Raw genomic sequence first — 57,671 nt, forward strand, 5'->3', positions numbered from 1 at the left:
GGCGCTCGGCCTGTACGCCAACCTGCGCCCGGTGCGCACCCATGAGGCCGCGCTGCACGCCTCGCCGATCAAGGCCGAGCTGCTGCAGGGTGTGGACTTCGTGGTGGTGCGCGAACTGACCGGCGGCATCTACTTCGGCGACAAGACCCGCGATGCCGACAGTGCCAGCGACCTGTGCCGCTACACCGTGGCCGAGATCGAGCGCGTGCTGCGCAGTGCCTTCCGCCTGGCCCGGCAGCGGCGTGGCAAGGTCACCTCGGTGGACAAGGCCAACGTGTTGGAAACCTCGCGCCTGTGGCGCGACGTGGCCGCGCGCATCGGCCGCGAGGAGTTCCCGGAGGTGGCGCTGGAGCACCAGCTGGTCGATTCGATGGCCATGCACCTGCTGGCCAAGCCGCGCGAGTACGACGTGATCGTCACCGAGAACATGTTCGGCGACATCCTCACCGACGAAGCCTCGATGCTGGCCGGCTCACTCGGCCTGCTGCCCTCGGCCTCGCTGGGTGAACCGGGTGCGGTCGGCATCTACGAACCGATCCACGGTTCGGCCCCGGACATCGCCGGCAAGGGCATCGCCAATCCCTACGCAACGATCTTCAGCGCGGCGATGCTGCTGCGCCATTCGCTGGGGCTGGAAGACGAAGCCGCAGCAGTGGAAGCGGCGGTGCACGCGGTGCTGGATGATGGGGTGTTCACTGCCGACCTGGCCGCCAAGGGCCAGGCCGTGAGTACCGCCGCCGCCACGGATGCGGTGCTGGCCAAACTCAACTGATCCGATGGCGCCACTCCATGCGTGGCGCCTCTGCCTTTGGTCATTGTGCGCAGCCACCCATGGGGTGGCTCTACTGTAGATCCACGCCATGCGTGGATCGTTCGAATGTCGCGCAGCAGATCCACGCCATGCACGGCTGCATTATTTGGTGGTGTACCCACCATTGACCAGGATGGTCTGCCCGGTCATCCACCAGCCATCGGTGACCAGGAAGCGGATCCACGGCACGATGTCGGCGATGTCGGTCAGGCCGGTACGGGTGAACGCCGAGAGCGCGGCCGCGGTCTTGTGGTACGCCTGTGCATCGGCACTCTCGGCCGGGTAGAAGAACGGCGTGTCCATCGGGCCCGGCCCGATCGCAGTCACCGAGATGCCGCGCTCACCGAACTCCTTTGACGCCGCGCGGGTGAAATGCTCGACCGGCGCCTTGGTGCCGGCATAGCTGGAATAGAACGGCGTGAACGCACCCAGCAGCGAGGTGACCAGGGTGCAGATGCGGCCACCGTCATTGACGTGGCGGCCTGCTTCCTTGAGGAAGAAGAACGCCGCCTTGGCGTTGACCGCGCTCATCTCGTCGTACTCCGCTTCGCTGATGTCCAGCAGCGGCTTCTTCAATACCTTGCCGACCGTATTGATGGCGATGTCGGGACGGCCGGCTGCGGCCACGGCATCGGCGAACAAGCGCTCCATCGCTGCCGCCGAGGTCAGGTCGCCCTGCAGGGCTACCGCCCTGCTGCCGGCCGCCTGCACGGCGGCAACGGTTGCTTCTGCATCGGCCTGGGTGGCGGCACTGTTGTAGTGGATGACGACGGCGCTGGCACCCTGGCGGGCGAAGTCGCGGGCGATCAGGCCGCCCAGGTTCTTGGCACCACCGGCAATCAGCACAGTCTTGCCCTTGAGGGAATGGTCGGTCATGGCTTCGGTCTCAGGAGGGGGCTGCCCGGGGTGGCAACCCTGCCCTGACGACGATATCGTGCAGAAAATGCGGATAAAGCCCGCCACATTGACTTAACTTTCCAGGACCAGCGAACAATGGACCGGATCGATCGCTTCCGCATCTTCACCCGGGTCGTGGAATGCGCCAGCTTCACCCGCGCTGCCGACCAGCTCGGCCTGCCCCGCTCGACCGTCTCGGCGGCGATTGCCGAGCTGGAACAGCGGCTTGGCACCCGCCTGCTGCAGCGCTCGACCCGACGGGTATCCACCACCCATGACGGCGACGTGTTCCATGCCCGCTGCCTGCGCCTGATCGCGGAGGTTGAAGACGCCGAGTCGCTGTTCCGGCAGGACGACGCGCAACCGGCCGGTTTGCTGAAGATCGACGTACCCAGCCGCATCGGCCGTCGCATCATCGCCCCGGCGTTGCCGGATTTCTTCGCGCGCTACCCGCAGGTGGAACTGGACCTGGGCATGACCGACCGCGCGGTGAACCTGATCGAAGACGGCTGCGATGCCGTGCTGCGGGTCGGCCAGCTGGGCGATTCCAGCCTGGTGGCGCGCACGCTGGGCCAACTCGACTTCGTCAACGTGGCCGCGCCGGCCTACCTGCGCGAGCACGGCATGCCGCAGCACCCTGCCGACCTGCAGCAGCACCGCGCGGTGAACTACGCATCGCCGACCACGGCACGGGTGGAACCGTGGGAATGGCAGGATGGCGGCCAGCTGCGCACGCTGCCGATGCCCGGCTGGGTACGCGTGAACAGCGCCGAGGCCTCGATCGCGTGCTGCGTGGCGGGATTGGGGCTGTTGCAGATTCCGCGCTACGACGTGCAGGCCGAGCTGCAGTCAGGCGCATTGGTGGAGGTGATGCCGCAGTACGCGGCGCAGCCGCTGCCGGTGACCCTGCTGCAACCGCATCGGCAACACCGTGCACTGCGCGTGCAGGTGTTCGTCGAGTGGCTGCTGCCAGTGCTGCGGATCGGCCTGCAGCTGCAGTAGATCCACGTCATGCGTGGGTGCTTCTGTAGAGTCGAGCCATGCTCGACTCATCCCATCATCGCGCGAAGAGCGAAGAGCGAAGAGCAGCCGAGCATGGCTCGGCTCTACAGAAGGCAGATTCCGCGAGCAGATCCATCCACGCCATGCGTGGATGGGTGCAGCCGCAGAACCCGGGGCATTACGCCCCGGATTCGTCCGGCTTCACCCGGAACCACGCCGCGTACAACGCCGGCAGGAACACCAGCGTCAGCACCGTACCCACGATCAGACCACCCATGATCGAGATCGCCATCGAGCCATAGAACGCGCTGCGCGACAGCGGAATCATCGCCAGCACGGCCGCCAGCGCGGTCAGCACGATCGGGCGGAAGCGGCGCACCGTGGCATCGATGATCGAATGCCAGCGGTCATGCCCGGCATCGATGTCCTGCTGGATCTGGTCGATCAGGATCACCGAGTTGCGCATGATCATGCCGGCCAGCGCGATCGTGCCCAGCAGCGCGACGAAGCCGAACGGCGCACGGAACAGCAGCAGGAACAGGGTCGCACCGATGATGCCCAGCGGCGCGGTCACCAGCACCATCGCCGCACGCGAGAAGCTGCGCAGCTGCAGCATCAGCAGCGTCGCCACCACCACCAGGAACAGCGGCATGCCGGCCTTGATCGAGTTCTGGCCGCGCGCCGAGTCCTCCACGGTGCCGCCGGTTTCCAGCAGGTAGCCGCTGGGCAGCTCGGCACGGATGCCATCCAGCGTGGGCACGATCTGGTGCACCACGTCCAGCGCCTGCATGCCATCGCTGATGTCGGCGCGCACGGTCACGGTCGGCAACCGGTTGCGGTGCCAGATGATGCCGTCCTCGAAGCCGTACTCCATCGTCGCCACCTGCGACAGCGTGATGCTGCCGCCGTTGGCGGTCGGCATCGACAGGCTGGACAGCAGCTCCAGCTGGTTGCGCTCATCGGCCGGCCCGCGCAGCAGCATCTCGATCTGGCGGTTGCCTTCGCGATACACGCTCACCGACTGGCCGGCCAGCGAACTGGCCAGGAACTGGCTGACCTGGGCGCTGCTCACGCCCAGCGCGCGGGCACGCTCCTGGTCGATCACCAGCCGCACCACCTTGCTCGGCTCGCTCCAGTCCAGGTTGACGTTCATCACGTGCGGGTTCTCACGCACCTTGGCCTCGACCTGGCGCGCGATCGCCTGCACCTTCTCGATGTGCTCGCCGGAGATGCGCATCTGCACCGGATAACCGACCGGCGGGCCGTTCTCCAGGCGGGTCACGCGCATCTGCACGTCCGGGAACTTCGGAATCACCTCGTGCAGCAGCCAGTCACGGGTGCTTTCGCGCGATTTGATGTCCTTGGCCAGCACCACGAACTGGGCGAAGTTGGTCGCCGGCAGCTGCTGGTCCAGCGGCAGGTAGAAGCGCGGCGAACCGGTACCCACATAGGACACATAGTTGGCGATGCCCTCGCGGCTGGACAGCAGCTTCTCCAGCTTCTCGGCCTGGGCCTGGGTCGAGCGCAGCGACGCCCCCTCGGCCAGCTCGATGTCCACCATCAGTTCCGGCCGGGTCGAGTCCGGGAAGAACTGCTGCGGCACGAAGCGGAACATCATCAGTGAGAACACGAACAGGGCAACGGTCGCGGCGATCACCCACCAGCGGCGGCGCAGGCAGGCGTCGAGGAAGCGCCGGAAGCTGCGGTAGAACGGGCGCTGGTAGGGATCGTGGTCGTGCCCATGCTGCGGCGGTGCGATCAGGTTGGCCAGCGCCGGATAGCGGTCGGCCCACTGCTGGCGCTTGGCCAGCCAACGCGCGGACAGGCTGCCGGGCTTCGGCGGCTGCGGATTGAACAGGTCCGGCAGCATCTTGTCGCCCAGGTACGGGATGAACAGCACCGCTGCGATCCACGACACCACCAGTGCGATGGTCACCACCTGGAACAGCGAACGGGTGTATTCACCGGTGCTCGATGCCGCCGTGGCGATCGGCAGGAAGCCGGCTGCCGTGATCAATGTGCCGGTCAGCATCGGGAACGCGGTCGATTCCCAGGCGAAGCTGGCCGCGCGCAGGCGATCGAAGCCCTGCTCCATCTTGGTGGCCATCATCTCCACCGCGATGATCGCATCGTCCACCAGCAGACCCAGCGCCAGCACCAGTGCGCCCAACGAAATCTTGTGCAGGCCGATGTCGAAGTAATGCATGACGAAGAAGGTCATCGCCAGCACCAGCGGAATGGTCACGCCCACCACCAGGCCGGTGCGCAGGCCCAGCGAGAAGAAACTGACCAGCAGCACGATCACCACCGCTTCGGTCAGCACCTGCACGAACTCGCCAACCGACTCCTCCACCGACTGCGGCTGGTCGGACACCTTGCGCAGCTGCATGCCGGCCGGCAGGGTCTTCTGCAGCCGCTCGAACTCGGCGTCGAGGTTGGCGCCCAGCTTGAGGATGTCACCGCCATCCTTCATCGCCACCGCCAGGCCGATCGCCTCTTCGCCCATGAAGCGCATCTTCGGCGACGCGGGATCGGCGAAGCCACGCTTGACCTCGGCGATGTCGCCCAGGTGCACGGTGCGGTCGCCAGCACGGATCGGGAACTGGCGGATGGCGTCGATGTCGTTGAACTGGCCCGTCACGCGCAGCTGCACGCGATCGGTGGCGGTCTCGAAGAAGCTGGTGCCGGTGATCGCATTCTGGTCGGCCAGCGCCTGCTGCACCTGCTGCATCGACACACCCAGCGTTGCCAGCCGGGTGTTGGACAGTTCGATCCACACCTTCTCGTCCTGCAGGCCGACCAGGTCGATCTTGCCGACATCGGGTACGCGCTGCAGTTCCAGCTGGATGCGGTCGGCGTAGTCGCGCATCACCGCGTAGTCGAAGCCCTTGCCGGTCAACGCATAGATGTTCCCGTAGGTGTCGCCGAACTCATCGTTGAAGAACGGGCCGACAATCTCGCGCGGCAGCGTCGCATGGATGTCGCCCACGCGCTTGCGAACCTGGTACCACAGGTCCGGGATCTGCTTGGAACGCAGGCTGTCGCGCGCCATGAAGATGACCTGCGATTCGCCGGGGCGCGAATAGGAGCGGATGAACTCGTACTCGCCGGTGTTCATCAGCGCCTTCTCGATCGGCTCGGTCACCTGCCGCGAGACCTGTTCGGCGGTGGCGCCCGGCCAAAGCGTGCGCACCACCATCGCCTTGAAGGTGAATGGCGGATCCTCGGACTGGCCCAGATGCTTGTACGACCATGCGCCGATCAGCGCGAAGGCAAGCATCGCGAACAGCACCAGCGGGCGGTTGGACAACGCCCACTCGGAAAGATTGAAGCGGCGCACCGGCTTACTCCTTGGCCTTGGCGGCAGCGGCCGGCGTGGCCGGCTTCAGCACCGGGCGGTTCTGGCGGTCCACGGCGATCACCGGCTGGCCGGCACGCAACAGGTGTCCGCCGGCAGCGACCACCCAGTCACCCGCATTCACGCCGGACAGCACCGGCACCGATTCGCTGCCATAGGCACCGGTGGTGACCGACGCGGCCTTCAGCGCGCTGTTGGCCGGATCGACCACCCACACGCTGGCGGCACCGTTGGCACCGCGCTGCAGCGCACCGAGCGGCAGCTGCAGGGTGCCGTGGCGGCCGGCGCTGCTGTAGACGCGCGCGCTCTGGCCCAGTTCGACATCGGCCAGCGCATCGGCGGGCAGGCTGACCCGGGTTGCATAGGTGCGTGCCTGTGGATCGGCGGCAGCGGCGATCTCGCGGATCGTGCCTGGCAGGCGCTGGCCAGGACGGTTCCACAGCTCCACCTCGACCGGCTGGCCCACCGCATAGTCGCGGATGGTGGCCTCGGGCAGGTCGATCAGCACTTCGCGCCCGCCATCGGCGGCCAGGTTGAAGATGGTCTGGCCGGCCGACACCACCTGCCCGGCTTCGGCCTCACGGCTGGCGATCACGCCATCGGACGGCGCGCGCAGCTGTGCGTAGTCGGCCTGGTTGCGCAGCACATCGAGGTTGGCGCGGGCGGCGTTGGCCTGGCCCTGCGCGGCCTTGAAGGCGGCGGACTGCTGGTCCAGCTGCGAGCGGCTGACCAGCTGCTGGTCGGCCAGCACCTGGTAGCGCTTGAGGTCATCACGGGCACGCACCAGATCGGCTTCGGCCGCAGCAAGCTGCGCCTGCGAGGCGCGGGCCTGCAGCGCGAAGTCGGCCACGTCCAGCTCGGCCAGCACGTCGCCCTTCTTCACCCGTTGCCCGGCATCGACGTGGCGCTTGACCAGGTTGCCGCCAACGCGGAACGACAGTGGACTTTCCTGCCGCGCACGCACCGTGCCCGGGAACGCCGCCGGCGCCTGCCCGGCCTGCTCGCCAGGGTGAACCACCAGCACCGGAACGGCCGCCTGGGGCGCCTGTTCCTGTCCCGAACAGGCTGCCAGCGCAGCCATCCACACCATACCGCCCATCCAGCGCACGATCTTCATCGGTCAACGTCCTGAAAACGCAGGGTTGCAACTAAGGGGGGAGCCGCGACTGCCGGCCCAATTTAATAAACCGGCCGGTATAGTATAAATATCGAACCGCTTGGTCTAGTATTGTGGTGATGAGTTCTCACACTTCCCGCAAGCCGTCGGCCAAGCCCGCTGCCAAGGCCGCCGGACCCGGGCGCCCCAAGGACCTCGGCAAGCGCGCGGCGATCCTTGAAGCAGCCAAGACACTGTTCATCGAACAGGGCTATACCGGCGTGAGCATGGACACCATCGCCGCTCAGGCCGGCGTCTCGAAACTGACTGTGTACAGCCACTTCGGCGACAAGGAGACCCTGTTCTCCGAGGCCGTGCAGTCGAAGTGCATTGAAATGCTGCCCGATGCCCTGTTCGTGGCCGACGCGGACGGCCCGCTGCGCGACCAGCTGATCGGGATCGGTCTGGCCTTCTTCGAACTGATCACGTCCGATGCGGCGATCTCGATCCAGCGCATGATGATGGCGCCGGAGACCGACGAACGCCTGCGCGAGCTGTTCTGGAAGGCAGGACCGGAACGTACCTGCGAGGCCCTGGCTGACTTCCTGCGGGCACGCGCCGAGCGCGGCGAGCTGGAAATCACCGACTATTCGCTGGCTGGCGAGCAGTTCCTGACCCTGGTCAAGGGTGAAGTGCACATGCATATGATGTGCGGCATGCCACTGTCACCGGTGCAATGCGACCCTCTTGCCCACGTGACTGCCAGCATCGACTTCTTCCTGCGCGCCTATGCGCCGCGAGGGGCCGGGACGTCTGAATAACCAAAACTGAACGAACCGGAGGTCGCGATGACTTCCGGCACTGCGACCCCGGCCACCCGGCAGCTGATGCTCTGGGCGCGCCGCCGGCCTCCGGCACCGGTAAAATGGCCGGCCCACTGCGCTGGATTTGAACCTCATGACGATTGATTACGCCCACGCCCGCGAACTGATGGTGGAACAGCAGATCCGTCCCTGGGACGTGCTGGACATCAAGGTGCTCGACGTCCTGGCCCGCCTGCCGCGCGAGGCTTTTGTCGCCGATGCACACCGGGCACTGGCCTACGCCGATGTCGAACTGCCGATCGGCCATGGCCAGAAGATGATGAAGCCGGTCATCGAGGGCCGTACCCTGCAGGCGCTGGACCTGCAGCCGGGTGACGAAGTGCTGGAAATCGGCACCGGCAGCGGCTTCCTGTCGGCCTGCATCGGCGCGCTGGCGCGCGACGTGCTGAGCCTGGAAATCGACCCGGAGCTGGCCGCCGCCGCGCGCGCCCGCCTGGACGCGTCCGGTCTGGGCACCAACGTCCGCGTGGAAGTGGCCGACGCCCTGTCCTGGCAGACCGAACGCCGCTTTGACGTGATCTGTGTCACTGGTGCGGTCGACGTGGTGCCGTCACAGTTCGCCTCGTGGCTGCGTCCGGGTGGTCGCCTGTTCGTGATCCACGGCCGCTCGCCGGCGATGGAGGCCCTGCTGGTCAAGGCCGACGGCAGCAGCGAGTCCCTGTTCGAGACCGATATCGATTATCTGCGTGGTGCCGCCCCGGCCCCCCAGTTCCACCTCTGAGTCCAAGGAAGCCGCAATGATCCGCCGATCCCTCGCTGTTGCGCTGGCCACTGCCCTGCTGCCGTTGTCCGCCCATGCCGCCGACCTGCTGCAGGTCTACGAAATGGCGCGCAATGGCGATCCGCAGCTGTCCGCCGCCGAATCGACCCGGCTGTATGACAAGGAAGGCGCCGTGCAGGCGCGCGCCGCCCTGCTGCCGCAGATCAACGGCCAGGCCCAGCTGAACCGCACGCGCAGTGAGCCGAACGCCGACGCCAACTCCGGCTCGTTCACCAACAAGCGCCGCACCTACACGATCGACGGCAGCCAGACGCTGTTCAACTGGACCCAGATCAACAACCTGCGTTCGCAGCGCGAGCTGAGCAAGGCGGCGGACTTCACCCTCGATTCGGCCAACGACAGCCTGATCGTGCGCACCTCGGCGGCCTACTTCAACGTGCTGGTGGCGATCGAATCGCTGAATGCCGCACAGACCAATGAAGCGGCCGCGAAGAAGCAGTTCGACTTCGCCGACAAGCGCCTGGAAGTGGGCCTGGCGCCGATCACCGACGTGCACGAAGCACGCGCCCAGTACGACCAGGCGCGTGCCAACACCATCGTTGCGCAGAACACCCTGGCCGATAACTACCAGGCCCTGACCGAACTGACCGGCCAGCCGGTGACCAACCTGCGTGGGCTGCCGGCCGACTTCCGCCCGGAAGTGCCGGCCAACCGTGGCAACATCGATGAGCTGGTGCAGCAGGCCACCACCCAGAATCCGGCGCTGAAGGCGCAGGAACTGAAGGTCAGCGCCGCCGAGGCTGGCGTGCAGGCCGCCCGTGGCGGCCATTACCCGACCCTGTCGCTGGGCGGCAGCTGGGGCAAGAGCGCGACCTGGGGTGACAGCACCGGTTCCGGTTCGCTGTCGCCGGACGCCCGCACCAACAGCATCGGCCTGACCCTGAGCGTGCCGATCTTCTCCGGTGGTGCCACCCAGTCCGGCGTACGCCAGGCGCTGGCCCAGCGTGACATCGCCCAGGACGGCTACGAGCAGCAGAAGCGCGCCCTGGACCGCAACACCCGCAATGCCTACCAGACCCTGGTACAGGGCATCAGCGAAGTGGAGGCCCGTCGCCTGGCCGTGGTCTCGGCACAGAGCGCGTACGACGCCTCGCAGGTCGGCCTGGAAGTCGGTACCCGTACCGTGCTGGACGTGATCCAGAACCAGCGCATCCTGTTCTCGGCGCAGCTGGACTACGCCCAGGCCCGCTACACCTTCCTGCAGAACCGCCTGCTGCTGAGCCAGTCGCTGGGTGCGCTGGACGTGGCCGAGCTGCAGGACGTCAACCGCCTGCTGACCCAGGACGCGGGCAATCCGGCAACGACCACGCACTGATCCGTCGCCCTGCCGGCAACAAAGAAGCCACCCGCAAGGGTGGCTTTTTTGCAGGCGGTGCATCCGCCCGCAGCTACCCGTTGCGTGGCCCCGCGAACCCTCAGCCCGGCCATGCCCGCAGGCGTTCCAACGCCGCAAGGACGCACAGCGCGGCCGCCAAGGGCGCCAGCATCGGCAGCACCAGTTCGCGACCGGTTGCGCCCTGCCTCATGTCATTCCGCCGCCGCAGCACCGCCAGGCACAGCGCCGCCATCACCAGCAGGGTTGCCGGACCCGGCAGCGCCGGCAGGGTGCCCAACGGCAGCCACAGCACCAGCATCACCGCCGGCAGTCCGACCGCCGCCACGATCACACCGCGGGAGCGTCCCACTGCATCACCCGCCCCTGGCCACAGCGATGTTGCCAGCCGCAAGGCCAGCATCAGCAGCACCAGCTGCAGGGCGGCCAGGCCCGTAGCCCCCGCCAGCGGCAACAACGGCAGCATCCACTCCAATTGCGGATGCATCTCCAGCGCCACCGACAGTGGCCGGGTACTGGCAAGCGCGGAAAACTCGACCAGCCCTGCCTGCAGTGCTGCCAGCACGATCAGCAGCAGCATCGCCAGCAACGAGACCAGCGCCAGCACTGCCGGTTGCCACATCGCGCCCTGGCGGCGCAACGCAGGAAAGCCCAGTGCCAAGCCGACGCTGGCAAATACCCCCAGCAGCGGCACCGCAGCCGCCAGCACCCCGCCCAGCCCGAAGCGATACGGCGCGGTCGCCGGTGGCAGCCAGGGGATCCAGTGCGCGTAATGCACATGACGTGCCGCCAGCGCCAGCAGCAACACCCCCGCACCGATCTTCACCGTCAACAGGGCGCAGGCCACCAGCACCACACGCCGTGGCGGCAGCAATGCCAGCGCGCCCAGCATCAGCAGGCCCACCGCCGCCGTGACCTGTTCCGGCAGCCAGTCGCAGGGCTGGAGGCCTTCGGCGGCCAGCACCGTGTGCAGATGGAGGGCCATGGACTGCGCCACGCCCGCCGTGGTCGCCACCAGCTCCAGCAGCAGGGCCATGCCCAACACGCCCGCCACCCGCGGCCCCCAGCTGGCAGCCAGCAGCCCGTGCAGGCCCTCGCCCGCCGGCAACCGCAGCACCAGATCCTGCAGGCAGCACAGCACCAGGCCGGCCCCCAGTGCAGCCAGCAACAGGCTCAGCACGATGGCGGGGCCTGCCTGTGCCGCCGTGTGCTGGCCCACCAGTGCGATCACGCTACCGCCCACCAACAGTGTCAACGCCACCACCGCCAGATGGTCCGTCCCCAGTCCGGCCCCACCCGTGCCGTCCCCGCCCCTGTCGCCGTCCATCGCAAGTTCCCTTGATATCCGCCCAAGCGCGGTCGACAGCAGGCTGGCAGCCTGCGTCGTCCTGCGGAATCAGAATCGGTGGAATGTGCGCAACGATGTGATGGCAGGCACGCTGCCAGCGGCAGGGTCGGTCCAGCAACGACAGAAAAATCGTCGCTAAGCAGAATTGATGAAGTTGATCACGACAATGCTCGTCAGCGCCGCTGACTCCGCGCTGCCGCGATCACTCGCGCGGTGGTGGCAGGTGCGGCGCCACCAGGGCAAGCGTGCGTTGCAGCGCGCCGCGGCCATTGCTGACCAGCGTGCATCCCGCCCGCGCCATGTCTTCGCGGGCCTGGGCATCGTCGAGCAGGTGCTGCAGCAGATCGCCCACCGCCTGCGCGTCCTCGCCGATCAGCAGCGCTCCGGCCTCGCGCATGCGCCGGGAAATTTCCGCGAAGTTGTGCAGGTGCGGGCCGGTCACCGCCGCCGTTCCCATCGCGGCCGGCTCCAGCAGGTTGTGACCACCGATGGCCTGCAGGCTGCCGCCGACGAAGGCGACCTGGGCGCAGGCATAGAACGGCATCAGCTCGCCAAGGGTGTCGATGACGAACACGTCTGTGGCCGCGTGTGGCCACTGGTCCACGCGGCGGGTCGCCACGCTCCAGCCCTGTTCGCGCGCCAGCGCTTCCACCTTCGGGAAACGCTCGGGATGTCGCGGTGCCCACAGCAGCAGCAGCTCCGGATGCCGCTGGCGCAGGCGCCGGTGCAGGTCGATCACCGCCTGCTCCTCGCCATCATGGGTACTGGCGGCGATCCATACCGGACGAGCGGCCGGTACCCGCGCGTGGAACTGTTCGACGAAACCCTGCACATCCGGCGTGGCGATGTCGAATTTCAGGTTGCCCAGCGCCTGCACCTGGCCGGGATCCGCCCCCAGCTGCACGAAGCGCTCGGCATCGTCCTGCGACTGCGCGGCCACGCAGGTGACGGTGCGCAGCGCGCGGCGGATCAGTGCCGCCAGCAACCGGTAGCCGCGCAGCGAACGCGCCGACAACCGGGCGTTGAGGATGTACACCGGAATGCCGCGGTCACGGCAGCCGAACAGCATGTTCGGCCACAGCTCGGTTTCCAGGATCAGCGCCAGGCTGGGCTGGAAATGGCCGAGGAAACGGTTGACGCTGCCCGGCACGTCATACGGCAGGTAGACATGGTCCAGGGCGTCGCCCCACAGCGCGCGTACGCGCTCGGAGCCGGTCGGGGTGATGGTGGTGATCACCCAGCGGATGTCCGGGCGCTGCTGGCGCAGGGCATTGACCAGCGGCGCGGCGGCATTGACCTCGCCCACCGAGACCGCGTGCAGCCAGACCCGCGGCTGCCCGGTCGGCTGCGGATAGGAGGCATAGCGTTCATCCCAGCGCCGGAAGTATTCACGAACCCGGAAACCGCGCCAGACCAGGTGGTACACGGTGATCGGCAGCAGGATGTAGAGCACGACCGAATACAGGCCGCGCAGGATCCATTCGACAGGGTCTTTGCGCATGCGGCAAGGATACGGGAGCCCCCGGGGAAAGACACGCGGCCGCCTTGGTAGAATGGCCCCATGTCAGATGCCTCCACCGCCGTCCGCCCATCGCTGCGCGATCCGCGCAACTGGCCGATGTTCGCCGCCATGTTCGGCGCCTTCGCCATCGCCCGCCTGCCGTGGATGCTGCAGCGCGCGCTGGGCCGGGGCGTCGGCTGGATCACCTGGCGCCTGCTCGGCAGCCGCCGCCGCGCCGCCGAAGTCAACCTGCAGCTGTGCTTCCCCGAGAAGGACGAAGCCTGGCGCCAGCGCCTGGTGCGCGACAGTTTCGATGCGCTGGGCGTGGGCGTGTTCGAGTGCATCCGCGCCTGGTGGGGCAGCATCGACCGCATCCGCCCGCAGGTACGGATCGAAGGCCTGGAACACCTGCGGCAGATGGAGGCTGAAGGCCGCGGCGTGCTGCTGGTCTCAGGCCACTTCATGACCCTGGAAATGTGCGGACGCCTGCTGTGCGACTACGTCGACCTGTCCGGCATGTACCGCAAGCACAAGAACCCGGTGTACGAGTGGGCGGTGAAGTTCGGCCGCCTGCGCTATGCCAAGGCGATGTTCGCCAACGAGGACATCCGCGCGACCGTGCGCCACCTGAAGAAGGGCGGCTTCCTCTGGTACGCGCCGGACCAGGACATGCGTGGCAAGGACACCGTGTTCGTGCCGTTCTTCGGCCACACCGCTTCGACCATCACCGCCACCCACCAGCTGGCAAGGATGACCGGTTGTGCAGTGATCCCGTACTTCCACCGCCGCGAAGGCGGGAAGTACGTGCTGAAGATCGGCGCACCGCTGGAGAATTTCCCCAGTGAGGACGTGGAAGCCGATACCACGCGGGTCAACCAGGCCATCGAAGAGATGGTGCGCGAAGCCCCCGACCAGTACCTGTGGATCCACCGCCGCTTCAAGCGCCAGCCCGGCGGCCGGAGTGATTTCTACAAATAGCCGGATGCGGTGGAAGGGCCGGCGTCCTCGTGGCGCCAACCTTGGTTGGCGCCGGATGAACCGAGGCCGGTCCCGGGGAGCCCACCAAGGTTGGCAACTACTGCATCGGCGGAGATTCGTCCGATTCGCGGGCCAGCAGACTGCCGGCGAACAGGGCCGCCAGCAGCACGGTCAGGCCGCCCCAGAACGCAGAATAGAACGCCAGGTGCGTATTGAGCGGGAACACGGTAACCGCCAGCGCCAGCATCGCCGGGCGGGCGCGGTCACGCGCCGCCGGCGGTGCATAGCGCCAGGCCCGCCAGGCCTGCGCCACCGCCGCCAGCCACAGCAGCAGGCCCAGCACGCCGGTCTCGGCCAGGATTTCCAGCACGATCTGGTGGGCGTGCAATGCCGGTTGATTGCCCCACACGGCGGGGCCCTCGTCTGACACGCAGGCCGGATACGCATCACGGAAGCCGCGCGCACCGACACCGTTGACCGGATGTTCCTCGATCATGCACACCGCCGCCGTCCAGATGCGCGCGCGCCCCGAAAGCGCCTCGTCAACGCCCTGCCCGTCTTCGTTCCATGCCTGTGCCGTGCGCGCAACACGCTCGCGCAGCTGCGGCACGCCCGCTGTCAGTGCGGCCGTACCCAGCGCTGCCACAAGGGCCAGCAGCAGCAGCCGCTTCCAGCCGAACTGGCGCAGTCCGCTGTAGGCCAGCACCAGCACAAAGGTGATCCACGAGGCGCGCGAACCGGCCAGCAGCAGCACGCCTCCCAGTGCGGCGGCGGCCAGCAACCACCCCGCACTGCCGAAACGCCGCGCCATCGGCAGCAGCAGGAAGGGTGACAGGCTGGCCAGCACCTGGCCGAATTTCAGGTTGCAGGGCCCGAGCGCGCCACTGAGGCGGTCGGCCAGTGCGGCTTCGTCGGCCGGGCACAGCGCGTGGCCACTTACGGCCAGCTTCAGGTGATCCAGCGACCAGAACCATGGGCTGGTGCCGGCCAGCGCCTGTACCAACGCGTCCAGCGTCCACGCGCCGGTGATCAGCGCCAGGCCACCGAAGGTCAGCCGCCGCCGTTCCGGCGTGGCTACCGCGATCGCCACCAGCCACATGAAGGGCAGGTAGCGAAGTCCGGCGGCAGCCTTGGTCCACGAGGCCGCCGGATCGATCGCATCGATGGCCGAGAACGCCTGTGGCAGCCAGTAGCCGAGGAACAGGATCGAGGTCAGGGCCCACGCCGCCGTGCTCAACAGGTGCGGGCGGCGCTGCAGCCGGCGCATGACCATGCGCACGGCAGCATAGAGCGCGCCAAGGCCGAGCACGGTTTCAGCGATACCTGGCAACGGCCACATCGCCACGTACGCCAGCACCCACCAGGGTGCCCAGCGCCCAGCGCGGTCGTCGCGCACGATGGCAGCGGGGTCAGCCGGCGAGATCGGCATAGAGGCGGAGGGTATCGCGCTGCATGGCCTGCAGGGTAAACGGGATGCGGGTCGGCAAGGATGGCGGCTGCGCCAGCAGGGCCAGCGCACGTTCACCCAGCGCGCGCGCGTCGCCGAGCGGCACCGCGCCGCCGGGCTGCAACTGCTGCAGCAGTTCGCCGACGCCACCGTGGTCCCAGCCCAGCACCGGGCGGCCGACCGACAGCGCCTCGACCACAGTGCGGCCAAAGGCTTCCGGCTTGTCCGACAGCTGCAGCACCAGATCGCTGGCGGCGTAGGCCAGGGCGATGCGTGCGGTAGGCGTGCTGATCTGTACGGCCTCGGCCACGCCCAGTGCCGCAGCCTGGCGGCGCAGATCGGCCACGTAGGCCTCACGCCCGGGTTCCTCGGTACCCAGCATCCACAGCTGCGCAGGCACGCCGGCGGCACGCACGTCGGCCAGCAGCTGCAGCGCGTGGGCGTGGCCCTTCAGCCGGGTACCGCGCCCGGGCAACAGCAGCAGCGGGCCATCAACCTGCGCCAGCCAGGGATAATCGGCGGCCAGGGCCAGCCGCGGGCGACGGTCGGCACGTGCTACGCGTGGGAACTGGCCGACATCGACACCGCGGGGAATGACCTGCAGTTTTTCTTCCGGCACCGTCGGGTAGTGGCGTTGCACGAAGGCGCGCACGGTATTGGACACGCAGATCACGCGTTCGCCACTGGTCATCACCGCACTGTAGCGGCTGGGCGAATTCAACCCGTGCACGGTGGTCACCCAGTGCGGGCGCTGTGCGGCGGGCATGGCGCGGATCGCGTACAGGCCCAGCCAGGCCGGCAGCCGCGAACGGGCGTGCACGATGTCCGCACCGACCTCGGCAAACAGGCGGCGCAGGGTCGGCAGATGGCGCAGGGTCAGCAGCGACTTGCGGCCGATGTCCAGGGTGAGGTGCTCGGCACCGCTGTCCAGCAGCGGCTGCACCAGGCGGCCACCGGCGGACACCACCAGTGCACGATGGCCGGCCGCGACCAGGGCAGCAGCGATTTCCAGGGTCGAGCGCTCGACACCGCCGGAGTGCAGCGCCGGCAGCAACTGCACCACGGTCAATCGGCGCATCGAAGGGGCCGCCGTTTAGTCGGCCAGCACGAACACGGAACCGCAGTACGGGCACTGCGCTTCACCGTTGGGCTCGTCTTCGATCGGCAGGTACACGCGCGGATGCGAGTTCCACAGCGCCATTTCCGGGGTCGGGCAACTCAACGGCAGATCGCTGCGGTGCACGGTGTAGCGCTTCTCGGCGTTGGCGGGCGCGGTGGCGGTATGGCTCATGGCGGATGTCGGTGAACGGGTTGCGAGGCCTGTGATTCTAGCATCTGGGCCGCACCGACATTGCGCCACAACGGGCCTTTGCGCGCTCCCGCCGATGCCTCGCATCTCCCCGCCGCACGCCGGGCGGCGGCGGCGCCGGGGATTTCGCGGTCGTTCCGGCAGGTTCGCTCGCCAGAATCGACTCCAGCGATATTTCCCGCATTTGGATCGAACTAAATGGCACTTGCCAGCGCGCGACGGCTGTTGCAGGATCGGGCCAGGTCGCACCCCGACCCACCCAATCCAACCCGATCGCATGGCCCGCCCCCACCGGACCGGCATCGCCTCTTCCACTGCCAGCCTGGCGGGCGGAGCGATGCTGTCCGTGGTGTCCGCCGATGCGGGTTCTGCCCGCCGCCAGCCCTTCCGGGAGACCCTTGCATGACCCTGTCCGATCCGCGCCGCGCCCTGCTTCCACTCGCCCTGGCCCTGGCCTGTGCGACCACTGCGATGCCGGTGCTGGCACAGGGGCTGCAGACCTCGTTCGAGCCCGGCGAACCTGCCCCGACGCAGGCCGCGGGTGCACTTCAGGTCACGATCGGCAACGGCCCTGCGGCGCCTTACGCGGCCAAGCGCAACGCCGGCTACAGCGGCCTGCATGCACTGCGCTACAGCAGCGAAGGCGGCAGCGCGCGGCGCGAACTGTTCAAGGCCGACCTGCCCATCGAGGCCGATACCACGCTGTCGTGGCTGGTGCTGCCGGAGATCGTCGGCAAGGACACCGTCGCTTCGACCTATGTCTCGCTGGACCTGCTGCTGGACGATGGCAGCCGCGTGTCGGCCGGTGCGGCGCGCGACCAGCATGGGGTGGCGATCGGCGCACGCGCGCAGGGCGAATCGAAGACGCTGTACCCGCAACAGTGGGCGCGCAAGGCAGTGCGGCTGGGCGACGTACCCACGCTGAAGGGCCGCCGCGTGGTGGCGATCGAGCTGGAGGTGGCCAGTGCCGAGGGCGCGCCGGTCTCTGGCTGGATTGATGACGTGCGCCTGGACGCACAGCCGCGGCAGCAGCCACAGCGCGTCTCCGACTGGGTGCTGACCACCCGCGGCACCCAAGCCAACGGCACCTTCTCGCGCGGCAACAATTTCCCGGCCACGGCGGTGCCGCACGGCTTCAACTTCTGGACCCCGGTGACCGATGCCGGCGCACTGAACTGGCTGTACCGCTGGAACGAACAGAACGACGCACAGAACCGCCCGCAGCTGCAGGCGCTTGCGCTGAGCCACCAGCCCAGCCCGTGGATGGGTGACCGCCAGACCTTCCAGGTGATGCCCTCGGCCAGCCGTGGCGTGCCCGAGGCCGACCGCCGCAAGCGCGCGCTGTCGTTCGATCGCCGCCATGAAAGCGCGCGCCCCTACCGCTACGACGTGCGCTTCGACAACGGCATCGCTGCCGCCATCGCGCCGACCGATCATGCCGCGTTGTTCCGCTTCGACTTCCCCGAAGGCGGTGACGCCAACCTGCTGTTCGACAACGTCGATGCACGTGGTGGCCTGACTCTGGATGCCGCCACACAGACGCTGTCGGGCTACACCGATACGCGCAGCGGCCTGTCCAACGGCGCCAGCCGCATGTACGTGGTGGCCAGCTTCGACAAGCCCTGGCGCAGCAGCGGCCGCCTCGACACCGGGCGCCCGACCGGCTACATCAAGTTCGATGCCGGCAGCGAGCGGCGGGTGACGATGCGCATCGCCACCTCGCTGATCTCGGTGGAGCAGGCGCGGCACAACCTCGCACTGGAAATCGCCGCCGCCGATACGCTGGAGAGCGTGGCCGGCCGCGCACAGGACGCGTGGGACGCGCGCCTGGCCCGCTTCGACATCGGCGATGCCAGCGACGACCAGAAGACCACGCTGTACTCCAGCCTGTACCGGCTGTACCTGTACCCGAATTCCGGCCACGAGAACGTGGGCAGCGCCGCCGCACCGGAGTGGCGCTACGCCAACCAGGCCAGCGCCAGCGATGACAACACCGAAGGCAGCGCGACCCGCAGTTACGCCGGCGTGCGCGATGGCAAGGTGTTCGTCAACAACGGCTTCTGGGACACCTTCCGCACCACCTGGCCGGCCTATGCACTGTTCACGCCCGACGATGCCGGCCAGCTAGTGCAGGGCTTCATCGAGCAGTACCGCGCCGGCGGCTGGATCGCACGCTGGTCGTCGCCGGGCTATGCGGACCTGATGGTCGGTACCAGCTCGGACGTGGCCTTCGCCGATGCGTGGCTGAAGGGCATCGGCGGTTTCGATCCGGCCGAGGCCTACGCCGCCGCGCTGAAGAACGCGACCGTGGTCCCGCCCGACCGCCATGTCGGCCGCAAGGGCATGGACCGTTCGACCTTCCGTGGCTACGCCAGCGCGGACGTGCATGAAGGCATGTCGTGGACGATGGAAGGCGCACTCAATGATTTCGGCATCGCCAACATGGCCGACGCGCTGGCCAAGCGTGCGACCACGCCGGCCGCACGCGAGCGCTACAGCACCGAGGCCGACTACTTCCGCTATCGCGCCGCCAGCTACACGACGATGTTCGATCCGGCCGCCGGCTTCTTCCAGGGCCGCACTGCCGATGGCCAGTGGCGCGTGGACGCGAAGGACTACGACCCGCGCGTGTGGGGCCACGACTACACCGAGTCCAATGGCTGGACCTTCGCCTTCACCGCTGCCCACGATGGCGAAGGCCTGGCCGCGCTGTACGGTGGCCGCGACAAGCTGGCGGCGAAACTGGATGCCTTCTTCGCCACGCCGGAAACCGCAGACCCGGCACTGGCCGGTTCCTACGGCGGCACCATCCACGAGATGACCGAGGCGCGCGACGTGCGCATGGGCATGTACGCGCACAGCAACCAGCCGGCGCACCACATCCCGTGGATGTACCTGTACGCCGGGCAGCCGTGGAAGACCCAGCAGCACGTGCGCGAGATCCTGTCGCGGCTGTACGTCGGCAGCGAGATCGGCCAAGGCTATCCGGGCGACGAGGACAATGGCGAGACCTCGGCGTGGTACGTGCTGGCCTCGCTGGGCCTGTACCCGCTGCGCATGGGCGCCCCGGAGTATGTGATCGGTTCGCCGGCCTTCCGCCACGCGCGGGTGGAACTGCAGGGCGGCGCGGTGCTGACCGTGAACGCGGCCAACAATTCGCGAGAGAACGTCTACGTGCAGTCGCTGAAGATCAACGGCACGCCCTGGACGAAGACCTGGGTGCCGCACGAGCTGATCGCCAGGGGCGCGACGCTGGACTTCGTGATGGGCCCGCAGCCGTCGCGCTGGGGCAGCGGCGTGGATGACGTGCCGCGCTCGCTGACCGCCCGTGGCCAGCGCCCGCAGCTGCTGCACGACCTGCTCGGCAGCGGCGCGAAGGCAACACTGGCCGATGGCCGCGCCCTGCCGGCGCTGGTCGATGACGATGCGGCCACCACCGTCGGCCTGGGTGGCGGCGCGACCATCGCACTGACCGGCCTGAGCAATGGCACGCCGACGATGTATACGCTGACCAGCGGTGACGGCCGCATCCAGGGCGGCGAATGGACGCTGGAAGCGCGCAATGGCAACGGCCACTGGACCGTGCTCGACCAGCGCAGCGGCGAAGCCTTCGAGTCTGCCCGCCAGACCCGTCCGTTCCGCATCGCCAGACCCGGTCGTTACAGCGAGTACCGGCTGCGCCTGGCCGCGCCGGGCCGGCTGCCGCTGGCGGAGATCGAACTGTTGGCGCCCAGCGCCGTACAATGAGCCCTATGCGCTACCGTCTGTTGCCTCTGGCCCTTGTTGCCCTTTCCTTCTCCAGCTTCGGCCAGACCCAGGCCTTTGATGCGCAGCTGACCCGCGACGGCGTGACGCTGAACTACCAGGACGCCCGTGGCGCCCTGGCCGCGCCGCAGCGCAAGCGGGTGATCGATACGTTCTACTTCGCCTACCTGCGCGAACGTGCGGACTTCCACCCGGCCGCGCCATCGATGGTGCGCATCGTGATCGATCCGGCCTACAGCGGGATCGCCTTCGTCGGTGACAAGGACCAGGCGGCAACGATCACCATCAATCCGGGTTGGCTGGCGCAGCACCCCAACGACATCGACCTGGTCACCCATGAGGCCATGCACATCGTGCAGGGCTATCCGGGCCATGGCGACGCACGGGTGCCGGGTTGGCTGGTGGAGGGCATCGCCGACTACGCACGCGACCGCTACGGCATGGACAATGCCGCCGCGGGCTGGTCGCTGCCGGGCAAGGTCGAGAAGGGTCAGAACTTCGACAGCGGCTACCGGGTCACCGGTGCGTTCCTGAAATGGGCCGACGCCGAACACCCGGGCCTGGTGCTGGCACTGGACACGGCCCTGCGCGATGGCCGCTATGCACCGGCGCTGTGGCAGAAGCACACCGGCAAGGCACTGCCCGCACTGTGGGCCCAGTACGCCAAGCCGCGGTCGGATGCACCGCCGCCGGCCCCTGCACGCCGCGGCAAGCGGCGCTGACTGGCTGGTCAACTGGGAATTGGGGCGACTGGGTAGAGTCGACTGTTAGTCGACTGACTTTCGTACAGCCCCCGAAAACCCCGCGCTTCGCGCGATAGTCGACCAACGGTCGACTCTACCTCGCTGCTTTCTACGCCTCAGCGCGACTGCACGAAACCGGCGTACAGCGCGAACAGCTGCTGGAAATATCGCCGCGTGACTCGATTACGCATGACACCCTCGCCCATGAAAGTTGGTCGGGCCCAGGGTGGGAAGGCCGGTCCGGTACCTTCCCACGGCCGGGCCGCGTGGGCGTATTGGGCCGCAACGGCGTTGCAGGGAAATGACCGGGCGGCGTAGCGCGTGTGGCAGGTTCTGCGGCCGTTGCGGCAAATGAAAACACCGGGCAATGCCCGGTGTTTTCACCTGCGCCGACGTCCAGCCGCGCCAGCGCCATCATTCTCCCGACCAGGAGCCCCTTCTTGTTGAAGGGGCGCGCCGAAGGCGGGGGTAGAGGAAGAATGCGTGGGCAGCGGAAGTGGGAAAGAAGGCTTATGCCTTCTTTTCCGCTTCCAGCTGCTTGCGGATCTGCGCATCGACCGCCGCGATCGCGGTCATGTTCAGGATCCGGCGCGAAGTGGCGCTGGTGGTCAGGATATGCACCGGCTTGTTCACGCCCATCAGGATCGGGCCGATCGCCACGCCATCGGTGAACACGCGCACCAGGTTGTAGGCGATGTTGGCCGCTTCCAGGTTCGGCAGCACGAACAGGTTGGCGCGGCCCTGCAGGGTCGAGCCCGGCAGCAGCTTCTGGCGCAGCGCTTCATCCCATGCGGTGTCGCCTTGCATTTCGCCGTCCACGTTCAGGCGCGGGTTGCGCTTGAGCAGCAGCTCGCGCACCTGGCGCATCTTCAGCGCGTCCTTCGAATCGTGGCTGCCGAAGTTGGAGTGCGACAGCAGCGCGACCTTCGGCTCGATGCCGAACAACTTCATGCGGTAGGCCGCCTGCAGGGTCGCTTCGCACAGCTGCTCGGCGGTCGGGTCTTCCTGCACGTGGGTATCGACGAAGAAGAACACGCCCTGCTGGTTGATCACGCCGGTCATCGCCGAGGTCGAGGTGACCTTCGGCTCCAGCGGCAGCACGCTGCGCACGTAGCCCAGCTTCTTGTGGAAGCGGCCGACGATGCCGGTCAGCATCGCATCGGCTTCGCCACGCGCCACCATCACTGCTGCGATCAGGGTCGGGCGCGAACGCATCAGGTTCTTCGCCGCGGCCACGGTCACGCCACGACGGCCGGTCAGGCCATGGTAGTACTGCCAGTATTCGTTGAAGCGCGGGTCATCGTTGATGTTGGTGACTTCAACGTTCTCGCCGATCTTCAGGCGCAGGCCGAGGCGTTCGATGCGCGACTCGATCACTTCCGGGCGGCCGATCAGGATCGGGTGCGCCAGGCCGTCATCGACCACGTTCTGCACCGCCTGCAGCACCACTTCCTCTTCGCCTTCGGCGTACACCACGCGCTGCTTGTCGCTGCGCGCGCGGTCGTAGACCGGCTTCATCATCAGGCTGGTGCGGTAGACGAACTGGGCCAGCTTGTCGCGGTAGGCGCCCATGTCGTCGATCGGGCGCGAGGCCACGCCCGAATCCATTGCGGCCTGGGCCACGGCGGCCGACAGCTCCACCAGCAGGCGACGGTCGAACGGACGCGGGATCAGGTATTCACGGCCGAAGCTCGGGGTGTCACCGCCATAGGCCGAGCCCATGTCGGTGGCGGCGCGGCGGGCCAGTGCAGCGATGGCACGCACGCAGGCGATCTTCATTTCCTCGTTGATCGCGGTGGCGCCCACGTCCAGCGCACCACGGAACAGGTACGGGAAGCACAGCACGTTGTTGACCTGGTTCGGGTAGTCCGAACGGCCGGTGCCGATGATCGCGTCCGGACGGGCGGCGCGCGCCAGTTCCGGCATGATTTCCGGGGTCGGGTTGGCCAGTGCGAAGATCACCGGATCCGGCGCCATGGTCTTGACCATGTCGGCGGTCAGGATGCCCGGCGCCGACAGGCCCAGGAAGATGTCCGCGCCGTCGACGATCTCGGCCAGGGTGCGCTTGTCGGTGTCGCGCGCATAGCGCTGCTTTTCCGGATCCAGGTCGGTACGACCGGTGTGGATCACGCCCTCGCGGTCGAAGGCCAGGATGTTTTCCGGCTTCAGGCCCAGCTGCACCAGCATGTTCACGCAGGAAATGCCGGCCGCGCCCATGCCCGTGGTCGCCAGCTTCACGTCCTCGATCTTCTTGCCGGTGATCGCCATGGCGTTGAGCACCGCCGCGCCGACGATGATCGCCGTGCCGTGCTGGTCGTCATGGAACACCGGGATCTTCATGCGCTCGCGCAGCTTGCGCTCGACCACGAAGCATTCCGGCGCCTTGATGTCTTCCAGGTTGATGCCGCCGAAGGTCGGTTCCAGCGAGGCGATGATGTCGACCAGCTTGTCCGGGTCGGTCTCGTCGACTTCGATGTCGAACACATCGATGCCGGCGAACTTCTGGAACAGCACGCCCTTGCCTTCCATCACCGGCTTGCCGGCCAGCGCGCCGATGTTGCCCAGGCCCAGCACCGCGGTGCCGTTGGAGATCACCGCCACCAGGTTGCCGCGGGCAGTCAGCTCGCTGGCCTGCTGCGGGTCGGCCTTGATCGCTTCACAGGCGTACGCCACGCCCGGCGAATACGCCAGCGACAGGTCGCGCTGGGTCAGCATGGGCTTGGTAGCGGAAACCTTGATCTTTCCCGGCGGGGACATCCGGTGGTAATCGAGGGCGGCCTGTTTGAAATCTTCGTTGGACATCGATGTGGGTTACATGAATGGGCAGAAGGGACAGGGGATGATACCCCCGTTGGAGCGTCTGGACCTGTCGCTATCCTGTCGCAAGCATGCTGCGACCGCACAATTCCGTGCCGTATGCGACGGTACCGGGATGTCAGCTTCGGCGTTGCCCATGACAGCCATGGGACGCCCTGAAACGCCGCGGGGCCGTACCACTGTCGTGACCGGCCCCGCGGTACCACACACCTGGATCAGCCCTTGGCCGGCAGTGCCTCGGGCAGCGCATCGACCGGCGGCGGCAGTTCGCTTTCGCGGCCATCCAGCGCCAGCTTCAGGCGGTTGCGGTCCAGCGCGCCTTCCCAGCGCGAGACCACCACGGTGGCCACGGCATTGCCGATGAAGTTGGTCAGCGAGCGGCATTCGCTCATGAAGCGGTCCACGCCCAGGATCAGCGCCATGCCGGCAACCGGCACTTCCGGCACGACGGCCAGGGTGGCGGCCAGGGTGATGAAGCCCGCGCCGGTGACGCCGGCCGCGCCCTTGGAGCTGAGCATGGCGACCAGCAGCAGGGCGATCTGGTGGCCCAGGGTCAGTTCGGTGTTGGTGGCCTGGGCGATGAACAGCGCCGCCAGGGTCATGTAGATGTTGGTGCCGTCCAGGTTGAACGAGTAGCCGGTCGGGACCACCAGGCCCACCACCGACTTGCTGCAGCCGGCGCGTTCCATCTTCTCCATCAGCGACGGCAGCGCCGACTCCGACGACGAGGTGCCGAGCACCAGCAGCAGTTCGGCCTTCAGGTAGCGCGCCAGCTTGAACACCGAGAAGCCGCACAGGCGGCAGACCACGCCGAGGATCACCGCCACGAACAGGAAGGCGGTGAGGTAGAACGAGCCCACCAGCCAGGCCAGGTTGATCAGCGAGCCGACGCCGTACTTGCCGATGGTGAAGGCGATCGCACCGAAGGCGCCGATCGGGGCGGCCTTCATCAGGATGTGCACCAGCTTGAACACCGGAGCGACCAGCGCCTCCAGGAAGTTCAGCACCGGCTTGCCCTTCTCGCCCACCATCGCCAGCGCGATGCCGAACAGCACGGCCACGAACAGCACCTGCAGGATGTTGCCGTCGACGAACGCGCTGAGCAGCGTCTTCGGGATGATGTCCATCAGGAAGCCGACCAGGGTCAGGTCGTGCGACTTCTCGACGTAGCTGTGCACCGCGGTCTGGTCCAGCTCGGCCGGGTTGATGTTCATGCCGGCGCCGGGCTGCACCACGTGCGCCACGATCATGCCGACGATCAGCGCCAGCGTGGAGAAGAACAGGAAGTACGCCATCGCCTTGGCAAAGACCCGGCCCACCGTACGCAGGTGGGTCATGCTGGCGATGCCGGTGACGATGGTGAGGAAGATCACCGGCGCGATGATCATCTTCACCAGGTTGATGAACGCATCACCGAGCGGCTTCATCTTCTCGCCGATCAACGGCTCGTAATGGCCGAGGATGGCGCCCAGGACGATCGCCACGATCACCTGGAAGTACAGCTGGCGATAGATCGGCAACGGCTTTGCAGGCACCGGTGCTGCGGTCGGGATGTGCATGGCGGACTCCGGAAGGGGCGTTTTCAGGCACGTACGGCCCCGGAGCTGCACGGGAACCGTTACCGTGGAAACTGATCGCAGGCCCTGTGCAGCACGCACAGGAGGTGCGACCAATGGACGCCTTTGTACGCGCCAGGCACGCCAGCGCAGATAACCTATTGGTACTAGCCTCCCGGTTCAGGTGGCACAGGTGCCTACACTGGCGCCGCACCGCCCGATCCTGGGGAGGCTGGTGGCCCGGGCTGAACGGCTGGGTGAGTCTTTGCGAAAGTTCCGGCCCTTGCGGCCGTTGATGTCCTGTCCACACGCAATCTGAGAGAGCCGCACCCAACATGCGCCCGAATCCCACCTTGCTGGCCCTGTCGCTGGCCGCCCTTCCCGCCTTCGCCTCGGCCGCCGATTTCGACAACTGGCCGACCAAGTACACCTTCGGTGATGGCACCGAGCTGGCGGCCACCGCCAACATCGCCTACGACTACAACGACTTCTCCTCGGCCAGTGGCCTCGAGGACGACGATGCCGTGCGCCGCAAGGAATTCGGCGCGACGCTGAAAAAGAAGGGCGTCTACGATGCGATGGTCTACTACGACTTCCAGGCCGATACCTGGCTGGACGTGTTCGTGCGCTTCGAGAGCAAGGCCTTCTTCGGCCGTAACGTCGGCCGCTTCCGCTTCGGCTACATGAAGACCCCGGTCGGCCTGGATGCGAACACCTCTTCGCGTGCCGGCAGCTTCCTGGAAACCTCGCTGCCGGTGCAGGCCTTCTACGAAGGCCGCCGCACCGGCGTGGAGTGGGTGCTGGAGCGCCCGCAGTACCTGCTGCAGGCCGGGGCCTATGGCGGCAAGGACCTGCAGGGCGACAACCCCGGCACCACCCAGGCGGTGCGTGCGGTGTGGACGCCGGTGAAGGCACCGGGCGATGTGATCCACCTGGGCCTGGCCTACTCGCAGGAAAACCCGCGTGGCTACAGCGATGGCCGCGACGTGCATCACGAGGCCAGCGCCCGCCTGCGCGCGCGCCCGGAAGCCGGCCTGACCGACATCCGCTACGTCGATTCCGGTGCGCTGGTCACCGCCGACCAGATCCGCCGCACCGGCCTGGAAGGCATCTGGATCCGGGGCCCGTTCTCGCTGCAGGCCGAAGCGCTGCGCGCTACGGTCACCCGTCGTGACGGCAAGCCCGACTACACCGGCAGTGGCCAGTACGCGATGGCCAGCTGGGTGCTGACCGGCGAATCGCGTCCGTACAACGCCGGCGCGGTGGCCAACATCAAGCCGGCGCACAATTACGGCGCGGTCGAACTGCTGGCCCGATACAGCCGTCTCGACCTGGACGATGGCAGCATCCTCGGCGGCCGCCAGCACGACCTGACGCTGGGCGCGAACTGGTACCTGACCAGCCACTTCAAGTTCCAGGCCAACTACGTGAAGGTCGACGCCAGCCGTCGTGGCGTGCACAGCACGCCGGAGATCTTCGAACTGCGCGCGCAGATGCACTTCTGACCCCTTCCACGTCAGACCCCGGCGGGCGTGCACGCCACGCCCGCCGGCCCTGCGTAGACTGCCGCCATGTACTGGCTCAGCCGCCACCGGATGCTGTTGCTGACCCTGCTGGTGATGGTCGGCGGTACCGTGCTGTGCGCGGTCGCCGCCGGTCATTACGCCTGGCGGCGCGCGCTCGGCGAGGAAAGCAGCCAGGTGCAACGCCAGCTGCAGCTGTATGGCCAGGGCCTGCAACAGCGCATCGACCGCTTCGGCACCTTGCCGCAGGTGCTGGCACTTGACCCGGATCTGCTGCATGCACTGCGCGTGCCGCCCTCGCCCAGCGAACGGCAGCGGCTGAACCTCAAGCTGCAACGCGCCAACGAAGTCACCCGTGCCTCGACCCTGACCCTGGTCGGCCACGACGGTGTGGCGGTGGCGGCCAGCAACTGGGACCAGCCGACCACCAATGTCGGCGAGAACTACAGCTACCGCCCCTACTACCGCCAGGCGCTGGCGCAGGGCCGTGGCCGCTTCTACGGCATCGGCATGACCACCGGCGTGCCCGGCTATTACCTTTCGCAGGCCATCGAAGAAGACGGCAAGCGGCTGGGCGTGGTGGTGATCAAGGTCGAGTTGTCCGCGCTGGAGCAGGAATGGCTGAGCAGCCCGGACGTGGTGCTGGCCAGCGACGACCACGACGTGGTGTTCCTGGCCAACCGGGACAGCTGGCGCTACCGGCTGCTGCGCCCGCTGGGGGCCGATGAGCGCCGCGAGATGCTGGACGCCCGCCAGTACGCCGACCGCGCATTGCAGCCCCTGCGCGCACGCACCGAAGACGTGCTGGCCGATGGCGGCCGCATGGTGCGCCTGCTGGACCCGGCGCTGCCGCAGCCGATGCTGTGGCAGAGCCTGCCGCTGCCCGCCGAAGGCTGGAACCTGCACCTGCTGCACGATGCCGGTGCCGCCACCGGCGCCGGCCGCGCCGCAGCACTCACCGGTGGCGCTGCATGGCTGGCGCTGGGCTTCCTGGTGCTGTTCGTGCAGCAGCGCCGGCGACTGGCCAAGCATCGCCTGCGAAGCCGCCGCGAGCTGGAAACCCTGCTCAAGCAGCATGCACAGGAACTGCGTACCGCGCAGGATGGCCTGCTGCAGGCCGCCACCGATGCCGACAGCGGCCTCAGCCGCAGCCTCGAACACCTGCCGCAGGGCGTGGTGGTGATCGACCGCGAACTGCGCCTGGTCGCGTGGAATTCGCGCTATCTGGAACTGTTCCGCTTCCCGCAGGACCTGGTTCGCGTCGGCCGGCCGATCGAGGAACTGTTCCGCTTCAACGCACGCCGTGGCCTGCTTGGTCCGGGCCCGGTCGATGAAGCCATCGAGCGCCGCCTGAACCACCTGCGCAGCGGCCGCCCGCACATGCGCGAAAGCGAAAAAGACGATGGCACCGTGCTGGAAATCCGCGGCAACCCGCTGCCCGACGGCGGCTTCGTCACCAGCTATGCCGACATCACCAGCTACAAGAACGCCGCGCGCGAACTGCGCTCGCTGGCCGATGCGCTGGAACACCGCATCGCCGAGCGCACCCATGACCTGGAAGAAGCACGCCGCGAAGCCGAGCAGGCCAACCGCTACAAGACGCGATTCGTCGCCTCGGCCGTGCACGACCTGCTGCAGCCGCTCAACGCGGCGCGCATGTTCGTCTCGGTGCTGCGCGGCAAGCTGGGCGACCCGGCGCAGCAGCAGACTGCGGACCACATCGATGCTGCGCTGGCCGCGCAGGATGCGATCCTCAACAGCCTGCTGGATATCGCGCGCCTGGAATCCGGCAGCCTGCCGACCCGAGTGCAGGCGTTCCGGCTCGGGCCTTTGCTGCAGACGCTGGCGCGCGAATTCGGCATCGCCGCACAGTCGCGTGGCCTGGTGGTCGACTGGGTCGATACCGATGCGGTGGTGGTCAGCGATGAAGCCCTGCTGCGCCGAATCCTGCAGAACTTCCTGTCCAACGCGCTGCGCTACAGCGAACGCGGCCGCGTGCTGCTCGGCTGCCGTCGCCGTGAAGGCATGCTGTGGATCGAGGTGCACGACCAGGGCCCCGGCATTCCCGACGCATTGCAGGGCGAGATCTTCGAGGAGTTCCGCCGCCTGCACGACGGCCAGCAGCGCGGCGCCGGCCTTGGCCTGGCCATCGTCGATCGCATCGGCCGCCTGCTTGGGCATCCGATCCGGCTGCGCTCGCAGCTGGGCCAGGGCAGCGTGTTCGCGGTGGGCGTGCCGTTCGGCGAAGCCAGCGCGATTCCCGCTACTGCTCCCGTGCCGGTGCTGGTGCAGGAACCGGCGGCGGACAACCCGCTTCGCGGTCGCCGGGTGTGGGTGATCGACGACGATCCGCACGTGTGCGCGGCCAGCCGCGCGCTGCTGGAGCGCTGGGGCTGCGAGGTGGCGCTGGCCGATGGCCCACAGGCGGCGCTGCAGCTGGCAGCAACAGGCGCAGTACCGGAGCTGGTGCTGCTGGATGTGCGCATGGGCGATCACCATGGGCCGGTGCTGTACGAGACATTGGCCGAATTGTGGCAGGCCCGCCCGCCTGTAGTGCTGGTTACTGCCGAGCGCGATGCGGGATTGCGTGAGATGGCCGCCGAACGCGGCTGGGGGATGATGGCCAAGCCGGTGAAGCCGCCGGCGCTGCGGGCACTGATGAGTCAGTTGCTGATCCGCCATCGCGGGTAGTTTCCAGCCAACGGCGCAGCCCCTCGTGGGTGGTGTCTGGGTGGTCGCGGAAAGCAGAAGCCGCGGGTGGGCCGGTCGGGTTGGGTACGCGGGGGACGCCGTGAATCCGTCCCTGGAGGCTTGGCAGCCGCTTGCTCGTGTGCGCTGTCCTGCGCACACGGCAAGACCCGGGTTGGGCGTCCTGCCCAACCCGCCCGAGGCATGCCTCGGGCCCATGCGGCTGACACCCCCGCGCACCCAACCCGACCGGCGTCCGACAGATTTCGGTGGCCTGCACCCACGGAGAAGAAAATAAGATCAAAAGCGGGTCGCGCGCTGCGCTTGCTCGTGTAGAGCCGAGCCCATGCTCGGCTTCACGGACCGGCCAGAAAGCAGCCGAGCGTGGGCTCGGCTCTACAAAAAGCGGCCTGTCAGGCTGCCTTTGCTTTTGATCTTCTTTTCTCTTCCGTGGGTGGATGCGCACGGAACCTGTCCGTGGCCGGGTAGGTGGGCTGCGCAGGGGCGTGAGCCGCATGGATGCGGCGACCGAGCTTACATGGATGTACTTGCAGCGGCCCCTGTGCAGTCCATCTGCCCGGCCTCACCCATGAACTGCTCTACGTGTCCACCCACGAGGGGCTGCGCCGTTGGCTGGAAACTACAGCCCGATGCCGGCGTCGCCCTCGGGCTCCAGCGCCTTCACCAGCACCGCCGCCTGTGTGCGGCTGTGGCACTCGAGCTTCTTCAGGATGGCGGTGACGTGCACCTTCACCGTGTTCTCGGCCAGCCCCAGGGTGTAGGCGATCTGCTTGTTGAGGAGGCCGTCGGCCAGGCAGAGCAGCACGCGGAACTGCTGCGGGGTCAGCTGGGCCAGGCGGCTGGCCAGTAGTGCATCGGCCTCCGAACGCTCGGCGGCCATCGCCGGGAACCACAGGCCACCATCGAGCACCGCCTGCACGGCCTCGCCGATGGTCTCGGCCGGCGCGGACTTCGGGATGAAACCGGCGGCGCCGAACTGCTGGGCACGGCGGATCACCCGCGGATGGTCGTTGGAGGAAAGGATCACCACCGGGATGTCCGGATGCGAGCCGCGCACGTGCAGCAGCGCGGAAAAACCGTGCGCGCCGGGCATGGTCAGGTCGAGCAGCACCAAGTCCACGTCCGGCTGTGCGTCGAGCGCCTCGGCCAGCGCATCGGCACTGGCCACCTCGCGCACCTGCGCCAGCGGCAGGCTCTGCCGCAAGGACTGCACCACCGCCGAACGCAGCAGCGGGTGGTCGTCGGCGATCAGGATGGTGTATTCGCTCATGCCGCCATTGTACGGGCAGGCCGGAGCCTCAGCGCCCCGCCGGCTCGACGCTGCTGCGCCAGGCATCGAGGAACTGGCGGCGCTTGAGCGCATCCAGGTACACCAGCAGGCCCGGGCCGAGCTGGATCGGACGCCGGCTGCGGCCGGGCGCATCGCCGCCACGTGCGTTGCCGGTCACGATCGGCATCAGCCGCGCCTCGCGCGACAGCACCTGCTGGCCACGGGGCGACAGCAGGTAGTCGAGGAAGCGCCGCGCTTCTTCCGGGTGTGGGCCGGTACGCGGAATCACCGCGGTGCGCAGCACCACCAGCGTGTAGTCCTCAGGCTCGACGATGGCCAGTGGCGCGCCGGCATCGACACGTGCCTGCGCGTAGGAACCAAGCACGTTGTAGACCAGCGACAGCTCGCCGCTGGCCACCTTGTCCAGCAGCACGCCGGTGCGCTCTTCGCGCACCACGTCGTTGTCGCCGATCGCCCCCAGCAGCGCGCCGGCGATGCTGCCGCGCTGCGCATCCTGGGTTGCCAGCAGGTAGCCGACACTGCTGCGCTCGATGTCATAGGTGCCGACCCTGCCGCGCAGCGGTGCACCTTCGGCACGCAGCCGGTCCAGCAGCTGGCGGCGCGTGTGCGGCACCTTTGCCGACGGCAGTGCTCGGGTGTTGTAGACCATCACCACCGGCTCGTAGCTGATGCCGAAGGCCTCGTTGCGCCACTGCGCCCAGGCTGGCAGCGCAGCGGTCAGCGCCGAGCGATGTGGCAGCGCGTGGCCATCGTTGACCAGCTTGGTCTGCAGGTCCATGCCGCTGGAGATCAGCAGGTCCGGCGATGCCGGTCCACCGCGGTCGTGCAGGTAACGCGCGTACAGGTCCTGGGTGATGATGTCCTCGTACACCACCTCGGTGCCCGGGTGCAGCCGCTGGTAATCGGCAATCACCACCGCGAACACTTCGATGTCGGTAGTGCCGTGAATGCGCAGCTGCGCGGTGGCCGCCCCCTGTGCGGGAAAACGACGCACATCGCCGGGCGCCGCCAGCACCGGCAGGGCCAGCAGCAGGGCAACGGCCGTGGCAAACAGGCGGATCATGGACTGCTCCGTGGCAGGCGGATGGTGGCGATCAGCCCGCCCTGCGGGCGGTTGCTGAGGTCGATGCGGCCGCCGTGGCTGTCGACCACCCGCTTGACGATGGCCAGGCCCAGCCCGGCACCGCCGGATGGCGCGCCTTCGCCACGCGCGAAGCGCTCGAATACGCGTTCGGCATCGGCAGCCGCGATGCCTGCGCCATGGTCGGCGATGGTCAGCACGGCCTGCCCGCTTTCCACGGTCAGCGCGATCTGCAACGGGCCGTCGCCGCCGTACTTCAACGCGTTGTCGACCAGGTTCTTGATTGCCTCGCGCAGCAGCAGCGCGTCGCCATGCACCTGCACCGGCTCGGCAGTCATCGCCAGTTGCACGCGCGGTGCAGGGCTTGCCTGCGGCAGTGCTTCATGCAACGCCTGGTGCACGGTCTCGGCCAGATCCACCGCCGCAAAGCGTTGCAGGTGCGAACGATGGATCACGCTGGCATCGCTGAGCAGCTGGTTGAGCAGCCGGCTCATATGCGTGGCGTTGCGCTCGATCGCCTGCAGGCTGCGTCGCATGTCCTCCGGATCGTCATCATCCAGCGCCAACTGCGCCTGAGCTCGCAATGCCGCCAGTGGCGTGCGCATCTGATGTGCGGCCTCGGCCATGAACGCGCGCAGTGTCTCGTTGCTGCTGGACAGGCGTTCCATGAAGCGGTTCAACGCGGCCACCATCTGGTCCATCTCGCGCGGCACGCGGGCATCGAGCGGCTTCAGGTCGGACGGCTCGCGGCGCGACAGCTCGCGCTCCACCCGCACCAGCGGCCGGAACGCACGATGCACGCCGAACGCCACCAGCGCCAGCAGCAGCCCGGACAACACACCGATCGCCAGCAATGCACGATTGACCATGTCCTGCGCAACGGCTTCGCGCGCGCGCCGGGTCTGGCCCACCTGCACCTGCACCTCGCCCTGCGCGGAGGCCGCGGCGAAACTGCGGCCGACCACCACGAAGCGCACGGTTTCGCCGCTGTAGGGGGCGTCGAACAGCTGCGGCTGGGTACCGGGCCTGCGCGGCGGTGTCGGCAGATCACCGTAGCCGGTGATCAGCGTGCCGCGGCTGTCGGCCACCCGGTAGAACACGCGGTCCTCCGGCGCCATCGCCAGCAGGTCCAGCGCCGCATAGGGCAGATCGACCTGCCACTGGCCGTCGACCAGGGCCACCGAATCGGCGATGGACAGCGCCGAGGACACCAGCAGGTGATCGTAGGATCGGTTGGCGGCGCGCTGGCCGTAATCGCGTGCGGCGAACAGCAGGGCCACCGCGAACACCGCCAGCAGCACGCCGAGGTAGAGCAGCAGCGTGCGCCGCAGCGAACCCGGCGCCGCAGTCGCAGCACGCGTGTCAGCCATCGGCGTCGGCATGGGTATCGCTGGCTTCCAGCAGGTAACCGACGCCACGCACCGTGGTGATGCGCAGCGGCGCGCCCGCCAGCTTCTTTCTCAGGCGACCAACGTACAACTCGATGGCATTCGGGCCCGCTTCGTCATCGAAACCAAACAGGCCGTTGCCGATCTCGACCTTGCCGACCACCTGGCCAAGACGGCCGACCAGGATCTCCAGCAGGCGGTACTCGCGATTGGGCAGTTCGATCGGCTCCCCGTCGAGGCTGACCCGGTGCGCCGCGTTGTCGAACTGGAAGCCGCCAATCTGCACCACTTCGCTGGCCTGGCCGCGCGCACGCCGCAGCAGCACGCGGCAGCGCGCTTCGAACTCGCGGAAATCAAACGGCTTGCCCAGGTAGTCGTCGGCCCCCACATCCAGCGCCTGCACGCGATCTTCGATGCCGTCACGCGCGGTCAGCATCAGCACCGGCGTGCTGTCACCGCGCTCGCGCATGCCGGCCAGCACGCGCAGGCCATCGAGCTTGGGCAGGCCGATGTCCAGCACCACCAGGTCGAAGCTCTGGTAGCGCAGCACGCTGGCAGCGGCCAGGCCATCGGCCTGCCAGTCCACGGCGTGCCCGCTGCGGCGCATCCGGCGGATGATCGCATCGGCCAGATCCGGATTGTCTTCGACCAGCAGCAGGCGCATGGGCACACGGGTGGGAGGGGAACCGAATGCTACCGCATGCCGCCGCTGGGCTCGCCGGGCGCGGCACGGCGAGCCCAGCGGCCTGCTTTTCGCTGCACCGCACAATCCGTTGACAGGACGATGACAGCTTGCCCGACCCAGACTGCGGCCGCGCACCGTCCGGTGCCCACGATTGCCGCGCGCCTGGCGCGCACCTGGGAGGGTTTGTGGAATTCACGTTTGCCTGGCGGCGTCCTGCCGCCATGATGGCGCTGGCTGTCCTGTCGGTGCCGGCCTTCGCCGCCGAAGACGACCGTCCGGTCACCGCCACCCTGGGGGGCCGCCTGCACCTGGACTTCGCCACCTTCGACAACGACAACCGCGGAACGCCGAACAAGGATGACACCGAGATCCGCCGTGCATGGGTCGATGTGTCCGGCAAGTTCTTCGTGGTCGACTACAAGCTGGAAGCCGACTTCTCCGGCGACCGCGTCGAGGCCAAGGATGTCTACCTGGCCCGCAGCTTCGGCAAGGCGGGCAAGCTGACCGTGGGCCAGTTCAAGCAGTATTTCTCGCTGGATGACCGTACCAGCTCCAACTACGGCAGCTTCCTGGAGCGCGGCAACGCCGGCACCACGCTGGCGCCGCTGTACCGCCTGGGTGCGTCCTGGCAGGCCAACCCGGGCGACTTCACCTGGGCGGCCAGCCTCTACAGCCTGGAGAGCATCGACGCCTGGCAGGTGAAGGGTCGCGCGGCGGGTGGTCGCATCACCTGGGCGCCCTCGCCCAGCGACGGCGACGTGCTGCACCTGGGCCTGTCGCTGGCCCGCGAGGCGTACGACAACCCCGGCGCCAATGGCGTGCCCGCCCTGCGCATCCGTCCGCGCCCGGCCGGCCACCTGTCCGACGAGAGCCGCCTGACCCTGGTCGACTTCTCCGCCGGCCGCGATACCGACGTCAACAAGTGGTCGCTGGAATACGCGCAGGTGCGCGGCCCGCTGTCGTGGCAGGGCGAGTTCAGTGGCGCCACCTTCGATGACGGCGCCCAGCGCGGCGACGTGATGGCCGCCTACGGCATGCTCAGCTGGTTCGTCACCGGCGAAAGCCGCGCCTATGACCGCAAGACCGGACGCTTCGCGCGGGTGAAGGACATCCGCCACAAGGCCGGTGCATTCGAAGTGGCGCTGCGCTACGACCAGATGTGGGGCGCGCAGCACCTCGACGGCGCGCCGGACCTGCGCCGCGGCAGCACCGAAGCCTGGACGCTGGGCGGCAACTGGTACCTGCGCGACAACCTGCGCTTCATGCTCAACGTGATCGAAAGCCGCAACCGCGACCGCCTGGCCGGGGTCACGGTGGACCGCACCCGCGCGGTCACCGGCCGCCTGCAGTACGACTTCTAGGCCTGACATTCCGGGCGCGCGGCGCCCGGCCCCTTCCACTCCCCACGTCCTGTTTTCGCAAGGAGTCCGCAGATGATGCTGAGCATCCTCGGCTTTGGCATGGTCATTACGTTCATGTACTTGATCATGAGCAAGCGCCTGTCGCCGCTCGTCGCCCTGATCACCATTCCCATCCTGTTCGCGCTGATCGGTGGCTTCGGTGCCGGCATCGACGAGATGATGCTGGAGGGCATCAAGAAGATCGCGCCGACCGGCGTGATGCTGATGTTCGCCATCCTCTACTTCGGGGTGATGATCGATGCCGGCCTGTTCGATCCACTGGTGCGGGTGATCCTGCGCTTCGTCAAGGGCGATCCGATGAAGATCGTGCTTGGCACCGCCGTGCTGGCGATGCTGATCTCGCTCGATGGCGACGGTTCGACCACCTACATGATCACCGTCTCGGCGATGCTGCCGCTGTACCAGCGGCTGGGCATGAACGCGCTGAACATGACCTGCGTGACCATCCTCGCCGGCGGCGTGATGAACCTGACCCCGTGGGGCGGCCCGACCGCACGCGCGGCCACTGCGCTGCACGTGGACCCGGCCGATGTGTTCGTGCCGCTGATCCCGTCGATGGTGATCGCCTGTGCCGGCGTGCTGCTGCTGGCCTGGTACCTGGGCTTGAAGGAACGCCGTCGCCTCGGCGTGGTGACCCTGCCCAAGGGCGGCAGCTGGATGGACAACAGCGTATCGGATGACAGCAATCCGCTGCCGACCGTGGAAGACGCCGAGGACATCAAGCGGCCGAAGCTGCTGTGGGTGAACCTGGCCCTGACCGTGGCGCTGATGACCGCGCTGATCATCGGCGTGCTGCCGATGCCGGTGCTGTTCATGGTCGGCTTCGCCATCGCCCTGGTGATCAACTACCCAAACCTGGCCGAGCAGCGCCGCCGCGTGGTCAACCACGCCGGCAACGTGCTGTCGGTGGTGTCGCTGATCTTCGCCGCAGGCATCTTCACCGGCATCCTCAACAACACCGGCATGGTCGAAGCGATGTCGCACAGCTTCCTGGCGGTGATTCCGGAGTCGTGGGGCCCGTACCTGGCGGTGATCACCGCGGTGGCGTCGATGCCGTTCACCTTCTTCATGTCCAACGACGCGTTCTACTTCGGCGTGCTGCCGATCCTGTCCGAGGCCGCCGGCAACTACGGCATCACTCCGGTGGAAATGGCGCGCGCCTCGCTGGCTGGCCAGCCGGTGCACCTGCTCAGCCCGCTGGTGCCGTCCACCTACCTGCTGGTGGGCCTGGCCAAGGTCGAATTCGCCGACCACCAGAAGTTCACCCTGAAGTGGGCCATCGCCATCTCGATGCTGCTGATGATCGGCAGCCTGCTGTTCGGCCTGTATCCCCTCGCCGCCTGACCCTTTGCCAAGGAGCCTTCTGCAATGACGCTTCGAATCGCTTACGTCACCAGTGGAATGGGCAGTGTCGGCACTGCCATCTGCCAGAGCCTGGCCCGCAGCGGCCACACCGTGGTTGCCGGCTGCGCGCCGAACTCGCCGCGCAAGGCCAACTGGCTGCGCGAGCAGCGCGAACAGGGCTTCGACTTCATCGCCTCCGAAGGCAACGCGACCGACTGGGCCTCGACCAGCGCCGCGTTCGCCAAGGTCCGCGCCGAAGTGGGTGAGGTCGATGTACTGGTCAACAACTCCGGCGGCAGCCGCGACCTGCTGTTCCGGCAGATGACGGTGGAGGACTGGAACGCGGTGATCGCCTCCAACCTCAATGCGCTGTTCAACCTGACCAAGCAGGTGGTCGACGGCATGGCCACGCGGGGCTGGGGCCGCATCATCAACATCGGCTCGGTCAGCGCCCACAAGGGCCAGATCGGCCAGGTGAACTACGCCACCGCCAAGGCCGCGATGCATGGCTTCAGCCGTGCGCTGGCCGCCGAAGTGGCTTCGCGCGGCGTCACCGTCAACACGCTTTCGCCGGGCTACATCGCCAGCCAGGCGATCAGCAGCTTCCCGCCGGATGTACTGGACCGGCTGGCGGCCTCGGTGCCGGTGCGCCGCCTGGGTCGCCCCGAGGAAGTGGCCGGCCTGTGCGCTTGGCTGGCCTCGGATGAAGCCTCGTACGTGACCGGCGCCGACTATCCGGTCAACGGTGGCCTGTACATGGGGTAAGCCAGTCTCCACGCTGCGCGTGGACCGCCTCCCCCACGGAGTGCGCGGGGCCGGTGAACCTTTGCTTGCGAAGGGAATCCGGCCCCTTTTTCATCCGGCTGCGGGACCTGCGCGGGTGCCCTGCACCATTCGTTGGTTTTCCGTAAAGAAGGTTTCATGTTCCGTTCGCATAGTGGCCCTGCACCGCGCACGCGTGCCGGTGATCACCCCCCATGCAACGGACCACCATGCAGACCCGACACCTGACGATCGCCGTAGCGATCGTGCTCTCCGCCGCCGCCAGCGCCCATGCCGCCACCACCGCCGATACCGGCGCCAGCACCGATGCCGCGCTGAGCGCGCAGACGCTGGATACCGTCTCCGTGATCGGTCAGGGCGAGACCCGCCAGGTGCAGCGCATCACTGCCGTGGAGAAGCAGGTGCTGCCGCCGGGCACCAGTGGCCAGAAGATCCTCGATCGCCTTCCGGGCGTGTCGGTGCAGTCCAACGATGCCTTTGGCGCCAACGAGGAATCGCAGACCATCAGCCTGCGTGGCTTCGACAAGAGCCGCCTGGGCTACACGCTGGACGGCATCCCGCTGGGCGACAACAGCTACGGCAATTACAACGGCCTGAGCATCGCCCGCGCGATCATCGCCGAGAACCTGGCCGGCGCCGAACTGTCGCAGGGCATTGGTTCGCTGGGCGTGGCCTCGACCAGCAACCTGGGCGGCACCATCCAGTATTTCTCGATGGATCCGTCCACCGAATTCGGTGGCCGCGCCAGCGTCACCGTCGGCGACAACCACCAGCGCCGCGGCTACCTGCGCGTGGACACCGGAGACCTCAACGGCTTCTCGGCCTATGTGTCCGGCGTGCACCAGGACCAGGACATGTGGGCCGCGCCGTACCAGAACCAGACCACCCGCCAGTTCAATGCCAAGGCAGTGTGGAACGTTGGCGACCACCGTTTCGGTGCGTTCGTGGCGACCTCGCGCGCCAGCCAGGCCAACTATGCCTACCTGTCCAAGGACATGCTGGCACGCGGACTGGGGTATGACTGGAACATCTACGCGCCGGACTGGGATCGCGCCGTCGCCGCCGCGTACTGCGCGCCTGGCACCTACAACAAGGCGCGCTGCAAGTTCAGCGGCGGCGTCAACAGCATCGACGATGCGTACTATCAGAGCCGTGCGCTGCGCGACGACAACCTGTACTCGGTCGATGCCGACCTGCGCCTGGGCGAGCAGGGCCGCCTGAAGCTGCTGGCCTACCACCACGACAACCGTGGCCAGGGCCACTGGTGGGCACCGGGCCAGCCGTCCTACCCGGGTACCGACAGGATGCTGCCGATCTCGATCCGCAGCACCAACTACACGATCAACCGCGATGGCCTGACCGCCGCGCTGTTGTGGACGGTGGGCATCCACGAGCTGGAAGCCGGCCTGTGGTACGAGCAGAACGACCATAACGTGTCGCGCAACTTCTACTACATCAGCGGCCCGTTCCTGGACGACCTGTACCTGAAGAACCCCGACCGCTTGCTGTTCAACCAGGACTTCGACATCCGCACGCGCCAGTTCTACGTGCAGGACCGCATGCGCTTCCTGGACCAGCGCCTGACCGTGGACGTGGGCATCAAGAGCCCCAACACCCGCATGCGCGCCACCGCGCAGCCCGGCGTTGAAACCCGCATTGCGTCGGGCACACTGACCGCCAAGGAATCGGTGCTGCCGCAGGTAGGCCTGGGCTTCAAGCTCAACGCCAACAACGAGCTGTTCGCCTCCTACGCCGAGAACATCGCCGCCTTCGTCGGCGGTGGCAGCGGCGGCCCGCTGCAGGTGTCGCCGGAATCGTTCGCGGCCAGCGCCGGGCTGGAGCCGGAGAAGTCCAAGAGCCTGGAAGCCGGCTTCCGCACTTTCGGTGAGAAGTACCAGGCCTCGATCGCTGCATACAACGTCAAGTTCGACAACCGCCTGCTGTCGCTGAACCCGTGTTCGAGCATCGAAGTCGGCACGCGCCCGGAGTGCGTGACGCGCTTCATCAATGTCGGTTCGGTGAAGAGCCATGGTGCGGAACTGACCTTCATCCTCAAGCCGATTGATGGCCTGCAGTGGTACAACGCGCTGTCCTGGAACAAGACCACCTACGAGGATGACTACACCTCGGGCGGTGCGATCGTTCCGGTGGCCGGCAAGATCACGGTGGATACGCCGCAGCGCATGGCCTCCAGCGAGATCAGCTGGAACCGCGACGGCTTCTTCGCCAGCCTGCGTGCGAAGTACACCGGCAAGCGCTACTACACCTACACCAACGACCAGTCGGTGCCGGGCGTGACCACCTTCGACGCCGGTGCGGGCTACGATTTCGGCCCGGGCCTGGGCCTGCGCAACGTGCGGGTGTCGTTGAACGCGACCAACCTGACCAACAAGCGCTACGCCGGCCAGCTGAGTTCGTTCGCACCGACTGATCCGAAGGGCACGCGCTATGCGATCCATGCGAGCGCACCGCGGCAGCTGTTCATGACGGTGGCGGCGGAGTTCTAGGTCAGAAGCGGGCGCTGCGGCGCATTGAGTGTGCCTGCATGGCGCAGGTAGGCAGGCCCATGCAGGACACGCCGTAAACCCGTCCTTGGGGGCTCGATGGCGCCATCCATGGCGCCAACGGTCCTGCATGGGCCTGCCTACCCGCGCTCGACAATTCCCAGCGCCGGCGCGGAGGCAATGGAAAGCAAGAGCAAAAGCAAAGAGCCGGGCATTGCCCGGCGCTTTGCTTTTCAAACTTCTCAAACGCAATCCCTCTGGTGGACCTGCTGCCGCGCCCGCAGGAAATTGTCTGGAGGAGGCGGGGCACCCTGGTCAGGACCGTTGGCGCCATGGATGGCGCCATCGAGCACCATGGAGGGGCTTTTGCGTGTCCTGACCAGGGTGCCCCGCCTCCTCCCAGCCGATAGCAGGCAGGCGCAGGAGGATCCGCCAACGCATTTCATTCCGGCGCCAGCTGGTCCATCCGTATCCGGTTGGCGAACAGCGAGAACGCCAGCATGCCGGCCAGGCCGTTCGCCCGGCTCACCCAATGCGGCAGCCAGCGCGGCGGCTTCAGCACCCCCGCCTCGAACAGCGGCGCGAACGCGATCGCATCGGCCAGGCTCATCTTGCCGGCGAACAACCAGCGGCAGACCTGCAGGCGGTCCTCGGCCAGCATGTGCCGGAAGAAGGTATGCACCGATACCAGGCCGCGCAGGTACACCGTGTCCTTGGTGAACGCCAGGCCGCCACTCGGCGGCACGCCACGGAACACGCGCTGGGCCGAGGCGAAACTCTCTTCCGCGTTCTGCCCGGCATCGCAGAAATAGCGGAACACTTCGATGAAATCAGCGCCTTCGCGTGCCATCGCAATCGCTTCGGTACGCAGGCTGATGCGTTTCAGGCGCTCGATGTCGATGCTGCCGGTGATCTGCTCGGCGAAGGTCGCCAACCCTTCCTGGGTCGCCGTTACCCGTGGCGAGGACAACGCCAGGCTCGGCAGTACCGGCTGGCCGCGGCCATTCAATGCGGTCAGCGAATGCACCAGCGCTTCGTGGTGGAACAACTGCGCGCGGTCGTAGGCGCTGAAGCGCGCGCTGGTGCGCAGGCGGATGCGGGTCGGGCCGGCGGCGGCCTTGGACACCAGCTCCGGATCCAGCTGCACCTGGATGATGCGCGATTCGAAGAACGCATCCAGATCATTCTGCAGCTGCAGCTGCAGGGCGATGGCCGAGACCGGCACCTGTTCTTCCGGCGCCAGCAGTTCGTGGTCCAGTTCGGCGGCAATCTGTATGAAGTGGCGCGCCGCGTCGCGCGTGCTCGGGCCATTGCCCGGCAGCGGCTGCTCGGGGGCGCCGAACAGCTGCACCGAACAGGTATCAACGGCGGCGGTGCCCAGTCCTTCCAGCAGCTGCGCGGCCAGGTCCCAGCTCTGCGCTGACTGCCGCACGTAGTGGCCCAGCGGATGAGTGTCGTCGCAGTCGGCGGCGATCGCGGCCAGCGCGCGACGTTCTTCGCTGAAGTCCAGCCGTGGGTAATCCACCTTCGGCAGCACCGGCTGGCCGCGCGCCACGCTGTCCAGGAACGGTGCCTGCAGCGTGGCCGGCCAGCTGGTCAGGCCCAGCAGGCGGATGCCTACCACGGCCTCGACCAGGCGCGCATCGAGCGCTGCATGGTGGGCCACGTCACGGTCCAGCGTCGCAGTCGGTTCCATGCGCGGACTATAACGCCCTGCCGTGCCCGGCGCGGTGCGCCGCCGCCCGAGCATTGGCTCGGGCGCTACATGAAATGACTCCACCGCGGACCAGCTGTAGAGCCGAGCCCATGCTCGGCTGCCTTGTTACCGCCTACGCGGCTTGCCTGCCGGGCGGAACTGCTGGCCCTTGCCCTTCCTGCCGCCGCGCTCCTGCGCGGTCTCGGCCTGGCGTACCGCCAGCTTGGCGGCAGCGGCAGCCACTTCTTCCTTCAGCTTGAAGTAGTTCAGCAGCCGGCTCTCTTCGATCTCGCCCGCCTCGATCGCCGCCCGCACCGCACAGCCTGGTTCCTGCTGGTGCTTGCAGTCGTTGAAACGGCACTGTGCGGCCAGCGCCTCGATGTCGGCGAAGCCACCTTCGGACAGCGTCTCTTCGCCGGTCGGCTTCAGCTCGCGCATGCCCGGGGTGTCGATCAGGCAGGCGCCCGTCGGCAACGGCATCAGCGCGCGGTGGGTGGTGGTATGGCGGCCACGCGAATCGTTGGCGCGCACCGCGTTGGTCTTCATCCGCTGCTCGCCAAGCAGGGTGTTGGTCAACGTGGATTTGCCGGCACCGGAGGAACCGACCAGCACCACCGTGCGGCCCGGGCCCAGCCACGGTTGCAGCACCGCCACACTGTCGGCATCCAGGCCGTTGATCGCATGCAGCGCGATGCCCTGCATCTCCAGCTCTTCCAGCACCGCCAGCGCATCCTCGCTGTACTCGGTCTGGTCGGCCTTGGTCAGCACCACCACCGGTTCTGCACCACCACCGCCGACCAGCAGCAGGTAGCGCTCGATGCGGCGCGGATTGAAGTCGGCATCCAGGCCGCAGACGATGAACACCGTGTCGATGTTGGCCGCGATCACCTGCTGGTGGTAGTGCTCGCCGGCGGCGCCACGCTTGATCGCGGTGCGGCGTGGCAGCAGCGCGACAATGCGGATGCCGTCCAGCAGCACCCAGTCGCCCACTGCAGGCCGCTCGTGGCTGGGGAAGCGCGGGCGCTGCCATTCCGGCAGCGATTCGGCCTTGATCGACGCATCCGGGCCATCGGCCACCACGTAGTGGGTGCGGTGCTGTTCGATCACCCGCGCCGGGCGGGCCTGCGGGTGCGCGGCCATCACGGCCTGCCAGTCGGCCTGCTGCGCCGGGCCCGGCCAGGGCCAACCGATGGTCTGCAGGGCGATGAAATCGGGGGTCTGGGTCATCGCCGCCATTCTACCTGCGCCGGCGCCCTGCCAGCCCAGCAATGACAAGCCCGGCACCCTTGCCATGCACTGCAGCAATTCCGGTAGGATGGAATCCCCATGCCTTTTGACGGCCCAGCCCCCATGTCCACCAACTCGCCCAAGCCCCTGGCCATCCGCGAGCGCCTTTCCGAAGTGCGCTACGAAATCCGCGGAGAACTGGCGCGGCGAGCCCGGGAGCTGGAGGCGCAGGGCCGCAAGCTGATCAAGCTCAACATCGGCAACCCGGGCAACTTCGGTTTCCGCGCGCCCGAGCACCTGCAGCGCGCGATCGCCGATGACATGGGCCGCACCGACCCGTACACCCACCAGCAGGGCCTGCCGGTCGCACGCGAAGCCATCGCGGCGTACTACGCCCGCCGTGGCGCACCGGATGCGCACCCCGACCGTGTGTTCGTCGGCAACGGCGTCAGCGAACTGATCGACCTGTCGCTGCGCGCATTGCTCAACCCGGGCGACGAAGTGCTGGTGCCCTCACCCGACTACCCGCTGTGGTCGGCCTCGACCATCCTCAACGATGGCCGCCCGGTGTACTACCGCTGCGCCGCCGAGAACGGCTTCCAGCCGGACCCGAGCGAGATCGAGACGCTGGTGTCCTCGCGCACCCGCGCCATCGTGCTGATCAACCCGAACAACCCCAGCGGCGCCAGCTACCCGCGTGAACTGCTCGAGCGCGTGGTCGAGATCGCGCGCCGCCACAACCTGCTGCTGCTGGTCGATGAGATCTACGACCAGATCCTGTACGACGATGCGGTATTCGAGCCGGTCGCGCCGCTGGCCGGCGACCACCCGTGCCTGACCTTCAGTGGCCTGAGCAAGGTGCACCGTGCCTGCGGCTGGCGCGTGGGCTGGGCCCACCTCAGCGGCGACGACGCGCGCCTGGGCGACTTCCGCGCTGCGCTGGACCTGCTCGGCGCGCTGCGCCTGTGCGCCAACGTGCCGGGCCAGTACGCCATCGAGGCCGCAGTGAACGGCCCGGACACCATCTCCGAACTGTGCACCCCGGGCGGCCGCCTGTATGAAACCCGCCGCGCGGTGATCGAAGCCTGCGAAGCCAGTGAGCACCTGTCGCTGGTCGCGCCGGCCGGTGCGCTGTACGCGTTCCCGGCCGTGGTCGGTGCCGCCGCCAAGGGCTTCGACGACCACAACTTCGCGCTGGATCTGATGAACAATGAAGGCGTGCTGGTGGTACCGGGTTCCAGCTTCAACGTGCCCTACCGCCATCATTTCCGCGTGACCCTGCTGCCGGAAGCCTCGGTGATGCGCGATGTGTTCGCCCGCATCGACCGCGTGCTGGCCCGCCGTGCCGAGGACGCGACCAAGGTCGTACCGTTGAAGCCGCGCCGTTCGGTGGCCTGAGCCGTGGCGCTGTCCTACCTGGCGCTGGGCGATTCGTACACCATCGGAGAAGCCGTTGCCGTTGAAGGCCGCTGGCCACACCAGCTGGCCGCCGCCCTGCGTGCGCAGGATGTGGCGCTGGCCGACCCGCAGACCATCGCCACCACCGGCTGGACCACCGACGAGCTGGACGCCGGCATCGATGCGGCCGCGCCGCAGGGCCCGTTCGATTTCGTCAGCCTGCTGATCGGCGTCAACAACCAGTACCGCGGCCGGCCGCTGGACGAGTACCGCGTACAGTTCCACGCCCTGCTGCAGCGGGCGATCGGCTTTGCCGGTGGCCGCCCCGGGCGTGTGCTGGTGCTGTCCTTCCCCGACTGGGGCGCGACGCCGTTCGGTATCGGCAGCGGCCGTGACCTGGCCGCGATCGAGATCGAGACCGACGAATTCAACGCGGCCGCTGAAGTGATCTGCACCCAGCAGGGCGTGGCCTTCGTCGACATCACAGACATCAGCCGTGACCACGGTGGCGACCCGGCGATGATCGCCGACGACGGCCTGCACCCTTCAGCACGGATGTACGCGCTGTGGAGCGCGCGCGCGCTGCCGGTCGCCGCCCACCTGCTCGGCGGAACGGACTGACCCGATGGATGGCACGCCACGGAACGGCCCGCCCCTGCCCTGCACACCCTTGAGCGCCGCGCAGGCCCGCGCGATCGCCGAGGCATTCCGCCCCGCACACGCCTGGGCCAGCCGCCGCGACTACTACTACACCCGCAGCAAGCTGGGCAGCGACCCGCTGTATGACGGCGTGCTGCAGCACCTGCCTGGCGACGGGCAACCCGTGCTGGACCTGGGCTGCGGGCTGGGCCTGTTCGCCCACGTGCTGCGCCAGCGCGGTGGCTGCCAGCCCTACCTGGGCGTGGACGTGGATGCCGGCAAGATCGCCCGTGCCCAGCGTGCCGCCACCGGCCTGCCCGCTGTGCGCTTCGACTGTCTGGACGTGCAGGCGCCGCTGCCGGCGCAGGCCGGGCATGTGCTGCTGCTGGATGTGCTGCAGTACCTGGACGCGGGCCCACAGCAGGCACTGCTGCGTGAGGCCAGTATGCGGGTCGCTCCCGGCGGCCGCCTGCTGCTGCGCACGCCACTGGCCACCGGCGATGGCCGCGACCGCACCACGCGGGTGGCGGACCGGCTGGCCTGGCTGGTCGGCTGGATGGGCACGCGGCCGCGCCACTACCCCGACCCGCAGGTGCTGCAGGCGACACTGGCCGAGGCCGGATTGAAAGTGACGGCACCGCGCCCCCTGCACGGGCGCACGCCGTTCAACAGCTGGTTGCTGGTGGCCGAACGCCCCGCGTTGTAGCGCCGAGTGCAGCATGTGCCGGCGCTGCGCCACAGGATGATCGCCAACCCTTGTGGCGCCGAGCCCATGCTCGGCTGCTCCACACCACCAGGGCCCGGCGTTACGGAACCGGCAGCCGCGCCTTCAGCCCCCGCTCGTCCAGCGCCTGCAGCACGCGTTCGATGATCGCCAGGTTGTGGCCGTGGGCGGCCCCCTCATGCAGCAGCACGATGGCGCCCGGGCGCAGGTCCGGCAGCAGCCGCGACAGCACGCCTTCCGGCGTGCAGCCGACACCGTCGTAGCCACGGGCGCTCCAGCCCACGCGCACCAGTCCCAGCGCCTTCAGCACCGGCGCCACGAACGGATTGGTCATGCCCACCACCGAACGGTACCAGCGCACCGGGCGGCCGCTTACCGCCTGCAGCGCATGCTGGCAGCCCTCGATCTCGGCACGCATCGCTGCCGGGCCCAGCCGCCAGAAGCGCGCCTGCGGATGGCTGTGGCTGTGGTTGCCCAGGTCGTGGCCGCGGCGCAGGATCTCCTGCACCAGGTCCGGCTGTGCCAGCGCACGCTCGCCCACCAGGAAGAAGGTGGCGCGGGCCTGGTAGCGGTCCAGCAGGTCGAGCGCCGCACGGGTCTCCGGGCCGGGACCGTCATCGATGGTCAACCAGACGCTGTTTCCGGCCTCTCCCATCCGGCTCAGCACCGGCGCGTAGAAGCGGCTGTTGGGCAGGAATACCGGCACCAGGAACAGTGCGTGGCTGGCCACCATCACGGGCAGCCCCCAGTGCCAGCCGGCCAGGGCCCAGACCAGGATCACGGCCAGCTGCGACGCCACCAGCCAGGGCAGCCAGCGCCAGGGCCGGGTCGGGATGCGATGCAATGTTCCTGCGTTGCTCATCCCCCATGATGCCATGAGGGGTAGAATTGATGATTCGAATTCCCGGAACCCCGACGTCCATGTCCCTCGATCCCGCCCTGCGTTCGCGCATCGAATCCATCCTCAACGCCAACCGCGTCGTGCTGTTCATGAAGGGCCAGCCGTCGATGCCGCAGTGCGGTTTCTCGGCCAAGGCCGTGGGCGCCCTGCAGGACCTCGGCGTCGAGTTCGCCCACGTCAACGTGCTGGCCGACCAGGAAATCCGTGAAGGCATCAAGGCCTATGGCGACTGGCCGACCATTCCGCAGCTGTACATCGACGGCGAACTGATCGGCGGCAGCGACATCGTGCTGCAGATGGCTGCCAGCGGCGAGCTGAGCAGCGTGCTGGGCCTGGCCGCGCCGGACCGTACCCCGCCGAGCATCACCGTCACCCCGGCGGCCGTGGAAATGCTCAAGGGCGCGCTGGCCGATGCCCCGGGCGCTGCTCTGCAGCTGTCCATCGACGCCGGTTTCCAGCCGAACTTCCAGCTGGCCCCGCACGACGAAGGCGCCATCGCCGCCGAGTCCAACGGCCTGCGCGTGCAGTTCGACCTGGCCAGCGCCCGTCGCGCCAACGGCATCACCATCGACTGGGTGGACGACATCCGCGGCAAGGGCCTGGCCATCGACAACCCGAATGCGCCCAAGCCGGTGCAGGAAATCAGCGTGCGCGATGCCGACGACCTGGTGCGTGCCGGCAACATCACCCTGGTGGACGTGCGCCCGGCCGACGAGCGTGAAATCGCCGCCGTGGGCGTGCCGTTCAAGACCTTCGACGGCAACGGCCGCGCCGCGCTGGAAGCCCTGCCCAAGGACACCGCGCTGGCCTTCATGTGCCACCACGGTGGCCGCAGCGCGCAGGCCGCCGAGCAGTTCCGCGCCTTGGGCTTCACCAAGGTGTTCAACGTCACCGGCGGCATCAACGCCTGGTCGGAAGACGTCGACAACGGCGTGCCGAAGTACTGATTGAAGGCCCGGGGTCAGAGCCCTTTCCTGCGGAAAGGCGATCTGACCCCTAAAAAGGGGACGGAGGGAATTAAGTCGTTTGTGGCAAAAACGACTTAATTCCCTCCGTCCCCTTTTTCTTAGCCGGCGAAACCGCCTTCGGCCAGGTAGTCCAGTTCTTCCGGTGAGGGAATGCGACCCAGCACGGCGTTGCGGTGGGGGAAGCGACCGAAGCGGCGGATGATGTCGCGGTGCAGCTCGGCGTACTGCAGGTATTCCTTGTCGCCCAGCACGTCGAACATCGCCACCGAGCGGTCCTGGTCCAGCGGATCCTCGGAGTGCTCGAACGGCAGGTAGATGAAGGCGCGCAGCTTGGGCACCAGCTGCAGGTCCAAGCCTTCCTCGATGGCGCGCATGGCGTAGTGCCGGGCCAGGCCATCGGTGGCGTAGGAATGGGCGCTACCGCGGAAGCAGTTGCGCGGGAACTGGTCCAGCAGCAGCATCAGCGCCAGTGCGCCCTCGGCACTGCCCAGCCAGTGTTCGCGCGCGCGCGAGGCGGCTGCGAAATGCTCATCCAGGAACAACTGGCGGAACTGCGCGTCGAACGCATCATCGCGGGCGAACCACTTCGCAGGGCCCGCCTCTTTCCAGAATTCCACCACGTGCGCGGCAACGTCCATCACCTACTCCCCAGGGCCGGCGCGCCGCGCCAGGCCATCATCATCATTCGTCGAAGCGCAGGTGGCGGACCGACTTGCCGTTGCGCCGGATAAGCTTAAGCGCCTCGATACCGATCTGGATATGGTTTTCCACGAACTGGGAGCTGACCTTGGCATCGGAGGCCTCGGTCTTGACCCCATCGGGGATCATCGGCTGGTCCGACACCAACAGCAGTGCGCCGCTGGGAATGTGGTTGGCGAAGCCAGCGGCGAACACGGTGGCGGTTTCCATGTCGATGGCCATGCAGCGCATCGCCCGCAGCCGCTCCTTGAACGCCTCGTCGTGCTCCCAGACCCGGCGGTTGGTGGTGTAGACGGTACCGGTCCAGTAGTCGTGGCCGAGATCACGGATCATGGTCGAGACCGCACGCTGCAGCGCGAACGCCGGCAAGGCCGGCACTTCCGGCGGCAGGTAGTCGCCCGAAGTGCCCTCACCGCGGATCGCTGCGATCGGCAGCACCAGGTCACCCAGCTGGTTCTTGCGCTTCAGGCCACCGCACTTGCCCAGGAACAGCACCGCCTTGGGCATCACCGCCGACAGCAGGTCCATGATGATCGCGGCATTGGGGCTGCCCATGCCGAAGTTGATCATGGTGATGCCATCGATGGTGGCGCTGGCCATCGGCCGGTCCAGGCCGATGACCGGGGCGCCGGTCAGCGCGGAGAAGGTGTGCAGGTAGCCGCCGAAATTGGTCAGCAGGATATGCTGGCCGAACTGGTCCAGCGGAACGCCGGTATAACGCGGCAGCCAGTTGTCGACGATTTCCTGTTTGCTCTTCATGCCCGGTCCGGTTCTGCAGGGGCGCCATTGTAGGCAACGCTGCGCCTGCCCTGCCACACAAAGAGAAGGGGCGGCCCAACGGCCGCCCCTCCTGGTTTCCCTGCGGGAGCCGGTGGCTTAGAAACGCACCGACCAGCGCAGGTTGGCACCGTGGTCGCGGCTTTCGTCGCCGAACTGGCCGCTGTAGCCCAGTTCCAGCTGCTGCTTGGCGGTCAGCCAGGCCGAGAGGCCCAGTTCGGCCACCACCGCGCTGTCGGCGATGGGTGCACCGTTGACCACGAAGCTGTCACCGCCGGTGGCAAAGCCCAGGCGGGCCGACGGGTTGCGGTCGCCGCTGGCGTGGCGGTACGCCACCGCGCCGCGCACGTGCAACCAGCTGTCCTGCTGGAACGAGGCCTTCAGGCCCTTGTCGAAGCGCACGCCGGCCGTGGCCAGGGTGGTGCGCACGTCGTCCACCGAACCCTGCAGGGCCGCAGCACCGCCACGCTCGTTCACGTGCTTGGTGTCCACTTCCACGCGGGCCACCTGCACGTACGGCTCCAGGCCAGCCTCGCGGCCACCGAAGCGGTAGGCCGCTTCGATGAAGGCCTGGCGGGTACGCGCGTCGTAGCGGGCGCTCAGGGTGTCGCTGTAACCGGCGAACGCCAGCTCACGGGTACTGTCCACATCGTGTTCGCTCCATGCCAGGCCGCCACGCAGGCCGAAACCGCCCCAGTTGTGGCTGGCGTAGGCGCCGAAGTGGGTGTTGTCCACCTTCGACCTCGCACGGCGCCCTTCGCCCTGCTTCACGTCGGTGCGGCCGGTACCGGCCAGCACGCCCACCTGCCAGCCGCCGAACTCGCGGTCGGCACCGACCAGCAGGCCGTTGCTGTTGGCTTCGGTGCGGGCGGTGTTGGTGTTGCCATCCAGCGTGGTGCTGCCGGCCAGGGCCTGCACCCACACACCGGTGGCGTCGCCGCCTTCGGCACCCGGTGCAGCGGCACCGGCACGGCGGGCCAGCGCGGCATCACGCACGTAGCGGCTGCCTTCCAGCAGGGCCGCGCTGGTGGCGGCATGCAGTTCGCCGCTGAGGCTGTCCAGTGCGCTGCCCACCTGTTCCGGGAACAGCATGGTCAGCGGACGCGGCAGGCCCTGGTTGACCGCCAGACCGTCGACCACGGTGGCCACGGCCAACTGGTTGGCGGTGGTGGCCGCGGTAGCCAGCGCGTTGCCGCGGGTCACTTCAATGCGCGCGCCGGCGGCGGAGTAGGCCAGGCCGAACTGCAGGAAGGGCGAGAAGGCGCTGAAATCGGTGCTGGCGAACCGACCGTTCACGCCGCCGTCGGCCTGGATGAAGTTGAACTGCTCGCCCAGGTAGTAGGTGCCCGGTTCCGGCAGCGCCACCAGGGTGCCGCCCAGGGTGGCGGTGCCGGTCACGTGCAGCTGGTCGCTGCGGCTGCCCGGGGCCACCTCGGCCTGGTACACGCCAGTGGCGGTCTGCACATAGTCACCGTTGATGGTGAGCGTGCCGATGGAGTTGCCCGGAGCGATGATGCCGGCCACGGTGGTGTTTCCCAGCTGGCCCACGCCCTTCAGCGTGCCCTTTTCACCCACGAAGGTGCTGCCGCCGGTCTGCACGCCGTTGAAGGACACCACGCCACCGGTGACGGTCAGGTCCGAGCCGTCCAGCACACCGGTGGCGGTGATGCGGCTGCTGCCGCCCAGGCTGTTCAGCGCTGTGTTCTGCAGGGTGCCGTTCAGCAGGAAGATTCCGCCGGTCACGTCCACGGCGCTGGTCAGCGTGTTCACGCCGTCCAGTTCCAGCACGCCTTCGCGCACCACCGCGCCGTTGAAGCTGTTGTCGCCGCTCAGGCGCAGCCAGCCGATGCCGCTCTTGGTCAGTTTGCCCGGGCCGCCGATGTCATTGGTCCAGTCGTCCCATGCATCACCTTCCCACACCTTCAGGCCGCCGGCCTTCTGGTTCATCACCACTTCGGTGTCCACGCGCAGCGAGCCGTAGCCTTCGACGGCCGCAGCCAGGTTCATCAGGCCCCAGCCGTAGACATCGTCCACGCCTGCAGCACCCAGGTCGGTGGCGGTGGTCAGCAGCACGTCGCGCACCTGCGCGCTGTCCAGGTACGGGAAGCGCTCGAACAGCAGGCCCAGCGCGCCGGTGACGTGCGGGGCGGCCATGGACGTGCCGCTCAGTTCCTCGTAATCGGACGACGGGGTCTGGCTGATGATGTCCACCACCAGGTTGCCATTGTCATCGTAGAAATCACCTTCGATCACCGAATCGGGACCGTACACGGTCGAGTTGATGTTCGAGCCGGGCGCGGCGAGGCACCAGTTCGCCGCCAGGCCACAGCGCATCGAGCGGTTGCTCAGCTCCAGGTCCTGATTGACGTTGACCACGGCCAGCCAGTACGGCTCGACGTCGGCGACGGCGCGCGGCAGCGAGGCATACATGCCGGCAATCGGCGCTTCTTCCGGCGAAGTGTTGGGCGAATCGGTGTTGCCAGCGGCCCATACCTGGATCAGTCCGCTGCTGCGCGAACCTTCGGCCATCGCAGCCAGACTGGCGGCGAACACCGGGTGCGACTGGTACATGTCCAGGTCTTCCGCTGTGGTCGGCTCGTTGGCCAGGCCCCAGCTGTGGTTGATGGCGCGCACACCCTGCTCGTTCATCTGCGCATACAGCTGCGGGTAGATCGAATCGTCGGCCTGGATGGCGGCGATGGTCTGTTCGTCCAGATACAGGGAACCGCCGATATTCACCACCGACAGGTAGGTGGCGCTGTTGGAGAACAGGCGGGCCACGCTCAGGTCGGCGCCGAAGGCAACACCGTGGGTGCCGTTGCCATCACGGTTGGCGGCGATGGTGCCCGACACGTGGGTACCGTGCACGTTGTAGCTCAGGCCTTCGTAGAAGCCATTGCGCTCCAGCAGATCGGCATAGTCCGGGTCGAGCAGCTGGTAGGACACGGCCACCTGGTCACCGTCGCTGGCGAAGCAGGCGTCCGGGCCACTCAGCACTTCGCGCGCGCACAGGCTGCCATCGGCCAGCACGTCGGCCAGATGGATGCTGCGGTGGTCCTTGCCGGCGAACTCGTCGTGGTCCAGGCCGGTGCCGCTGTCGAACACGCCCAGGCGGATGCCGGTGCCGGTCAGGCCGCGTGCGTAGGCCACATCGGCGTTGATCGCCTGCAGGCCCCAGTCGCTGTTGAATTCGGTGGTGCGCCAGCTGGCGGCATCACCCGGCTTGCCCATGATGGGTTCCGGATCGACTTCCACATCGGCGGCGGCGACGGCCAGCGACGGCGAAGCGGTGAGGACCGGTGCGGCAGACGCGGCCTGCAGGCTGCGCTGGAACTGGTAACGCGACAAGGCGTCTGCGTTGCTGTCCTGGGCCAGCGCCGGCAGAGCGGCGGCCATCAGCAGCGAGCCAACAATGGCCGAGGCCAGGGGTGAGGGGAGGATCGAGCGGCGGGAAGCGGTGGAGCGATACGACGGGAAGACAATCATCTGCAGTTACGTCCTTGATTCCTTGAAATATTTCAGGTGCAGCTCCGTCATGGAGCAATGGAAAGCACACCTCACGGCGGGTCAGCGCTCGCTGTCCCACCCGTTGGTAGCGGCAGGTGTCACAAAAAATTAATGCTTCGTTCAGAATTTTTGTATAGGAAAATCCCCACCCCTGCCCCTGCCCAAGGTCACTTGGCAAGTGGTATCGACGACGGATAGCGTCGGCGGATTCACGCGTGGGTTGGGGATCTCTGCATGGCATCGATGGTGTTGCGCGCCGCTCTTGGGCTGGCGCTGGTTTCGTTGAGCACGGCACCGGCAGTGGGCGCCTCGCGCTTCGTCGCCGATCCCTACCCCAGCACCTACCGGGCGCATCCCGATGCGCCGGTGCTGATCCAGAACGCCACCGTGCTCACCGGCACCGGCCAGCGCCTGGACAACGCCGACGTGCTGCTGCGCGAGGGCCGCATCGTCGCCGTGGGCCGCCAGCTGCAGGCCGATGCCGGGGTCACCCGCATCGATGCGCGGGGCAAGTGGGTCACCCCGGGCCTGATCGACGTGCACTCGCACCTGGGCGTGTACCCCAGCCCGGGCGTCGGCGCGCACAGCGACGGCAACGAGATGACCGCACCGGTCACCGCCAATGTCTGGGCCGAGCACTCGGTGTGGCCGCAGGACCCGGGCTTCGCTACAGCCCTGGCCGGAGGCGTGACCAGCATGCAGGTGCTGCCTGGCTCGGCCAACCTGGTCGGTGGCCGTGGCGTGACCCTGAAGAACGTGCCGGCCATCACCTACCAGGCCATGAAATTCCCGGGTGCTCCGTGGGGGCTGAAAATGGCCTGCGGCGAGAACCCGAAACGGGTTTACGGCGAAGGCAAGGGCGTCGCCCCAGCCACGCGGATGGGCAACGTTGCCGGCTACCGCGCCGCCTTCATCGATGCTGCCGACTACATCGCCAAGAACAAACCCAAGCCGGCCAAGCGCAAGGGCTGGTTCGGCAGCGACAAGGGCGACAGCGCCGGTGATGCCGGCGGCAAGCGCGATCTCAAGCTGGACACGCTGGCCGGCGCGATCGAAGGCGACATCCGCGTGCACATCCACTGCTACCGCGCCGACGAGATGGCCACCATGCTCGACCTGGCCAAGGAATTCGGCTTCAAGGTGGCGGCCTTCCACCACGGCGTGGAGGCCTACAAGCTGGCCGACCGGCTGGCCGCCGACGGCGTCTGCGGTGCGCTGTGGGCCGACTGGTGGGGCTTCAAGATGGAAGCCTTCGATGGCATTCCGGAGAACATCGCACTGGTCGACCGGCCGAAGAACAGCTGCGCCATCGTCCATTCCGATTCGCCCGAAGGCATCCAGCGCCTGAACCAGGAAGCGGCCAAGGTGATCGCCGCCGCGCGCCGCGCGCACATGCCGGAGATCACGCCCGAACATGCCATCACCTGGATGACGGCCAATGCCGCCAGAGCGCTGGGCATTGAAGGCCAGACCGGCACCCTGGAGGCCGGCAAGATGGCCGACGTAGTGGTCTGGAACGGCAACCCCTTCGGTTCCTACGCGCTGGCCGAACAGGTCTTCATCGACGGCCGCCGCCTGTACGACCGCAGTGCGCCGGCAGCGACGCCGCGTTCCGATTTCCAGCTCGGCCAGGAGGTGCACTGATGGGCGCGTTGAACAAGCGTCGCCGGGCATGGCTCGGCGCTACGGTCATGGTGCTGGCCTGCCTCTCCGCAGCCGCGCAGGCGCAGGACCTGCTGGTCCGCAACGCCACCGTACATACGGCCAGCGCGCGCGGCAGCCTGCAGCACGCCGATGTACTGGTGCAGGGCGGCATCATCCGCGCAGTCGGCAACGGGCTGTCCGCACCGGCCGGGGCCAACGTCGTCGAGGCCGATGGCCGCCCGCTGACACCCGCGCTGTTCGGGGGCATCACCGAGATCGGCATCGAAGAAGTCTCCGGTGAAGCGAGCACGGTCGACAGCACGCTGAAGATCGGCGAACAACCGTTGCGCCCCGAATTCGATGTCACCCTGGCCTACAACCCGGCCTCGGTGCTGATCCCGGTGGCGCGCCTGGACGGCATCGGCTTCACCGCCCTGGGGGCCGCCACCGGTGGCGGCTTCGTCGCTGGCCAGGGCGGTGTGATGCGGCTGGACGGCAGCGCCGATCCCCTCGGGCCGCGCGCGCTGTTCCTGCGCCTGGGGTCGGCCGCAGTGGAACTGACCGGGCATTCGCGTGCGGCGCAATGGATGCTGCTGCAGCAGATGGTGGACGAGGCGCGTGGCCAGGTCGCCGCGGACTCACCGCATGCGCTGCTGACCCCGGCCGGGCGCCGCACGCTGGGCCGCTACCTGGCCGGCCAGGGCCGCATCGTGGTGGAGGTGGACCGTGCGGCGGACATCCGCCAGCTGCTGCGCTGGGCCGCCCGCGAGAAGGTGAAGATCGCCATTGCCGGTGGCAGCGAAGCCTGGCAGCTGGCACCGGAGCTGGCCGCCGCGCAGGTGCCGGTGTTCGTCGACGTGCTGTCCAACCTGCCGGCCAGCTTCGACCAGATCGGTGCAACCCTGGAAAATGCGGCACGCCTGCAACGGGCCGGCGTGGCGGTCTCGTTCGTGCAGCGTGGCGACGCCTCGCACAACGCCCGCAAGATGCGCCAGCTGGCCGGCAATGCCGTGGCCAATGGACTGCCCTGGGCCGACGGCCTGGCCGGCCTGACCCGGGTGCCGGCCCAGGCGTTCGGTGTGGCCGACCAGATCGGCAGCATCGAGCCGGGCAAGCGTGCCGACCTGGTGCTGTGGGAGGGCGACCCGCTGGACGTGGCGCACTATGCCGAACAGGTCTGGCTGGGCGGCCGGGCGATGCCGATGCGCTCGCGCCAGACCGAGCTGCGCGATCGCTACCTGCTGCGCAACGCGCAGCCCTGACCGCATTGAAGGACACCACCATGGCCACCCTGCGCTGGTATTTCGACTTCGTTTCGCCGTACTCCTACCTGCATTGGCAGAAGCTGAAGCAGCTGCCCGAGTTCCCGCGGATCCAGCCGGTGCCGATCGCCTTTGGTGCCGTGCTGCATCACCTGGGCAACCTCGGGCCGGCCGAGATTCCGGCCAAGCGCCGCTTCATCTACCGCCAGCTGCTGTGGACCGCGCAGGCCGAAGGCACACCGCTGCGGTTCCCGCCGGGCCACCCGTTCAATCCGCTGTCTGCCCTGCGCCTGTGCCTGGCCGCGGGTGGCAGCGCACAGGCGGTGGACGTGCTGTTCGACTGGATCTGGCGCGACGGCAATGCCGCCGACAGCGCCGAGGCCCTGCGCGAACCAGCCGCGCGGCTGGGGATCGAGGATGTCGCCAGCGCCATCGCGACTCCCGCGGTCAAGGAGCAGCTGCGGAAGAACACCGAGGCCGCCATTGCAACCGGCGTGTTCGGCGTGCCGACCCTGGCCATCGATGGCGAACTGTTCTGGGGCAACGACGCCCACCCGCTGATGGCGGCGGTGCTGGCCGACCCGGATCTGCTGCGGCAGCCCGAATGGCAGCGCCTGGCCGAGCTTCCGGTGGCCGTGCAGCGCAGTCGCTGAACAGGGCGTGCCGCGTTTCCCTCGCGCGCCACGCCAGAATTTGAGATAGATTTCACATTTCCGAACCTACAACCGCCCTGGAGGGGGAGCCGCGGATGCGCATCGGAATCGTCGTCGACTCGGCCTGCGACCTGCCGCAGGACTTCATTGCCGAGCACAACATCGTGCTGCTGCCGATCACCGTACGGATCGGCGAAGCCGTGCTGGCCGATCATCGCGATGAGCAGGCCACCCTGAGCTTCCTGCACGCGCATGTGGCCGAACATGGCGCTGAAGCGGAAACCATCCCCTTCAGCGTCAACCAGATCCGCGACCTGTTCCTGCAGCAGCTGGTGATCGATTACGACCACGTGTTCTGCATGACCATCACCAAGACCCGCAGCCCGATCCACGACAACGCGCTGCAGGCCAGTTTCGCCATCCTCAACGATTACAAGCCGGTGCGGCAGGCAGCGGGCTACAACTCGCCGTTCGCGCTGCGCGTACTTGATACCCAGAACCTGTTCGCCGCGCAGGCCGTGACCGCGGTGGAGGCTGTCCGCCTGCGTGACAGTGGCGCCAGCGTGCAGCAGATCCGCGAACGGCTGGAAGAACTGGCCGGCAACGTGCACGGCTACATGATCACCCGCGACCTGTACTACATGCGCGCACGCGCGCGGCACAAGGGCGACCGCAGTGTCGGCCTGCTCAGCGCGGCACTGGGCAGTGCACTGGACATCAAGCCGGTGCTGCACGGCTACCGTGGCGAGACCGGGCCGGTGGCCAAGATCAAGGGCTTCGACAGCGCCGTGCAGAAGCTGTTCGCGGTGGTCGGCCAGCGCGTGCGTGCCGGGCTGATGACGCCGACGGTGTGCGTCAGCTACGGCGGCGAACTGGACGAGCTGCGCAGCCTGCCCGGCTATGCACAGATGAAAGAGGTCTGCGCCGGCCATGGCGTGACCGTGTACGAATCGGTGATGAGCCTGACCGGCATGGTCAACGTCGGCAAGGGCGCGGTCACCGTGGGATTTGCCGATGGGCCGCATCGGTTCGAATGAGCGCTGGCCACGGCAGGAATCTGCACATCGATTCCACCCCGACTGTGCCAGCCTTGCCGCACTTCAAGGAGAACTCCATGCCTGCGCAGTACCACATCAGCCTGCCCGATCCGTCCAAGGCCCGCGGCAACGACCCTGACCTGTCCTTCCATTCTCAGGGCGCCGCCGGTTTCGCCGAAGAGCT

At 67.8% G+C, this 57,671-nt stretch carries 43 protein-coding genes (2 of these 43 running past the window's edge); 23 read left to right on the plus strand and 20 right to left on the minus strand.

Annotated elements, in window-relative coordinates; genetic code table 11:
• Positions 1–772 carry the 3' portion of a 3-isopropylmalate dehydrogenase gene (gene leuB, locus AC5P56_RS00500; RefSeq protein ID WP_049440616.1) on the plus strand. It extends 290 nt beyond the left edge of the window, so 772 of the gene's 1,062 nt are visible here — the last part of the coding sequence; the start codon falls outside the window, past its left edge; the stop codon is at positions 770–772.
• A gap of 141 nt (positions 773–913) precedes the next feature.
• Here leuB and AC5P56_RS00505 read toward each other — a convergent pair whose 3' ends face one another.
• A complete protein-coding gene (locus AC5P56_RS00505; RefSeq protein ID WP_049440618.1) occupies positions 914–1,687 on the minus strand; it encodes an SDR family oxidoreductase in 774 nt (257 codons plus the stop codon).
• A gap of 117 nt (positions 1,688–1,804) precedes the next feature.
• Between AC5P56_RS00505 and AC5P56_RS00510 the strand changes: the two genes are divergently transcribed.
• Entirely contained in the window at positions 1,805–2,710 is a 906-nt protein-coding gene (locus tag AC5P56_RS00510) for a LysR family transcriptional regulator (RefSeq protein WP_014648342.1), read from the plus strand.
• Between the two features lie 178 nt (positions 2,711–2,888).
• Here AC5P56_RS00510 and AC5P56_RS00515 read toward each other — a convergent pair whose 3' ends face one another.
• Positions 2,889–6,050 (minus strand): efflux RND transporter permease subunit, encoded by a 3,162-nt coding sequence (locus tag AC5P56_RS00515; protein WP_049440619.1) that lies wholly within the window; start codon positions 6,048–6,050, stop codon positions 2,889–2,891.
• A gap of 4 nt (positions 6,051–6,054) precedes the next feature.
• Positions 6,055–7,185, minus strand: coding sequence for an efflux RND transporter periplasmic adaptor subunit (locus AC5P56_RS00520; protein WP_049440621.1), 1,131 nt, complete (start codon positions 7,183–7,185; stop codon positions 6,055–6,057).
• A 119-nt stretch (positions 7,186–7,304) separates the two neighbouring features.
• Here AC5P56_RS00520 and AC5P56_RS00525 point away from each other — a divergent pair, with 119 nt between their 5' ends.
• From AC5P56_RS00525 to AC5P56_RS00535, 3 genes are all read left to right on the plus strand, one after another.
• A complete protein-coding gene (locus AC5P56_RS00525; RefSeq protein ID WP_049440624.1) occupies positions 7,305–7,985 on the plus strand; it encodes a TetR/AcrR family transcriptional regulator in 681 nt (226 codons plus the stop codon).
• Positions 7,986–8,121: 136 nt separating this feature from the next.
• A complete protein-coding gene (locus AC5P56_RS00530) occupies positions 8,122–8,769 on the plus strand; it encodes a protein-L-isoaspartate O-methyltransferase family protein (protein ID WP_014648346.1) in 648 nt (215 codons plus the stop codon).
• A 16-nt stretch (positions 8,770–8,785) separates the two neighbouring features.
• Positions 8,786–10,144 (plus strand): TolC family outer membrane protein, encoded by a 1,359-nt coding sequence (locus tag AC5P56_RS00535; protein WP_014648347.1) that lies wholly within the window; start codon positions 8,786–8,788, stop codon positions 10,142–10,144.
• Positions 10,145–10,244: 100 nt separating this feature from the next.
• Here AC5P56_RS00535 and AC5P56_RS00540 read toward each other — a convergent pair whose 3' ends face one another.
• Both AC5P56_RS00540 and waaA read right to left on the minus strand, forming a co-directional pair.
• Positions 10,245–11,489 (minus strand): amino acid transporter, encoded by a 1,245-nt coding sequence (locus AC5P56_RS00540; RefSeq protein WP_075077186.1) that lies wholly within the window; start codon positions 11,487–11,489, stop codon positions 10,245–10,247.
• Between the two features lie 223 nt (positions 11,490–11,712).
• On the minus strand, positions 11,713–13,011 hold the full coding sequence (gene waaA / locus AC5P56_RS00545) for a lipid IV(A) 3-deoxy-D-manno-octulosonic acid transferase (protein ID WP_014648349.1): 1,299 nt from the start codon (positions 13,009–13,011) through the stop codon (positions 11,713–11,715).
• 60 nt (positions 13,012–13,071) lie between these two features.
• Here waaA and AC5P56_RS00550 point away from each other — a divergent pair, with 60 nt between their 5' ends.
• Positions 13,072–13,989 (plus strand): LpxL/LpxP family Kdo(2)-lipid IV(A) lauroyl/palmitoleoyl acyltransferase, encoded by a 918-nt coding sequence (locus AC5P56_RS00550; protein ID WP_014648350.1) that lies wholly within the window; start codon positions 13,072–13,074, stop codon positions 13,987–13,989.
• Between the two features lie 97 nt (positions 13,990–14,086).
• Here the strand turns inward: AC5P56_RS00550 and AC5P56_RS00555 are convergent, their stop codons facing one another.
• The 3 genes from AC5P56_RS00555 to AC5P56_RS00565 are packed head-to-tail and all read right to left on the minus strand — an operon-like array spanning position 14,087 to position 16,727.
• Positions 14,087–15,418, minus strand: a complete 1,332-nt coding sequence (locus AC5P56_RS00555) for an O-antigen ligase family protein (RefSeq protein WP_134809267.1) — start codon at positions 15,416–15,418, stop codon at positions 14,087–14,089.
• A complete protein-coding gene (locus AC5P56_RS00560; RefSeq protein ID WP_014648352.1) occupies positions 15,399–16,514 on the minus strand; it encodes a glycosyltransferase in 1,116 nt (371 codons plus the stop codon). Before AC5P56_RS00560 ends, AC5P56_RS00555 begins: the two co-directional genes overlap by 20 nt.
• A 15-nt stretch (positions 16,515–16,529) precedes the next feature.
• Positions 16,530–16,727: a zinc-finger domain-containing protein gene (locus AC5P56_RS00565; protein ID WP_005410967.1), complete on the minus strand. Its 198-nt coding sequence runs from the start codon at positions 16,725–16,727 to the stop codon at positions 16,530–16,532.
• Positions 16,728–17,147: 420 nt separating this feature from the next.
• Between AC5P56_RS00565 and AC5P56_RS00570 the strand changes: the two genes are divergently transcribed.
• Together AC5P56_RS00570 and AC5P56_RS00575 are read left to right on the plus strand one after the other, a co-directional pair.
• Positions 17,148–20,492, plus strand: a complete 3,345-nt coding sequence (locus AC5P56_RS00570; protein WP_164077840.1) for a GH92 family glycosyl hydrolase — start codon at positions 17,148–17,150, stop codon at positions 20,490–20,492.
• Entirely contained in the window at positions 20,489–21,232 is a 744-nt protein-coding gene (locus AC5P56_RS00575; protein WP_053495634.1) for a basic secretory protein-like protein, read from the plus strand. The genes AC5P56_RS00570 and AC5P56_RS00575 overlap by 4 nt, the downstream gene beginning before the upstream one ends.
• Before the next feature lie 531 nt (positions 21,233–21,763).
• On the opposite strand, the gene AC5P56_RS00580 is transcribed toward AC5P56_RS00575, so the two are convergent.
• Together AC5P56_RS00580 and AC5P56_RS00585 are read right to left on the minus strand one after the other, a co-directional pair.
• Positions 21,764–24,055, minus strand: a complete 2,292-nt coding sequence (locus tag AC5P56_RS00580; protein WP_014648356.1) for an NADP-dependent malic enzyme — start codon at positions 24,053–24,055, stop codon at positions 21,764–21,766.
• A gap of 230 nt (positions 24,056–24,285) precedes the next feature.
• The gene (locus AC5P56_RS00585; protein ID WP_014648357.1) at positions 24,286–25,629 is read right to left on the minus strand and encodes a dicarboxylate/amino acid:cation symporter; all 1,344 of its coding nucleotides are present in this window, start codon (positions 25,627–25,629) and stop codon (positions 24,286–24,288) included.
• 332 nt (positions 25,630–25,961) lie between these two features.
• On the opposite strand from AC5P56_RS00585, the gene AC5P56_RS00590 reads away from it, so the two are divergent.
• Both AC5P56_RS00590 and AC5P56_RS00595 read left to right on the plus strand, forming a co-directional pair.
• Positions 25,962–27,131, plus strand: coding sequence for an OprO/OprP family phosphate-selective porin (locus AC5P56_RS00590; RefSeq protein WP_495231386.1), 1,170 nt, complete (start codon positions 25,962–25,964; stop codon positions 27,129–27,131).
• A 66-nt stretch (positions 27,132–27,197) separates the two neighbouring features.
• A complete protein-coding gene (locus AC5P56_RS00595; RefSeq protein ID WP_049408085.1) occupies positions 27,198–29,840 on the plus strand; it encodes a hybrid sensor histidine kinase/response regulator in 2,643 nt (880 codons plus the stop codon).
• A 637-nt stretch (positions 29,841–30,477) separates the two neighbouring features.
• Here AC5P56_RS00595 and AC5P56_RS00600 read toward each other — a convergent pair.
• Genes AC5P56_RS00600 through AC5P56_RS00615 form a run of 4 tightly spaced genes read right to left on the minus strand, consistent with a single transcriptional unit; the run spans position 30,478 to position 34,282 of the window.
• A complete protein-coding gene (locus tag AC5P56_RS00600; protein ID WP_014648360.1) occupies positions 30,478–31,128 on the minus strand; it encodes a response regulator in 651 nt (216 codons plus the stop codon).
• Positions 31,129–31,156: 28 nt separating this feature from the next.
• On the minus strand, positions 31,157–32,212 hold the full coding sequence (locus AC5P56_RS00605; RefSeq protein WP_227864218.1) for an ABC transporter substrate-binding protein: 1,056 nt from the start codon (positions 32,210–32,212) through the stop codon (positions 31,157–31,159).
• Positions 32,209–33,600 (minus strand): sensor histidine kinase, encoded by a 1,392-nt coding sequence (locus tag AC5P56_RS00610; protein WP_014648362.1) that lies wholly within the window; start codon positions 33,598–33,600, stop codon positions 32,209–32,211. Before AC5P56_RS00610 ends, AC5P56_RS00605 begins: the two co-directional genes overlap by 4 nt.
• Entirely contained in the window at positions 33,593–34,282 is a 690-nt protein-coding gene (locus AC5P56_RS00615; protein WP_495231387.1) for a response regulator, read from the minus strand. The genes AC5P56_RS00610 and AC5P56_RS00615 overlap by 8 nt, the downstream gene beginning before the upstream one ends.
• Positions 34,283–34,524: 242 nt before the next feature.
• Here AC5P56_RS00615 and AC5P56_RS00620 point away from each other — a divergent pair, with 242 nt between their 5' ends.
• From AC5P56_RS00620 to AC5P56_RS00635, 4 genes are all read left to right on the plus strand, one after another.
• The gene (locus AC5P56_RS00620) at positions 34,525–35,664 is read left to right on the plus strand and encodes an OprO/OprP family phosphate-selective porin (RefSeq protein ID WP_134809276.1); all 1,140 of its coding nucleotides are present in this window, start codon (positions 34,525–34,527) and stop codon (positions 35,662–35,664) included.
• Positions 35,665–35,739: 75 nt separating this feature from the next.
• On the plus strand, positions 35,740–37,068 hold the full coding sequence (locus tag AC5P56_RS00625) for a CitMHS family transporter (protein WP_005419191.1): 1,329 nt from the start codon (positions 35,740–35,742) through the stop codon (positions 37,066–37,068).
• Positions 37,069–37,092: 24 nt separating this feature from the next.
• Positions 37,093–37,833, plus strand: a complete 741-nt coding sequence (gene phbB, locus AC5P56_RS00630; protein ID WP_005419193.1) for an acetoacetyl-CoA reductase — start codon at positions 37,093–37,095, stop codon at positions 37,831–37,833.
• 227 nt (positions 37,834–38,060) lie between these two features.
• A complete protein-coding gene (locus AC5P56_RS00635) occupies positions 38,061–40,358 on the plus strand; it encodes a TonB-dependent receptor (RefSeq protein WP_495231388.1) in 2,298 nt (765 codons plus the stop codon).
• Between the two features lie 439 nt (positions 40,359–40,797).
• Here the strand turns inward: AC5P56_RS00635 and AC5P56_RS00640 are convergent, their stop codons facing one another.
• Positions 40,798–42,051 carry a flavohemoglobin expression-modulating QEGLA motif protein gene (locus tag AC5P56_RS00640; protein WP_495231389.1) on the minus strand — a complete coding sequence of 418 codons (1,254 nt, stop codon included), beginning with the start codon at positions 42,049–42,051 and terminating at the stop codon, positions 40,798–40,800.
• A gap of 126 nt (positions 42,052–42,177) precedes the next feature.
• A complete protein-coding gene (rsgA, locus tag AC5P56_RS00645) occupies positions 42,178–43,287 on the minus strand; it encodes a ribosome small subunit-dependent GTPase A (RefSeq protein ID WP_046432452.1) in 1,110 nt (369 codons plus the stop codon).
• Positions 43,288–43,401: 114 nt separating this feature from the next.
• On the opposite strand from rsgA, the gene AC5P56_RS00650 reads away from it, so the two are divergent.
• From AC5P56_RS00650 to AC5P56_RS00660, 3 genes are read left to right on the plus strand one after another with little or no spacing between them, the layout of a single operon-like run.
• Positions 43,402–44,676, plus strand: a complete 1,275-nt coding sequence (locus AC5P56_RS00650; protein ID WP_227864568.1) for a pyridoxal phosphate-dependent aminotransferase — start codon at positions 43,402–43,404, stop codon at positions 44,674–44,676.
• A 3-nt stretch (positions 44,677–44,679) separates the two neighbouring features.
• Complete coding sequence (locus AC5P56_RS00655; RefSeq protein WP_032956572.1) at positions 44,680–45,297, plus strand: SGNH/GDSL hydrolase family protein; 618 nt, start codon at positions 44,680–44,682, stop codon at positions 45,295–45,297.
• 4 nt (positions 45,298–45,301) lie between these two features.
• Complete coding sequence (locus AC5P56_RS00660; RefSeq protein ID WP_134809270.1) at positions 45,302–46,021, plus strand: class I SAM-dependent methyltransferase; 720 nt, start codon at positions 45,302–45,304, stop codon at positions 46,019–46,021.
• 100 nt (positions 46,022–46,121) lie between these two features.
• Here AC5P56_RS00660 and AC5P56_RS00665 read toward each other — a convergent pair whose 3' ends face one another.
• Complete coding sequence (locus AC5P56_RS00665; RefSeq protein WP_288495638.1) at positions 46,122–46,901, minus strand: polysaccharide deacetylase family protein; 780 nt, start codon at positions 46,899–46,901, stop codon at positions 46,122–46,124.
• Between the two features lie 59 nt (positions 46,902–46,960).
• On the opposite strand from AC5P56_RS00665, the gene grxD reads away from it, so the two are divergent.
• The gene (grxD, locus tag AC5P56_RS00670; RefSeq protein WP_049440649.1) at positions 46,961–47,887 is read left to right on the plus strand and encodes a Grx4 family monothiol glutaredoxin; all 927 of its coding nucleotides are present in this window, start codon (positions 46,961–46,963) and stop codon (positions 47,885–47,887) included.
• Positions 47,888–48,006: 119 nt separating this feature from the next.
• Here grxD and AC5P56_RS00675 read toward each other — a convergent pair whose 3' ends face one another.
• From AC5P56_RS00675 to AC5P56_RS00685, 3 genes are all read right to left on the minus strand, one after another.
• Entirely contained in the window at positions 48,007–48,546 is a 540-nt protein-coding gene (locus AC5P56_RS00675; RefSeq protein ID WP_014648372.1) for a DUF924 family protein, read from the minus strand.
• 43 nt (positions 48,547–48,589) lie between these two features.
• On the minus strand, positions 48,590–49,366 hold the full coding sequence (locus AC5P56_RS00680) for an AMP nucleosidase (protein WP_005419211.1): 777 nt from the start codon (positions 49,364–49,366) through the stop codon (positions 48,590–48,592).
• Between the two features lie 117 nt (positions 49,367–49,483).
• Positions 49,484–52,870, minus strand: coding sequence for an autotransporter domain-containing protein (locus AC5P56_RS00685; RefSeq protein WP_126411351.1), 3,387 nt, complete (start codon positions 52,868–52,870; stop codon positions 49,484–49,486).
• Between the two features lie 255 nt (positions 52,871–53,125).
• Here AC5P56_RS00685 and AC5P56_RS00690 point away from each other — a divergent pair, with 255 nt between their 5' ends.
• From AC5P56_RS00690 to AC5P56_RS00710, 5 genes are all read left to right on the plus strand, one after another.
• The gene (locus tag AC5P56_RS00690) at positions 53,126–54,535 is read left to right on the plus strand and encodes an amidohydrolase (RefSeq protein ID WP_111205465.1); all 1,410 of its coding nucleotides are present in this window, start codon (positions 53,126–53,128) and stop codon (positions 54,533–54,535) included.
• Positions 54,535–55,797 (plus strand): amidohydrolase family protein, encoded by a 1,263-nt coding sequence (locus AC5P56_RS00695; RefSeq protein WP_014648375.1) that lies wholly within the window; start codon positions 54,535–54,537, stop codon positions 55,795–55,797. The genes AC5P56_RS00690 and AC5P56_RS00695 overlap by 1 nt, the downstream gene beginning before the upstream one ends.
• Before the next feature lie 20 nt (positions 55,798–55,817).
• On the plus strand, positions 55,818–56,450 hold the full coding sequence (locus AC5P56_RS00700) for a 2-hydroxychromene-2-carboxylate isomerase (protein ID WP_126411353.1): 633 nt from the start codon (positions 55,818–55,820) through the stop codon (positions 56,448–56,450).
• 95 nt (positions 56,451–56,545) lie between these two features.
• The gene (locus tag AC5P56_RS00705; protein ID WP_032956590.1) at positions 56,546–57,487 is read left to right on the plus strand and encodes a DegV family protein; all 942 of its coding nucleotides are present in this window, start codon (positions 56,546–56,548) and stop codon (positions 57,485–57,487) included.
• Between the two features lie 77 nt (positions 57,488–57,564).
• Positions 57,565–57,671: the 5' end (the start) of a hypothetical protein gene (locus AC5P56_RS00710; protein ID WP_005410998.1), read on the plus strand. The gene runs 232 nt beyond the window's last position; the window shows 107 of its 339 coding nt (coding positions 1–107); the start codon lies at positions 57,565–57,567; its stop codon lies beyond the right edge, outside the window.

It is taken from the genome of Stenotrophomonas sp. YJH_SMC_131 (assembly GCF_059367975.1).

Excerpts from the sequence above, each read along its gene's own strand:
- AC5P56_RS00505 (WP_049440618.1), bottom strand. The coding sequence starts at position 1,687 with ATGACCGACCATTCCCTCAAGGGCAAGACTGTGCTGATTGCCGGTGGT.
- AC5P56_RS00510 (WP_014648342.1), top strand. The coding sequence starts at position 1,805 with ATGGACCGGATCGATCGCTTCCGCATCTTCACCCGGGTCGTGGAATGC.
- AC5P56_RS00520 (WP_049440621.1), bottom strand. The coding sequence starts at position 7,185 with ATGAAGATCGTGCGCTGGATGGGCGGTATGGTGTGGATGGCTGCGCTG.
- AC5P56_RS00525 (WP_049440624.1), top strand. The coding sequence starts at position 7,305 with ATGAGTTCTCACACTTCCCGCAAGCCGTCGGCCAAGCCCGCTGCCAAG.
- AC5P56_RS00530 (WP_014648346.1), top strand. The coding sequence starts at position 8,122 with ATGACGATTGATTACGCCCACGCCCGCGAACTGATGGTGGAACAGCAG.
- AC5P56_RS00535 (WP_014648347.1), top strand. The coding sequence starts at position 8,786 with ATGATCCGCCGATCCCTCGCTGTTGCGCTGGCCACTGCCCTGCTGCCG.
- AC5P56_RS00540 (WP_075077186.1), bottom strand. The coding sequence starts at position 11,489 with ATGGACGGCGACAGGGGCGGGGACGGCACGGGTGGGGCCGGACTGGGG.
- waaA (WP_014648349.1), bottom strand. The coding sequence starts at position 13,011 with ATGCGCAAAGACCCTGTCGAATGGATCCTGCGCGGCCTGTATTCGGTC.
- AC5P56_RS00550 (WP_014648350.1), top strand. The coding sequence starts at position 13,072 with ATGTCAGATGCCTCCACCGCCGTCCGCCCATCGCTGCGCGATCCGCGC.
- AC5P56_RS00555 (WP_134809267.1), bottom strand. The coding sequence starts at position 15,418 with ATGCCGATCTCGCCGGCTGACCCCGCTGCCATCGTGCGCGACGACCGC.
- AC5P56_RS00560 (WP_014648352.1), bottom strand. The coding sequence starts at position 16,514 with ATGCGCCGATTGACCGTGGTGCAGTTGCTGCCGGCGCTGCACTCCGGC.
- AC5P56_RS00565 (WP_005410967.1), bottom strand. The coding sequence starts at position 16,727 with ATGAGCCATACCGCCACCGCGCCCGCCAACGCCGAGAAGCGCTACACC.
- AC5P56_RS00570 (WP_164077840.1), top strand. The coding sequence starts at position 17,148 with ATGACCCTGTCCGATCCGCGCCGCGCCCTGCTTCCACTCGCCCTGGCC.
- AC5P56_RS00575 (WP_053495634.1), top strand. The coding sequence starts at position 20,489 with ATGAGCCCTATGCGCTACCGTCTGTTGCCTCTGGCCCTTGTTGCCCTT.
- AC5P56_RS00580 (WP_014648356.1), bottom strand. The coding sequence starts at position 24,055 with ATGTCCAACGAAGATTTCAAACAGGCCGCCCTCGATTACCACCGGATG.
- AC5P56_RS00585 (WP_014648357.1), bottom strand. The coding sequence starts at position 25,629 with ATGCACATCCCGACCGCAGCACCGGTGCCTGCAAAGCCGTTGCCGATC.
- AC5P56_RS00590 (WP_495231386.1), top strand. The coding sequence starts at position 25,962 with ATGCGCCCGAATCCCACCTTGCTGGCCCTGTCGCTGGCCGCCCTTCCC.
- AC5P56_RS00595 (WP_049408085.1), top strand. The coding sequence starts at position 27,198 with ATGTACTGGCTCAGCCGCCACCGGATGCTGTTGCTGACCCTGCTGGTG.
- AC5P56_RS00600 (WP_014648360.1), bottom strand. The coding sequence starts at position 31,128 with ATGAGCGAATACACCATCCTGATCGCCGACGACCACCCGCTGCTGCGT.
- AC5P56_RS00605 (WP_227864218.1), bottom strand. The coding sequence starts at position 32,212 with ATGATCCGCCTGTTTGCCACGGCCGTTGCCCTGCTGCTGGCCCTGCCG.
- AC5P56_RS00610 (WP_014648362.1), bottom strand. The coding sequence starts at position 33,600 with ATGGCTGACACGCGTGCTGCGACTGCGGCGCCGGGTTCGCTGCGGCGC.
- AC5P56_RS00615 (WP_495231387.1), bottom strand. The coding sequence starts at position 34,282 with ATGCGCCTGCTGCTGGTCGAAGACAATCCGGATCTGGCCGATGCGATC.
- AC5P56_RS00620 (WP_134809276.1), top strand. The coding sequence starts at position 34,525 with ATGATGGCGCTGGCTGTCCTGTCGGTGCCGGCCTTCGCCGCCGAAGAC.
- AC5P56_RS00625 (WP_005419191.1), top strand. The coding sequence starts at position 35,740 with ATGCTGAGCATCCTCGGCTTTGGCATGGTCATTACGTTCATGTACTTG.
- phbB (WP_005419193.1), top strand. The coding sequence starts at position 37,093 with ATGACGCTTCGAATCGCTTACGTCACCAGTGGAATGGGCAGTGTCGGC.
- AC5P56_RS00635 (WP_495231388.1), top strand. The coding sequence starts at position 38,061 with ATGCAGACCCGACACCTGACGATCGCCGTAGCGATCGTGCTCTCCGCC.
- AC5P56_RS00640 (WP_495231389.1), bottom strand. The coding sequence starts at position 42,051 with ATGGAACCGACTGCGACGCTGGACCGTGACGTGGCCCACCATGCAGCG.
- rsgA (WP_046432452.1), bottom strand. The coding sequence starts at position 43,287 with ATGGCGGCGATGACCCAGACCCCCGATTTCATCGCCCTGCAGACCATC.
- AC5P56_RS00650 (WP_227864568.1), top strand. The coding sequence starts at position 43,402 with ATGTCCACCAACTCGCCCAAGCCCCTGGCCATCCGCGAGCGCCTTTCC.
- AC5P56_RS00660 (WP_134809270.1), top strand. The coding sequence starts at position 45,302 with ATGGATGGCACGCCACGGAACGGCCCGCCCCTGCCCTGCACACCCTTG.
- AC5P56_RS00665 (WP_288495638.1), bottom strand. The coding sequence starts at position 46,901 with ATGAGCAACGCAGGAACATTGCATCGCATCCCGACCCGGCCCTGGCGC.
- grxD (WP_049440649.1), top strand. The coding sequence starts at position 46,961 with ATGTCCCTCGATCCCGCCCTGCGTTCGCGCATCGAATCCATCCTCAAC.
- AC5P56_RS00675 (WP_014648372.1), bottom strand. The coding sequence starts at position 48,546 with ATGGACGTTGCCGCGCACGTGGTGGAATTCTGGAAAGAGGCGGGCCCT.
- AC5P56_RS00680 (WP_005419211.1), bottom strand. The coding sequence starts at position 49,366 with ATGAAGAGCAAACAGGAAATCGTCGACAACTGGCTGCCGCGTTATACC.
- AC5P56_RS00685 (WP_126411351.1), bottom strand. The coding sequence starts at position 52,870 with ATGATTGTCTTCCCGTCGTATCGCTCCACCGCTTCCCGCCGCTCGATC.
- AC5P56_RS00690 (WP_111205465.1), top strand. The coding sequence starts at position 53,126 with ATGGCATCGATGGTGTTGCGCGCCGCTCTTGGGCTGGCGCTGGTTTCG.
- AC5P56_RS00695 (WP_014648375.1), top strand. The coding sequence starts at position 54,535 with ATGGGCGCGTTGAACAAGCGTCGCCGGGCATGGCTCGGCGCTACGGTC.
- AC5P56_RS00700 (WP_126411353.1), top strand. The coding sequence starts at position 55,818 with ATGGCCACCCTGCGCTGGTATTTCGACTTCGTTTCGCCGTACTCCTAC.
- AC5P56_RS00705 (WP_032956590.1), top strand. The coding sequence starts at position 56,546 with ATGCGCATCGGAATCGTCGTCGACTCGGCCTGCGACCTGCCGCAGGAC.